The 57,353-nt window shown below is 62.2% G+C and carries 51 protein-coding genes (2 of these 51 cut by a window edge); 28 read left to right on the top strand and 23 right to left on the bottom strand.

Annotation, left to right across the window (positions count from 1 at the left end; translation table 11 throughout):
• Positions 1-257 carry the 5' portion of a MarR family transcriptional regulator gene (locus J7392_RS06585; RefSeq protein ID WP_209216818.1) on the bottom strand. The gene continues 244 nt to the left of window position 1, outside the view, so 257 of the gene's 501 nt are visible here — the first part of the coding sequence; the start codon lies at positions 255-257; its stop codon lies beyond the left edge, outside the window.
• Positions 258-491: 234 nt separating this feature from the next.
• Here J7392_RS06585 and ectA point away from each other — a divergent pair, with 234 nt between their 5' ends.
• The 4 genes from ectA to J7392_RS06605 are packed head-to-tail and all read left to right on the top strand — an operon-like array spanning position 492 to position 4,210.
• Complete coding sequence (gene ectA / locus J7392_RS06590; protein WP_209216820.1) at positions 492-1,025, top strand: diaminobutyrate acetyltransferase; 534 nt, start codon at positions 492-494, stop codon at positions 1,023-1,025.
• Between the two features lie 52 nt (positions 1,026-1,077).
• Complete coding sequence (gene ectB / locus J7392_RS06595; protein WP_209216822.1) at positions 1,078-2,370, top strand: diaminobutyrate--2-oxoglutarate transaminase; 1,293 nt, start codon at positions 1,078-1,080, stop codon at positions 2,368-2,370.
• A 5-nt stretch (positions 2,371-2,375) separates the two neighbouring features.
• Positions 2,376-2,768, top strand: coding sequence for an ectoine synthase (locus J7392_RS06600; protein ID WP_067261585.1), 393 nt, complete (start codon positions 2,376-2,378; stop codon positions 2,766-2,768).
• Positions 2,769-2,773: 5 nt separating this feature from the next.
• Complete coding sequence (locus J7392_RS06605; RefSeq protein WP_067261587.1) at positions 2,774-4,210, top strand: aspartate kinase; 1,437 nt, start codon at positions 2,774-2,776, stop codon at positions 4,208-4,210.
• A gap of 300 nt (positions 4,211-4,510) precedes the next feature.
• Here J7392_RS06605 and J7392_RS06610 read toward each other — a convergent pair whose 3' ends face one another.
• Positions 4,511-5,032 carry an invasion associated locus B family protein gene (locus J7392_RS06610; RefSeq protein ID WP_231886279.1) on the bottom strand — a complete coding sequence of 174 codons (522 nt, stop codon included), beginning with the start codon at positions 5,030-5,032 and terminating at the stop codon, positions 4,511-4,513.
• 189 nt (positions 5,033-5,221) lie between these two features.
• Between J7392_RS06610 and J7392_RS06615 the strand changes: the two genes are divergently transcribed.
• Positions 5,222-6,202, top strand: a complete 981-nt coding sequence (locus J7392_RS06615; protein ID WP_209216824.1) for an asparaginase — start codon at positions 5,222-5,224, stop codon at positions 6,200-6,202.
• A 54-nt stretch (positions 6,203-6,256) separates the two neighbouring features.
• Here J7392_RS06615 and serB read toward each other — a convergent pair whose 3' ends face one another.
• On the bottom strand, positions 6,257-7,132 hold the full coding sequence (gene serB / locus J7392_RS06620) for a phosphoserine phosphatase SerB (protein WP_209216826.1): 876 nt from the start codon (positions 7,130-7,132) through the stop codon (positions 6,257-6,259).
• Between the two features lie 154 nt (positions 7,133-7,286).
• On the opposite strand from serB, the gene J7392_RS06625 reads away from it, so the two are divergent.
• The 3 genes from J7392_RS06625 to J7392_RS06635 all read left to right on the top strand — a co-directional run bounded on the left by J7392_RS06625 (position 7,287) and on the right by J7392_RS06635 (position 11,005).
• On the top strand, positions 7,287-8,450 hold the full coding sequence (locus J7392_RS06625) for a phosphoserine transaminase (RefSeq protein ID WP_209216828.1): 1,164 nt from the start codon (positions 7,287-7,289) through the stop codon (positions 8,448-8,450).
• Positions 8,451-8,545: 95 nt separating this feature from the next.
• On the top strand, positions 8,546-10,141 hold the full coding sequence (gene serA / locus J7392_RS06630; RefSeq protein WP_209216830.1) for a phosphoglycerate dehydrogenase: 1,596 nt from the start codon (positions 8,546-8,548) through the stop codon (positions 10,139-10,141).
• Between the two features lie 135 nt (positions 10,142-10,276).
• Positions 10,277-11,005, top strand: coding sequence for a metallophosphoesterase family protein (locus J7392_RS06635; RefSeq protein ID WP_209216832.1), 729 nt, complete (start codon positions 10,277-10,279; stop codon positions 11,003-11,005).
• Between the two features lie 5 nt (positions 11,006-11,010).
• Here J7392_RS06635 and tdh read toward each other — a convergent pair whose 3' ends face one another.
• The 3 genes from tdh to J7392_RS06650 form a co-directional block, all read right to left on the bottom strand.
• Entirely contained in the window at positions 11,011-12,051 is a 1,041-nt protein-coding gene (tdh, locus tag J7392_RS06640; RefSeq protein WP_209216835.1) for an L-threonine 3-dehydrogenase, read from the bottom strand.
• On the bottom strand, positions 12,051-13,235 hold the full coding sequence (locus J7392_RS06645) for a glycine C-acetyltransferase (protein ID WP_209216836.1): 1,185 nt from the start codon (positions 13,233-13,235) through the stop codon (positions 12,051-12,053). The genes tdh and J7392_RS06645 overlap by 1 nt, the downstream gene beginning before the upstream one ends.
• Positions 13,236-13,329: 94 nt before the next feature.
• Positions 13,330-13,896: a helix-turn-helix domain-containing protein gene (locus tag J7392_RS06650; RefSeq protein ID WP_209216998.1), complete on the bottom strand. Its 567-nt coding sequence runs from the start codon at positions 13,894-13,896 to the stop codon at positions 13,330-13,332.
• A 115-nt stretch (positions 13,897-14,011) separates the two neighbouring features.
• On the opposite strand from J7392_RS06650, the gene J7392_RS06655 reads away from it, so the two are divergent.
• Positions 14,012-15,193, top strand: coding sequence for an acetyl-CoA C-acyltransferase family protein (locus tag J7392_RS06655; protein WP_209216838.1), 1,182 nt, complete (start codon positions 14,012-14,014; stop codon positions 15,191-15,193).
• A gap of 28 nt (positions 15,194-15,221) precedes the next feature.
• On the opposite strand, the gene ubiB is transcribed toward J7392_RS06655, so the two are convergent.
• The gene (gene ubiB, locus J7392_RS06660; RefSeq protein ID WP_209216839.1) at positions 15,222-16,754 is read right to left on the bottom strand and encodes a 2-polyprenylphenol 6-hydroxylase; all 1,533 of its coding nucleotides are present in this window, start codon (positions 16,752-16,754) and stop codon (positions 15,222-15,224) included.
• Positions 16,754-17,506, bottom strand: a complete 753-nt coding sequence (gene ubiE / locus J7392_RS06665; protein ID WP_209216841.1) for a bifunctional demethylmenaquinone methyltransferase/2-methoxy-6-polyprenyl-1,4-benzoquinol methylase UbiE — start codon at positions 17,504-17,506, stop codon at positions 16,754-16,756. Before ubiE ends, ubiB begins: the two co-directional genes overlap by 1 nt.
• Before the next feature lie 100 nt (positions 17,507-17,606).
• Between ubiE and mutM the strand changes: the two genes are divergently transcribed.
• The 8 genes from mutM to gyrB all read left to right on the top strand — a co-directional run bounded on the left by mutM (position 17,607) and on the right by gyrB (position 27,168).
• Complete coding sequence (mutM, locus tag J7392_RS06670) at positions 17,607-18,458, top strand: bifunctional DNA-formamidopyrimidine glycosylase/DNA-(apurinic or apyrimidinic site) lyase (RefSeq protein WP_209216843.1); 852 nt, start codon at positions 17,607-17,609, stop codon at positions 18,456-18,458.
• A 64-nt stretch (positions 18,459-18,522) separates the two neighbouring features.
• Entirely contained in the window at positions 18,523-19,299 is a 777-nt protein-coding gene (locus tag J7392_RS06675) for an enoyl-CoA hydratase (protein ID WP_209216845.1), read from the top strand.
• Positions 19,300-19,472: 173 nt separating this feature from the next.
• The gene (rpsT, locus tag J7392_RS06680) at positions 19,473-19,736 is read left to right on the top strand and encodes a 30S ribosomal protein S20 (protein ID WP_067261164.1); all 264 of its coding nucleotides are present in this window, start codon (positions 19,473-19,475) and stop codon (positions 19,734-19,736) included.
• Positions 19,737-20,257: 521 nt separating this feature from the next.
• Positions 20,258-21,619 carry a chromosomal replication initiator protein DnaA gene (gene dnaA, locus J7392_RS06685; protein ID WP_209216848.1) on the top strand — a complete coding sequence of 454 codons (1,362 nt, stop codon included), beginning with the start codon at positions 20,258-20,260 and terminating at the stop codon, positions 21,617-21,619.
• Positions 21,620-21,781: 162 nt separating this feature from the next.
• Complete coding sequence (gene dnaN, locus J7392_RS06690) at positions 21,782-22,900, top strand: DNA polymerase III subunit beta (RefSeq protein ID WP_209216850.1); 1,119 nt, start codon at positions 21,782-21,784, stop codon at positions 22,898-22,900.
• 59 nt (positions 22,901-22,959) lie between these two features.
• Positions 22,960-24,057, top strand: coding sequence for a DNA replication/repair protein RecF (gene recF / locus J7392_RS06695; protein WP_209216852.1), 1,098 nt, complete (start codon positions 22,960-22,962; stop codon positions 24,055-24,057).
• Positions 24,054-24,674: a LysE family translocator gene (locus J7392_RS06700; RefSeq protein ID WP_209216853.1), complete on the top strand. Its 621-nt coding sequence runs from the start codon at positions 24,054-24,056 to the stop codon at positions 24,672-24,674. The genes recF and J7392_RS06700 overlap by 4 nt, the downstream gene beginning before the upstream one ends.
• A gap of 79 nt (positions 24,675-24,753) precedes the next feature.
• Positions 24,754-27,168 carry a DNA topoisomerase (ATP-hydrolyzing) subunit B gene (gene gyrB, locus J7392_RS06705; protein ID WP_209216854.1) on the top strand — a complete coding sequence of 805 codons (2,415 nt, stop codon included), beginning with the start codon at positions 24,754-24,756 and terminating at the stop codon, positions 27,166-27,168.
• 109 nt (positions 27,169-27,277) lie between these two features.
• On the opposite strand, the gene J7392_RS06710 is transcribed toward gyrB, so the two are convergent.
• From J7392_RS06710 to cysQ, 10 genes are all read right to left on the bottom strand, one after another.
• Positions 27,278-29,467: an NADP-dependent isocitrate dehydrogenase gene (locus J7392_RS06710; RefSeq protein ID WP_209216855.1), complete on the bottom strand. Its 2,190-nt coding sequence runs from the start codon at positions 29,465-29,467 to the stop codon at positions 27,278-27,280.
• A 150-nt stretch (positions 29,468-29,617) separates the two neighbouring features.
• Positions 29,618-30,274, bottom strand: coding sequence for a hypothetical protein (locus J7392_RS06715; protein WP_209216856.1), 657 nt, complete (start codon positions 30,272-30,274; stop codon positions 29,618-29,620).
• Positions 30,275-30,358: 84 nt separating this feature from the next.
• Positions 30,359-31,786, bottom strand: coding sequence for a nodulation protein NodH (locus tag J7392_RS06720; protein ID WP_209216857.1), 1,428 nt, complete (start codon positions 31,784-31,786; stop codon positions 30,359-30,361).
• Between the two features lie 3 nt (positions 31,787-31,789).
• Positions 31,790-33,487: a beta-1,6-N-acetylglucosaminyltransferase gene (locus J7392_RS06725; RefSeq protein ID WP_209216858.1), complete on the bottom strand. Its 1,698-nt coding sequence runs from the start codon at positions 33,485-33,487 to the stop codon at positions 31,790-31,792.
• Positions 33,484-34,470, bottom strand: coding sequence for a glycosyltransferase family 2 protein (locus tag J7392_RS06730; protein ID WP_209216859.1), 987 nt, complete (start codon positions 34,468-34,470; stop codon positions 33,484-33,486). The genes J7392_RS06725 and J7392_RS06730 overlap by 4 nt, the downstream gene beginning before the upstream one ends.
• Positions 34,471-34,538: 68 nt before the next feature.
• Positions 34,539-35,741, bottom strand: a complete 1,203-nt coding sequence (locus tag J7392_RS06735; RefSeq protein WP_209216860.1) for a glycosyltransferase family 1 protein — start codon at positions 35,739-35,741, stop codon at positions 34,539-34,541.
• Between the two features lie 5 nt (positions 35,742-35,746).
• Complete coding sequence (galU, locus tag J7392_RS06740) at positions 35,747-36,640, bottom strand: UTP--glucose-1-phosphate uridylyltransferase GalU (protein ID WP_209216861.1); 894 nt, start codon at positions 36,638-36,640, stop codon at positions 35,747-35,749.
• 61 nt (positions 36,641-36,701) lie between these two features.
• A complete protein-coding gene (locus tag J7392_RS06745) occupies positions 36,702-37,979 on the bottom strand; it encodes a glycosyltransferase (protein ID WP_209216862.1) in 1,278 nt (425 codons plus the stop codon).
• Positions 37,976-38,776, bottom strand: a complete 801-nt coding sequence (locus J7392_RS06750; protein ID WP_209216863.1) for a manno-octulosonate cytidylyltransferase — start codon at positions 38,774-38,776, stop codon at positions 37,976-37,978. Before J7392_RS06750 ends, J7392_RS06745 begins: the two co-directional genes overlap by 4 nt.
• Positions 38,776-39,573, bottom strand: a complete 798-nt coding sequence (gene cysQ, locus J7392_RS06755) for a 3'(2'),5'-bisphosphate nucleotidase CysQ (RefSeq protein ID WP_209216864.1) — start codon at positions 39,571-39,573, stop codon at positions 38,776-38,778. The genes J7392_RS06750 and cysQ overlap by 1 nt, the downstream gene beginning before the upstream one ends.
• A 116-nt stretch (positions 39,574-39,689) precedes the next feature.
• Here cysQ and J7392_RS06760 point away from each other — a divergent pair, with 116 nt between their 5' ends.
• Together J7392_RS06760 and J7392_RS06765 are read left to right on the top strand one after the other, a co-directional pair.
• Positions 39,690-40,514, top strand: coding sequence for an ABC transporter permease (locus tag J7392_RS06760; RefSeq protein WP_067264256.1), 825 nt, complete (start codon positions 39,690-39,692; stop codon positions 40,512-40,514).
• Positions 40,511-41,119 carry an SH3 domain-containing protein gene (locus J7392_RS06765; RefSeq protein ID WP_209216865.1) on the top strand — a complete coding sequence of 203 codons (609 nt, stop codon included), beginning with the start codon at positions 40,511-40,513 and terminating at the stop codon, positions 41,117-41,119. Before J7392_RS06760 ends, J7392_RS06765 begins: the two co-directional genes overlap by 4 nt.
• A gap of 51 nt (positions 41,120-41,170) precedes the next feature.
• Here the strand turns inward: J7392_RS06765 and J7392_RS06770 are convergent, their stop codons facing one another.
• Positions 41,171-41,773, bottom strand: a complete 603-nt coding sequence (locus J7392_RS06770) for an alpha-ketoglutarate-dependent dioxygenase AlkB (protein ID WP_209216866.1) — start codon at positions 41,771-41,773, stop codon at positions 41,171-41,173.
• 207 nt (positions 41,774-41,980) lie between these two features.
• Between J7392_RS06770 and dnaK the strand changes: the two genes are divergently transcribed.
• The 3 genes from dnaK to radC all read left to right on the top strand — a co-directional run bounded on the left by dnaK (position 41,981) and on the right by radC (position 46,004).
• Positions 41,981-43,903 (top strand): molecular chaperone DnaK, encoded by a 1,923-nt coding sequence (gene dnaK / locus J7392_RS06775; protein ID WP_209216867.1) that lies wholly within the window; start codon positions 41,981-41,983, stop codon positions 43,901-43,903.
• Between the two features lie 82 nt (positions 43,904-43,985).
• Positions 43,986-45,134, top strand: a complete 1,149-nt coding sequence (dnaJ, locus tag J7392_RS06780) for a molecular chaperone DnaJ (RefSeq protein WP_067264268.1) — start codon at positions 43,986-43,988, stop codon at positions 45,132-45,134.
• A gap of 108 nt (positions 45,135-45,242) precedes the next feature.
• Entirely contained in the window at positions 45,243-46,004 is a 762-nt protein-coding gene (gene radC, locus J7392_RS06785; protein WP_209216868.1) for a DNA repair protein RadC, read from the top strand.
• 10 nt (positions 46,005-46,014) lie between these two features.
• On the opposite strand, the gene J7392_RS06790 is transcribed toward radC, so the two are convergent.
• From J7392_RS06790 to secA, 3 genes are all read right to left on the bottom strand, one after another.
• Positions 46,015-47,574: a phosphate ABC transporter substrate-binding/OmpA family protein gene (locus J7392_RS06790; protein WP_209216869.1), complete on the bottom strand. Its 1,560-nt coding sequence runs from the start codon at positions 47,572-47,574 to the stop codon at positions 46,015-46,017.
• A 19-nt stretch (positions 47,575-47,593) separates the two neighbouring features.
• Positions 47,594-48,565 (bottom strand): hypothetical protein, encoded by a 972-nt coding sequence (locus J7392_RS06795; protein WP_209216870.1) that lies wholly within the window; start codon positions 48,563-48,565, stop codon positions 47,594-47,596.
• Positions 48,566-48,667: 102 nt separating this feature from the next.
• The gene (gene secA / locus J7392_RS06800) at positions 48,668-51,370 is read right to left on the bottom strand and encodes a preprotein translocase subunit SecA (protein WP_067264279.1); all 2,703 of its coding nucleotides are present in this window, start codon (positions 51,368-51,370) and stop codon (positions 48,668-48,670) included.
• Positions 51,371-51,543: 173 nt separating this feature from the next.
• Between secA and J7392_RS06805 the strand changes: the two genes are divergently transcribed.
• The 6 genes from J7392_RS06805 to J7392_RS06825 all read left to right on the top strand — a co-directional run bounded on the left by J7392_RS06805 (position 51,544) and on the right by J7392_RS06825 (position 56,066).
• The gene (locus J7392_RS06805) at positions 51,544-52,392 is read left to right on the top strand and encodes a peptidylprolyl isomerase (protein WP_209216871.1); all 849 of its coding nucleotides are present in this window, start codon (positions 51,544-51,546) and stop codon (positions 52,390-52,392) included.
• A gap of 3 nt (positions 52,393-52,395) precedes the next feature.
• Entirely contained in the window at positions 52,396-53,622 is a 1,227-nt protein-coding gene (gene argJ, locus J7392_RS06810; protein WP_209216872.1) for a bifunctional glutamate N-acetyltransferase/amino-acid acetyltransferase ArgJ, read from the top strand.
• 4 nt (positions 53,623-53,626) lie between these two features.
• On the top strand, positions 53,627-54,025 hold the full coding sequence (gene mutT, locus J7392_RS06815; RefSeq protein WP_067264286.1) for an 8-oxo-dGTP diphosphatase MutT: 399 nt from the start codon (positions 53,627-53,629) through the stop codon (positions 54,023-54,025).
• 117 nt (positions 54,026-54,142) lie between these two features.
• Complete coding sequence (locus J7392_RS24350; RefSeq protein WP_271688600.1) at positions 54,143-54,265, top strand: hypothetical protein; 123 nt, start codon at positions 54,143-54,145, stop codon at positions 54,263-54,265.
• Positions 54,266-54,345: 80 nt separating this feature from the next.
• Positions 54,346-55,263 carry a diacylglycerol kinase family protein gene (locus tag J7392_RS06820; protein ID WP_209216873.1) on the top strand — a complete coding sequence of 306 codons (918 nt, stop codon included), beginning with the start codon at positions 54,346-54,348 and terminating at the stop codon, positions 55,261-55,263.
• Positions 55,260-56,066, top strand: a complete 807-nt coding sequence (locus J7392_RS06825) for a metallophosphoesterase (RefSeq protein WP_209216874.1) — start codon at positions 55,260-55,262, stop codon at positions 56,064-56,066. The genes J7392_RS06820 and J7392_RS06825 overlap by 4 nt, the downstream gene beginning before the upstream one ends.
• Positions 56,067-56,075: 9 nt before the next feature.
• Here J7392_RS06825 and infB read toward each other — a convergent pair whose 3' ends face one another.
• Positions 56,076-57,353: the 3' portion of a translation initiation factor IF-2 gene (infB, locus tag J7392_RS06830; protein WP_209216875.1), read on the bottom strand. It continues 1,191 nt past the right edge of the window; only the last 1,278 of its 2,469 coding nucleotides appear in the window; the start codon falls outside the window, past its right edge; it ends in the stop codon at positions 56,076-56,078.

Raw genomic sequence — 57,353 nt, forward strand, 5'->3', positions numbered from 1 at the left:
GGCTGGCGCGAGACCAAGCTGCGCGCCACCAGCTTGTCGACCAGGGCGGTCACGGTGGCTTGGCTCACCCCCATCTGATTGGCGAGGGTCTTGGCGGTCGGGTCTTTCTTCTCTCCCACGATCTGCAAAACGCGCAACTGCGCAGGGGTCACCCCCGCGGCCTGCGCCAGATCGCGCGCATAGAGTTCGGTGGCCCGCAAAATGCGGCGCAAAGCGATCAGACTTTCGTCGACCCGGTCGGGATGTTTCTGCGTCATGGTGCATCATTGCACATTGGCGGCATTCTCAGCAATCGCTCAAAACCTGCCTGATCGCTTAGTATAGCTAAGCGAAACGGGCCAATTTCATTCGTAAAACGAAACAAATATGCACAGTTCTATGGCGCTCAAACAACGCTATAAGCGTATGTTCAGGTAATTTGCTTTGAATGTTGAAGTATCACCGCGCATGGCTTACTTAGCTTATCGAAACAACAAGGGAGCCCCGAACGGATGCAGAATGAACTCGACATGAAAAAAGCCCGCACACCCAAGCTGCGTAAGCCCATTGCCGAGGACGGAGCCGCCATCTGGCGGTTGATTCGCGACTGCAAGCCGCTCGATGAAAACTCGCTTTATGCGAACCTGATCCAAGCCGACCACTTCCGCGACACCTGTGTCGTGGCTGAAATGGACGGCGATATCGTTGGCTGGATCTCCGGCCATATGATTCCTGCCCAAGACGCCTTCTTTGTCTGGCAGGTCGCCGTCAGCCCCAAGGCCCGCGGCCTTGGTCTGGGTAAAACCATGCTGATGGAACTGGTGAACCGGGATGAGACCGAGGCCGCCAAGACCCTCAAAACCACGATCACCCGCGACAACGACGCCTCTTGGGGGCTGTTCCGCAGCTTTGCGAACCACATCGGCGGCGATCTTTCCGATGCGCCCCACTTTACCAAAGACGCCCACTTCGAGGGCGCGCATGACACCGAACATATGGTGACGATCACGCTGCCCGAGGCCGCCGCGCTGAAACGCGCCGCGTAAACCGCAGTTGACAATTCACACGACAGACTCTCTAGAAGAGAAAGGAATTCCTATGCCTAAGGACATGGCACAGAACACGACCATCTTTACCCGCCGCGAGAGCGAAGCCCGCTCCTACTGCCGCGGCATGAACGCCGTTTTCACCCGCGCCAGCGGCTCGGAAATGTTCGATGGCGAGGGCAACCGCTACATCGACTTTCTCGCCGGCTGCTCCTCGCTGAACTACGGCCACAATGACCCGGACATGAAGCGGGCGCTGGTGGAGCATATCACCGCTGATGGCATCGCCCACGGCCTCGACTTTCATAGTGAGACCAAGGCGGCCTTCCTCGAAGCCTATGAGGAGAAAATCCTCAAGCCGCGCGGCATGGACTATAAGGTCATGATGACCGGCCCGACTGGCACCAATGCCGTCGAAGCCGCGATCAAGCTGGCGCGCAAGGTAACAGGCCGCACCAACGTGATCTCCTTCACCAACGGTTTCCACGGCATGACCATGGGCGCGCTGGCGCTGACTGGCAACAAAGGCAAGCGCGGCGGCGCGGGCGGCGGCTCGCTGGCCGATGTCACCCACATGCCCTTCGAAGGCGCATTGGGCGAGAACGTGGACACGCTTGAGATGATCGACGCGATGCTGTCGAACCCGTCGTCGGGCATCGACGCGCCCGCGGCCTTTATCTTTGAGCCGATCCAAGGCGAAGGCGGGTTGAACGCGGCCTCCGACGCATGGATGCAGGGCATCGAAAAGATCGCCCGCAAACATGGCGCGCTGCTGATCGTTGACGACATTCAGGCGGGCTGTGGCCGTTCGGGGAGCTTCTTTTCGTTTGAGGCCTCCGGCATCAAGCCTGACATGATCACGCAGGCGAAATCGCTTTCCGGCTTTGGCCTGCCCTTCGCGGCCCTGCTGATCGCGCCGGAGCATGACATCTGGAAGCCAGCCGAGCACAACGGCACCTTCCGGGGCAACACCCATGCCTTCGTCACCGCCCGCGTCGCGATTGAGAAGTTCTGGTCCGATGACACCTTCGAAAAGTCGCTGGCCGAGAAAGCCGTGCTGCTGACCACCGCGCTCAAGGATGTGGCCGATCTGGTCGACGGCGCCACGCTGAAAGGCCGCGGTCTGATGCAGGGCGTCGATGTTGGCTCGGGCGAGCTGGCCGGTGCGATCTGCGCGCGTGCCTATGAATTGGGCCTCGTGATCGAAACATCGGGCGCGAACGACGAGATCGTAAAATATCTTGCCCCGCTCACCACGCCGGAGAAGGTTATGCGCGAAGGCTTTGATATCCTTCTTCAAGCGACCCGCGATGTGACGGGCAACATGAAACTGGCAGCGGAGTAATACCGATGATTGTACGCGATTTTAACAAACTTCAGGGCACAGACCGTCACGTGGCGGATGCGAAATGGACCTCCACACGGATGCTTCTGGCCGATGACGGGATGGGGTTTTCCTTCCACATCACCGTGCTTGAGGCCGGGTCGGAACACACGTTCCACTACAAGCATCACTTCGAGAGCGTCTATTGCATGAAGGGCAAAGGCTCGATCACCGATCTTGCCACCGGCGAGACGCATGAGATCACCCCCGGCGTGATGTACGCCCTGAACCTGAACGACAAACACACCCTGCGCGCAGAGGAAGAACTGCACATGGCGTGCTGCTTCAACCCGCCGGTCACCGGCAACGAAGTGCACCGCGAAGATGGTTCCTATGCGCCTGCCGAGGAGGTCGCTTAAGTTTTATGACTCAACCGTCCCACACTGTCGAAAAAATCGGCGGGACGTCCATGTCCCGCGTGAACCAACTCAAAGATACGCTCTTTGTCGGTGACCGTAAGGGCGCGGACATTTATGGGCGCGTCTTCGTGGTCTCCGCCTTTGGCGGGATCACGAACCTGTTGCTGGAGCATAAGAAATCCGGCGAGCCGGGCGTTTACGCCCATTTGGCCAATGCCAGCAACGATCACGGCTGGCACGAGGCGCTGACCCGCGTCTCGGCCGAGATGCAGCGCGTGCACCGCGAGGTGCTGGAGCATCCCGGCGACATCGAACAGGCCGACGCCTTTGTGTCCGAGCGCACCCATGGCGCCCGCAACTGCCTGATCGACCTGCAACGCCTTTGCGCCTATGGCCACTTCCGCCTGTCGGAGCACATGCTGCAAATCCGCGAATTGTTGTCCGGTCTGGGCGAAGCGCATTCCGCCTTCGTCACCACGATCCTGCTGCAACGCGCTGGCGTGAACGCCCGTTTCGTCGACCTCTCGGGGTGGCGCGACGAGGGCAACGTGACCCTCGACGAGCGCATCGCGCAGGCGATGGAGGGCATCGACCCTCATACGGAAATGCCCATCGTCACAGGCTATGCGCAATGCGCCGAAGGTCTGATGCGCGAGTTCGACCGCGGCTATTCTGAGGTGACATTCTCCAAGCTCGCCGCTCTCACCGGCGCGCGCGAGGCGATCATTCACAAGGAATTCCACTTGTCGTCCTGCGACCCCAAACTGGTGGGCGAGCATGCCGTCAAGAAGATCGGCCGCACGAACTACGACGTGGCGGATCAACTCTCGAACATGGGGATGGAGGCGATCCACCCCAAGGCGGCCAAGACCCTGCGCCAAGCCGACGTGCCGCTGCGCGTGACCAATGCTTTCGAGCCCGAAGACCCCGGCACGCTGATCGACGACCGTCAGGCCGAAGCGCCCGCGGTGGAAATCGTGACCGGTCTCGACATCGTTACGCTGGAGTTGTTCGAGCAGGACATGGTCGGCGTCAAAGGCTATGACACCGCGATCCTCGACGTGCTGACGCGGCACAACGTGCGGATCGTCTCAAAGGTCTCGAACGCCAATACGATCACGCATTATCTGGACGCTTCGCTGAAAACGATGCGCCGGGTGGAGAAGGATCTGGCCGAGATCTACCCCACCGCCGAGATCACCACTCGCACGCTGTCCATGGCCTCGGTCATCGGGCGGGATCTGAACGGTCTCTCGGTGTTGCAGCGTGGCCTCGTGGCCATCGCAGAGGCTGGCGAGACGGCGATTGGCGCGAGCCAAGGGCCACGCAACGTGGATGTGCAGTTCATCGTCGAGCGGGAGAGCCTGCAACCGGTGATCAAGGCGCTGCATGGTGCGTTTATCGAGGAAGAGGTGGCGGCGCCGCTCTCGCGGGCGGCCTAAGGCTTACATAGCTGACGCACTATGCGCCGCGGCTCCCGAAAGGAAGCCGCGGCTTTTTCCTGCGAGGGCCATCGCCCGCCCGCGGGTCGGCGAACCAACATATCTTCGATACCGCTTTATGGCTCAACCATGATGTGCGCCCGCGAAGTCACTCCCAGCCTCACCAAATCGCCTACCCGTGGGGCGGGCAGGCGATGGCCCGGCGCCTACGGCTTGTCCCGGGCCCGGGTGGCACGTTCACCACAAACAAAAACGGCCCCGCAATCGCGAGGCCGTCCCAAACTCTCAAATCGCAGAGGCTCACCCCCCGCAGCGCTTCTCCGCATCTTCCACCGCAGCGGTGAAGCCCAGCAGCGAGAATGTGTCCTTGGTCTGCGTCCCGCGCGAAGACTTGCCAACCAGCGTCGCATCCGCACCGCGTTTCATCGCAGCGATGATCTTGGCGTCATCCGCCGTTGTCGCGGGCCACGCCCATTCGCCTTCGGTGAACAACTCATAGGTATTGCCCGAAATGCTCATCGTCACGGTCGAGCCCGAGGCGAAAGGATAGCCCCCGGTGAAAGCAACCTGACCCTTGGCCTCTGCCGAAGGGCGGTAGAATACCATCAGCAATGTCTGGCCCCGGTTCACCGCCACCACACGCCCATCGCGCGTGTTGACCACTTCCTTGGGGGTCGAGACGCCCCAGCATTCCGTCGGGTTATCTTCTACAAAGACGCTCCAGTCGGTCTTGGCAGCCACCCGGTTGGTGCTCTGCTCCTGCGCCACTGCGCCACTTGCCACAAGGGCGAGCGCCCCAAGTGCAAGACCACATGTCTTCATCATTCCCATCTGTCCAGCCTCCAGCCGTCCTTGACCTCAACACGTCCACAGACCCCAACCGGGCAACCTTGGGCGGGTTGCTCTCTCGCGGGTGTCTGTTATCTGTTCGACACCAACCACAATAACGGCAAACGCGCGACCGACGAAACCCTGATTGGCAGGTTTTCGCCCAGAAACAGGATGAACCTCATGACCAAAGCAGCCCCCTTTGCGGAAATCTGGCGCGGACCCTTTCTGGAAAGTGTGCATTCCGGTCACGCCGTGATCTGCGATGCCAGCGGCCAGATCGTCGAGGCTTGGGGCGACCCGGAAAAGGTCATTCTGCCGCGCTCTTCTTCCAAGATGATCCAAGCGCTGCCGCTGATCAATTCCGGCGCGGCGGACAAGGCGGGGCTGAGCACCGAGCAACTGGCACTGGCCTGCGCCTCGCACCAAGGGGCCGCCATCCACACCGACCGGGTGGGCGTCTGGCTCGACACGCTGGGTCTGGACGACGACGCCTTTCGCTGCGGCCCGCAGGAGCCCGCAGACCGCGACGCGATGGAGGGGCTGATCCGCGCCCATGAAAAACCCTGCCAGATCCACAACAACTGCTCGGGCAAACACGCAGGCTTCCTGACGCTGAACCAACATCTGGGCGGCGGTGCCGATTACGAAAAGCCGGAGCACGCGGTGCAAAAAGCCTGCCTTGAGGCTTTCGAGACGGTCACCCAAGAAACCTCCCCCGGCTATGGGATCGACGGCTGCTCGGCCCCGAATTACGCTTGCACCCTGCACGGCATGGCCCGCGCCATGGCGCATTTCGCCGCCGCCCCCGAAGGCTCTGCCGAGGCGCGGCTGCACGAAGCCATGCGCCTGCACCCCGAACTCGTCGCGGGCGAAGGTCGCGCCTGCACGGAACTGATGCGGGCGATGGATGGCAAGGTCGCGCTGAAAACCGGGGCCGAAGGGTTCTTCATTGCCATCTGGCCCGAGCGTAAGCTGGGCATCGCATTGAAAGCCGCCTGCGGCACCACCCGCGCCGCCGAATGTGCGATCACCGCGCTGATGGTCAAACTGGGGGCGCTGGACGCCAACCACCCCGCCGCGCTCAAGCGGATGAACGCGCCGATCAAGAACTGGCGCGGGCTTGAGACCGGAATGCTGAAACCGGCGGCGGGGTTGCTTTAAGCCTCTCGCGCTGCCGCTTTGCTGAAACGAAGCGGCAGCGCCACGCGGGCAGTCTCAGCCTGCGAATTCGGTGCGCGCATAGCCCTGCACGAACAGCAGCGCGGTCAAATCGCCAAAATTGATGCGGATGTCACATTCCGCCGCGACAGAAGGCTTCGCATGTAGCGCCACACCCATGCCCGCGCGCCCCAACATGCCCAGATCATTGGCCCCATCACCCACGGCGATGACCTGATCCTCGGCAATGCCCAGCTTTGCCGTGATCTCTTCCAAGGCAGTCACCTTGGCCTCACGCCCGAGGATCGGAAGCCCCACATCGCCCGTCAGCGCGGCCTGTTCAACCAGCAGCGTATTGGCGCGATTCTCATCAAAGCCCAGCATCTCGGCCACTTTGGCGGTAAAGGCGGTGAACCCGCCCGAGACCAGCGCGGCATAGCCGCCATTGGCCTTCATCGTGCCCACCAGCGCCCCGCCGCCGGGCATCAGGGTGATCCGCTCGGCCAAGACCTTGTCGATCACGCTGGATTCCAAACCTTTCAACAGGCCGACCCGTTCGCGCAGGGCGCCGTCGAAATCCAACTCACCGTTCATGGCGCGGGCGGTGATCTCTTTCACGCGCTCCCCGACGCCTGCCTCATCAGCCAGTTCGTCGATACATTCTTGCTGGATCATTGTGCTGTCCATATCGGCCAGCAGCATCTTCTTGCGGCGGCCCTCTGTCGGCACGATCACCAGATCGACCCCCATGGACTGGCAGCTTTCCCAGACATCCCAACGGTTTTCCGGCATCTGGGTCAACGAGAACTCCGCCGCCTCATCCGTGGCCAGCCAAAGCGCGTCACCCCCGCCCCAAGCATTGCGCAGGCTTTCCACCAGCGCGGGGTCGAGGCTGGGGTTGGTGGGGGAGGTCAACAAGATTGCCGTGAACATAAGTTTCCGATCCGCATCATTCGCGCCGCGCAAAGCGACATGACCGGCGTCCTAGCGTCATTTTGCGACTTGCGCCAGCCCGGCCTCCCCGCGTATCCCGGCAAGTGGGACACCCTTCCCCAACGAAGGGCGATTATCTGAGAGGGTAGCATCAATGGCTATGAACCAACCGGCACCGCGCCCGGAAGCGAAACCTGTTGCCGTACCGGCAAACCCGCGTTTCTCCTCCGGCCCCTGCGCCAAAATCCCCACATTCGATCTGACCAAGCTCGCGGATGCTCCGCTGGGACGCAGCCACCGTGCCGCGCCCGGCAAGGCCAAGCTTGCAAAGGCGATCGAGACCACACGCGAAGTGCTCGGCGTGCCTGCCGACTACCGCATCGGCATCGTGCCCGCCTCCGACACTGGCGCTTTCGAGATGGCCATGTGGTCGCTCTTGGGCGAACGGCCCGCCGAGATGGTCGCTTGGGAAAGCTTCGGCGCGGGCTGGGTCACCGACGTGGTCAAGCAACTGAAGATCGAGGCGCAGGTCCACACCGCCGAGTATGGCGAGATCGTCGACATGGCCGCGCTGAACTATGACAACGACGTCTGCTTTACCTGGAACGGCACGACCTCCGGCGTGCGCGTACCCAAGGGCGACGTGATCCCGGCGGACCGCGCGGGGCTCACGCTCTGCGACGCGACCTCCGCCGCCTTCGCGCAGGACCTGCCGTGGGACAAGCTCGATGTGACGACCTTCTCTTGGCAGAAGGTGCTGGGCGGCGAAGCGGCGCATGGCATGCTGATCCTCAGCCCGCGTGCTGTCGAGCGGCTGGAAAGCTACACCCCCGCATGGCCGCTGCCGAAGATCTTCCGCCTGACCAAGGGCGGTAAGCTGAACGAGGGCATTTTCCGCGGCGAGACGATCAACACGCCGTCGATGCTCTGCGTCGAGGATTACCTGCTGGCGCTTGACTGGGCAAAATCCGTGGGCGGCCTCGAAGGGCTGATCGCGCGGGCCGACGCCAATACCAAGGCCGTGGCCGATTTTGTCGACGCCCATGAGTGGATCGACTTCCTCGCCACCGATCCCGCGACACGTTCCAACACCTCGGTCTGCCTGAAGTTCACCGACGACCGCATCGCAGACGGCGCCGCCTTCGCCAAGGCCGTGGCCAAGCGGCTGGCGGACGAGGGCGCAGCGCTCGACATCGGCGCCTACCGCGATGCCCCTCCGGGCCTGCGCATCTGGTGCGGTGGCACGGTCGAGACGGCGGACATCGAGGCGATGCTGCCGTGGCTCGAATGGGCTTTCGAAGCCGAAATCAACGCGTGACGCGATGGTGCGCGAGGATCGCGCACCCTACTCCCCCCTCTCGTCGGCTGCGCGTTTCTGCGCACCGCTGACCCCGTTTATGAAGGACCAGACAAATGGCCCCCAAAGTACTCATTTCCGACAAACTCTCCGAAGCTGCCGTTCAGATCTTCCGCGACCGCGGCATCGACGTGGATTTTCAGCCCGATCTGGGCAAGGACAAAGACAAGCTGGCCGAGATCATCGGCAACTATGATGGCCTCGCCATCCGCTCGGCCACCAAGGTGACGGAAAAGATCCTCGCCAATGCGCCGAACCTCAAGGTGATTGGCCGCGCGGGCATCGGCACCGACAACATCGACAAGGAAGCCGCCTCGAAACAGGGGGTGATCGTGATGAACACGCCCTTCGGCAACATGATCACCACCGCCGAACATGCCATCGCGATGATGTTCGCCGTGGCGCGGCAGATCCCCGAGGCAAGCGCCTCCACCCATGCGGGCAAATGGGAGAAGTCCAAGTTCATGGGCGTCGAACTGACCGGCAAAACGCTGGGCGTGATTGGCGCGGGGAACATCGGCGGCATCGTCTGCGACCGCGCGCGCGGGCTGAAGATGAAGGTCGTGGCCTATGACCCCTTCTTGGGCGAGGAGAAGGCCGAGAAGATGGGCGTGGAGAAGGTCGAGCTGGACGAGCTTCTCTCCCGCGCCGACTTCATCACCCTGCACGTACCCTACACCGAGCAGACCGCGAATATCCTGAGCCGCGAGAACCTCGAAAAAACCAAGCCCGGCGTGCGCATCATCAACTGCGCCCGCGGCGGTCTGGTGGACGAGGAAGCGCTGGCCGACCTGCTGAAGTCGGGCCATGTGGCGGGCGCGGGCTTCGACGTCTTCGCCGAGGAACCGGCGAAAGAAAACCCGCTCTTCAACCTGCCCAACGTGGTCTGCACCCCGCACCTCGGCGCCGCCACCACCGAAGCGCAGGAAAACGTGGCCCTGCAGGTGGCTGAGCAAATGTCCGACTACCTGCTCACGGGCGCCGTGACCAACGCGCTCAACATGCCCTCGGTCACCGCCGAAGAAGCCAAGGTCATGGGGCCATGGGTCAAGCTCGCTGGCCACCTCGGCGCCTTCATCGGCCAGATGACGGACGAGCCGATCAAGGCGATCAACATCCTCTACGACGGTTCGGTCGCCAAGATGAACCTCAAGGCGCTGAACTGCGGCGTCGTGGCGGGCATCATGAAACGCGCCAACCCGGACGTGAACATGGTCTCCGCCCCCGTGGTCGCGCGTGAGAAAGGCATTCAGATCTCCACCACCAACCAAGACAAATCCGGCGTCTTCGACGGCTACGTCAAGGTGACCGTGGTGACCGAGAAGCGCGAGCGCTCCATCGCGGGCACCGTCTTCTCGGACGGCAAGCCGCGCTTCATCCAGATCAAGGGCATCACCATCGACGCCGAGATCGGGGAGCACATGCTCTACACCACCAACGAAGACGTGCCAGGCATCATCGGCACGCTGGGCCAGACCATGGGCGAGAACGGCGTGAACATCGCCAACTTCACCCTTGGCCGCCACACCGCCAAGGGCGAGGCGATTGCCCTGCTCTATGTCGATGATCAGGTGCCCGAGACGGTGATCGGCAAGCTGCGCGACACCGGCATGTTCCGGCAGATCAAGCCGCTGCAATTCGACGTGGCCTAAGGCCCGCACGACCTGCACAATCTGGAAGCGCCCCCTCGCGGGGCGCTTTTGCTTTTGGGGGCATCTTGCGCCTCAGCCTTCCCTTCCCCGCCGCTTTGCGGCATCACGAGGGGGTGCAGAAGGACAGGAACGATCATGCCCAGCCCCATCTATGCCATCGGAGACATCCACGGTTACGCCGCCGAGCTTGAGCGCGTTTTGACCCTGATCGAAGAAGACGGCGGGCCGGACGCGCAGATCGTCTTTCTGGGCGATTACACCGACCGCGGCCCCGACAGCAAAGCGGTGATTGAGCGGCTGGCCCAAGGCAAGGCCGAGGGCCGCAATTGGACCTTCCTAATGGGCAATCACGACCGCATGTTCAGCTGGTTCATGGAGGATTTCCCCCGCCACGATCCGCTGCTTCTGGTTGAGCTTAACTGGCTGAACCCGCGTTTGGGCGGCGACACAACGCTGGGCTCCTACGGCGTATCGGTCAGCGGGCGCGACCGGATGTCAGAGGTGCATGAGAAAGCCCGCGTAGCGGTGCCGCAGAGCCATGTGGATTTCCTCAAGACCCTCGCCCTGTCACATCAAACGCCCGACCTGTTCTTTGCCCATGCGGGCATCCGCCCGGAGGTGCCGCTGGATGATCAGCGCGAGAATGATCTGCTGTGGATCCGCAAGGAGTTTCACCAATACACCGCGCCGCATCCCAAGCTGATCGTCCACGGCCACACGCCGGTCGACAGCGCCATGCACTATGGCAACCGGGTAAACCTCGACACCGGGGCGGGCTATGGCAAACCGCTCTGTGCGGCGGTGTTCGAAGGGGAGGATGTTTGGGTCCTCACGCAACAGGGGCGCAATCGCCTGCGCCCCTGAGCGGTTCAGGTCCAGTCCAGCACCACCTTGCCTGACCGCCCCGATTTCATCGCGGCGAAGCCCTGCTCGAAGTCATCCACCTCGAAGCGGTGGGTGATGATGGCGGAGACATCCAGCCCGTTCTCCAACATGGCGATCATCTTGTACCAGGTCTCGAAAATCTCACGGCCATAGACGCCCTTGATGGTGATCGCCTTAAAGACGATGCGGCTCCAGTCCACCGGCGACTTGCCCGGCGGGATGCCCAGCATGGCGATGCGCCCGCCCATGGTCATGGCCTCGACCATCTGGTCCAGCGCCTGCTGGTTGCCCGACATCTCAAGCCCGACGTCAAAACCCTGCTTCATCTTCAGCCGCGGGATCACATCGGCCAAGTCCTCCTTGGCGACGTTTACCGGCACCACGTCGGCGACTTTCTCGGCCAGCGCCAGCCGGTCGGGGTTCACATCCGTGATCACCACATGCCGCGCGCCCACGTGACGCGCCACCGCGGCGGCCATGATGCCGATCGGCCCCGCGCCGGTGATCAACACATCCTCGCCCACCAGATCGAAACTCAGCGCCGTATGCACCGCGTTGCCCAGAGGATCGAGGATCGCGCCGATGTCGTCGGAAATCTCGTCCGGCAGCGGCACCACGTTGAAGGCGGGCAGCTTGAGGTATTGCGCAAAGGCCCCCTGCTCGTTCACCCCAATGCCCCGCGTCGCGGGATCGAGGTGGAACTTGCCCGCCCGGCTTTGGCGTGACTGCTTGCCGATCAGATGCCCCTCGCCCGAGCAGCGCTGGCCGATCTCCAGCCCTTCGACATTGCGGCCCAGCTCCACGATCTCGCCGGCGAATTCATGGCCTGTGATCAGCCCCACCGGCACGGTCCCGGCGGCCCAGTCGTCCCAGTTCCAGATATGGATATCGGTGCCGCAGATGCCGGTCTTGTTGATCTTGATCAGCACGTCATCCGGCCCGATCTCGGGCACCGGCGCATGGGTCATCCACAGCCCCTCGCGGGGGTGCAGCTTGGCCAGCGCCTTCATTTCGTTCGTGGCCATCAGATCACCCCGCAGGCCTTGCCGGCCGTCTCGAAGGCTTTCAGCGCGCGGTCAAGCTGCTCGCGCGTCAGGGCCGCGTTCATCTGGGTGCGGATGCGCGCCTGACCGCGCGGCACCACCGGGAAGAAGAAGCCCGAGACATAGACCCCCTCCTCGAAAAGCCGCGCCGCCATGTCCTGCGCCAACTGCGCCTCGCCCAGCATGACGGGCACGATGGGGTGTTCACCGGGCAGCAGGTCAAAGCCCAACTTCTCCAGCCCCGCGCGCCAGTATTTCGTATTCTCGAAAAGGCGTGCACGCAGATCATCGCCGTCTTCGACCAGTTCCAGCGCCCGGATGCCGGCGCGCACGATCGACGAGGGCAATGAATTCGAGAACAGATAGGGCCGCGCGCGCTGGCGCAGCAGGTCGATCACCGGCTGCGGCCCGGCGATATAGCCGCCGATGGCGCCGCCGAGCGCCTTGCCCAGCGTGCCGGTCACGATGCCCACCTTGACCCCGTGATGCGCCGGGGTGCCGGCACCCTTTGGCCCCATGAAGCCGGTGGAATGGCAATCGTCGACCATCACCAGCGCCTCGTATTTCTCGGCCAGCGCCACGATCTCTGGCAGTTTCGCCAGATAGCCGTCCATCGAGAAAACCCCGTCGGTGGCGATCATGATGAAGCGCGCGCCATCCTCGCGGGCCTGTTTCAGCTTGGCCTCCAGATCTTCCATATCGCTGTTGGCATAGCGGTAGCGCTTGGCTTTGCAGAGCCGGATGCCGTCGATGATCGAGGCATGGTTCAGCGCGTCTGAAATGACCGCATCCTCCGGCCCCAGAAGCGGCTCGAACAGCCCCCCGTTAGCATCGAAACAGGCGGCGAAGAGGATCGAATCGTCGTGGCCAAGAAAGCTGGCCAGTTTCTGCTCCAACTCGCGGTGAATGTCCTGCGTGCCGCAGATGAAACGGACCGAGGCCATGCCAAAGCCCTTCTCGTCCATCGCTTCCTTGGCGGCGGCAATAAGCTCGGGGTGATCGGCGAGGCCGAGGTAGTTGTTGGCGCAGAGGTTGATGACCTCGCGGTCGCCCACCGCGATCTCGCCGCCCTGTGGGGTGGTGATGAGCCGCTCGCGCTTCATCATGCCCTCGGCGTCGATCTCGGAAAGGGTGTCTGTGACATGGGACAGAAATGCTTGGGTCATGAGGCTCTCCTTTTCAGAGAGCGTCTACCATAGCGGAGGACATTCCGAAATAGAGGATTTCCGGAATGTCGGAATTTTTCCGGTATTGCGGAAACTAGGCGTCCTGAACCACCAGAAAGGCGCGCACCGGCCCCTCCGTCGCGCGGATCGCATGGGGCACGTCGGCGGCATAGCGCGCGGTGTCGCCGGCTTGCAGCCGCTCGGTCCCGGTGCCGCTGGTAACCTCCACCGCACCCTCAAAGACGCTGAGATGCTCGCGCGCGCCGCGGGTGTGGGGCGCACTGTCGAGCACGCCGCCCTCGGCGATGAGCAATTCATAGACCTCGTGATGCCCGGCTTCCTCGGGCGGGGACAGGATGCGAATGCGGCAACCGTCGCCCAGATTGCTGATCGTCGGCACGGCGGCACTCCGCAGCACCTCGATCTGCGGCTCGCCGGGGGCGGCGTCGAGTAGACCGGCAAAATCCACCTGAAGCGCGCGGGTGAGATTCCACAGCGTCGCGATGGTGGGGCTCGATTCGCCGCGCTCGATCTGGCTGACCATGGAGCGCGACACGCCCGAGAGCTTCGCCACGGCGTCGAGCGACAACCCCTGCCCTTGCCGCGCCTCTTTCAGGCGGGCGGGCAGCTGTGTCAGGATCTTGTCGGTGTTGTCCGTCATGGCGGATATGTCGCGCGGCGCCCCCTCCCTGTCAAGCTGTCGCATGACGGGACGTTTCTCCTGACTTTGCCGCGCCCGCCCCCCATAGTGCCGCCAACGCATAGAGGAGAGTTTCATGTCAGACGATATCGTCATTCTGGGCGGCGCCCGCACCGCCATCGGCACCTTCGGCGGCGCGCTTGCCGCCACACCGCCCACCAAGCTGGGCAGCACCGTTGCGGCGGCAGCAATGGCGCGCGCGGGCGTCGATCCGGCGCAGATCGGCCATGTCGTATTTGGCACCGTGATCAACACCGAGCCGCGCGACATGTACCTTAGCCGCGTCGCCGCGCGCGACGCGGGCGTGCCCGACGAGGTGCCGGCGATGAACGTGAACCGCCTTTGCGGCTCGGGCGTACAGGCGCTGGTCTCGGCCACCCAGAGCCTGATGCTGGGCGATGCGGATTTCGCTCTCGCCGGGGGTGCCGAAAGCATGTCACGCGCGCCCTATGTGCTGCCCGACGCCCGCTGGGGCCAGAAGATGGGCGATGCACGCAGCCTCGACATGCTGTTAGGCACGCTGAACTGCCCCTTCGGCACCGGCCATATGGGCGTGACGGCAGAGAACGTGGCGGATGAACACACGATCACCCGCGAGGAAATGGACGCCTTCGCCCTGCAAAGCCAGGAACGCGCAGCGGCGGCCATCGCGGCAGGGCATTTCAAGGACCAGATCGTGCCGGTCGACGTAAAGGTCAAGCGCGACATGGTGCCCTTCGACACCGACGAACACCCCAAGGCGACCACGGCAGAGGCGCTGGCCGGGCTGCGCCCCGTCTTCCAGAAAGACGGCCGCGTTACGGCGGGCAACGCCAGCGGCATCAACGACGGTGCGGCGGCGCTGGTGCTGGCCCGCGCGGAGGCCGCGAAATCCGCCGGGCTGACGCCCCGCGCCCGCATCCTCGGCTACGCCCATGCCGGGGTGCGCCCCGAGGTTATGGGCATCGGCCCGGTCCCTGCCGTGCGCCGTTTGCTGGAGCGCACGGGCCTGAAGGCCGATGACTTCGACGTGATAGAAAGCAACGAGGCTTTCGCGAGCCAAGCGCTGGCCGTGAGCAAGGAACTGGGCTTTGACCCGGCAAAGGTGAACCCCAACGGCGGGGCCATCGCGCTTGGTCACCCGGTCGGCGCGACGGGCGCGATCATCACCGTGAAGGCGCTGTATGAATTGGAGCGGATCGGCGGCAAGCGCGCGTTGATCACCATGTGCATCGGCGGCGGGCAAGGCATCGCCATGGCCATCGAACGTATCGCTTGAACCCGGGGGGGCCGCGCGGCCCCCTGCCCTAAAGCAGTGCGTCAATCAGGGCGATTGTGGTGGCCCCGGCCACGCCGGACATCACCGCAGTCGCCGCGATATAGCGCCAGAAACGCGGGCGGCGCTCGGGCTGCTCTTCGGTCTGACGGTTCAGCGCCTGCTCGACCAGCCCGGGCAGGCGCGGGCCGAAGCGGGCCATGACCATCGCCGTGTCGCGCAGATCAGAGACGATGGCCCGGGGACCGAGCGACTTGGTGATATAGTCGGTCACAATGGGGCTGGCGACTTCCCAGATGTTGATATGCGGGTTGAGCGAGCGGGCGACGCCCTCAACCACGACCATGGTGCGTTGCAGCAAGATCAACTCGGTTCGGGTTTCCATGCCGAAACGCTCGGTCACCTCGAACAGATAGGTCAGCAACCGCGCCATGGAGATGCGGGTGGCGTCCATGCCGAAAATCGGCTCGCCCACCGCACGCAGGGCGCGGGCGAATTCATCGACGTCCTTGTCGGCGGGGACATATCCCGCCTCGAAATGCACCTTGGCGACGCGCTGGTAATCGCGGCGGATGAAACCATAGAGAATCTCGGCGTAGACGCGGCGGGTATAGCTGTCGATATGACCCATGATGCCGAAGTCATAGGCGATGATATCGCCATTGGCCGCGACCTTGAGGTTGCCTTGGTGCATGTCGGCGTGGAAATAGCCGTCCCGCAGGGCGTGTTGCAAAAAGAGTTGCAGCACCCGTTCCGACAGCGCCACACGGTCGTGCCCCGCCGCATCCAGCGCGGCGTTGTCGCCCAGCGGCAGACCATCGGCCCAGCCCAGCGTCATCACGCGGCGGCCCGAATAATTCCATTTGATCTCAGGCAGTTGAAATCCGCTGTCATCTTTGGTGTTGGCGGCAAACTCCGACGCGGCAGAGCTTTCCAGCCGCAGGTCCAACTCCCCCCGCACAACGCCGTCGAAATGCTCGATCACCTCCATCGGGCGCAATCGGCGCGATCCGGGAGAGAAGATTTCGGCCATGCGGGCGGCAAGATAGAAAGCGTCGATGTCCTTGCGGAAGGCTTTTTCGATGCCGGGGCGCAGGACTTTGACGGCGACCTCTTCGCCGGTCTCGGCCAGCCGCGCGTGATGCACCTGCGCGATGGAGGCTGCGGCGACGGGTTCACTGAACTCGGAAAAGATCGCGCTGACCGGCTCGCCCAACTCTTGCTCGACCGCGCTGCGGGCAAGCGCCATGTCAAAGGGCGGCAACTTGTCTTGCAGCACGCGCAATTGAACCGCCAGATCGTCGCCCACCACGTCGGGCCGGGTCGACAGCACCTGACCGAATTTGATGTAGGCCGGGCCAAGCGCCGTCAGCGCGCGGGTGGCCGGTGGCATCGTCGGGTCGCCCTTGTAGCCCAGCCATTTGAACGGCAGGCCAAGCGCACGGGCCACGAAACGCAGCGGCGGGGAGGCATCGAAAGCATCCAGCACCACATTCATCGCCCCGGCGCGTTCCAAGGTCGCGCCCGTGCGGATCAACCGCCAGATGTTGTGCGGACCGCGCATCAGAGCTTCCAACCCGAATGCAGCGCCGCGATCCCCATCGACAGGTTGCGATACTTGGCCTGCCCAAAGCCTGACGCGCGCACCATCGACAGGAAGGTCTCTTGATCGGGGAAATTGCGGATCGATTCGACCAGATATTGATAGCTGTCGCGGTCGCCCGCGATGGCTTGGCCCATGCGCGGGATCACGTTGAAGCTGTAGAGGTCATAGGCTTTTTGCATCGCCGGGTTGGGCAGCTGGCTGAACTCCAGCACCATCAGACGGCCACCGGGGCGCAGCACGCGGTACGCCTCGTTCAGCGCCTCTTGGGGGCGGGTCACGTTTCGGATGCCGAAGCTGATTGTGTAGACGTCGAAGGTGTTGTCGGGGAACGGCAGCGCCATCGCGTCGCCCACGACCCAATCAAGGCTGCCGGTCAGCCTGTCCGCCTCGGCCCGCTGGCGGCCTTCGACCAGCATCGGCTCGGTCAGGTCGAGCACCGTGGCATGGCCGTGTCCGGCACGTTTGAGGAATTTGAAAGACACATCGCCGGTGCCCCCCGCCACATCGAGCAGTTTCTGCCCGGGGCGCGGGGCGAGCCAGTCCATCATCGCTTCTTTCCAGACGCGGTGGATCCCCATACTCATCACATCGTTCATGATGTCGTATTTGCTGGCGACGGAGTTGAACACACCCTGCACGCGCCCGGCCTTTTCATGTTCGGGCACGGTCTCGAAACCGAAATGGGTTGTTTTGTCAGCGTCCTGGGTCATCTGCTCTTGCGATCCTCTGGTTCTGTCCCTTGTTATAGGGTGCCGGGGGGCAGGGACAATGCGTGCCTTTTGTCACAGGCAAGCCAGAGGGGAAACCGAGATGCCGGAACTGCCAGAGGTCGAAACCGTCCGCCGGGGGCTGGCCCCCGCGATGGAGGGCCAAGTGATCGCCCGCGCCGAGGTGAACCGCCCCGACCTGCGCTGGCCCTTCCCCGAGCGGATGGCGGAGCGGCTGACCGGGCAGCGCGTCGGCCTGCTGCGGCGGCGGTCGAAATACATCCTCGCCGATCTGGCGAGCGGGGAATCGCTCTTGGTGCATCTGGGCATGTCCGGGCGAATGCTCGTTTCGGGCGACCCTCTGGGGCAATTTCAGCACAACCACCCCGCGCCCGAGAAACATGACCATGTCGTGTTGCATATGGGTAACGGTGCGCGGATCACCTTTAACGACCCACGCCGTTTCGGCGCGATGGATCTGATGCCCACCGCCGGGGCCGAAACGCATAAGCTGCTGGCCTCGCTCGGGCCGGAACCCTTGGGCAACGACTTTCACGAAGCGCATCTGGTCGCCGCGCTAAAAGGCCGCAACACGCCGATCAAATCGGCGCTGCTGGATCAACGGATCGTGGCGGGCTTGGGCAATATCTATGTCTGCGAAGCGCTTTACCGCGCGGGGATTCACCCGGCCCGCAAGGCCGGGCGCATCTCGGCCACGCGGGTCGCCGGGCTGGTGCCGATCATCCGCCAAGTGCTGGCCGATGCGATCACGGCGGGGGGATCGTCACTCAAGGATTTTCGGCAAGCGGATGGCGAATTGGGCTATTTCCAGCACAGTTTCGACGTCTATGGCCGCGAGGGCCAAGCCTGCCGCAGACCCGGCTGCGACGGGGCAATCGCGCGCATCGTGCAAAGCGGGCGCTCTTCCTTCTATTGCCCGCGTTGCCAAAGATAACTTGAAACATGGGGGTGCCGTGGTATGCACATTCCCCTGAGCGCAACAACAAAGAGCATTCTTGATGGCTTACGAAACGATCACCGTGGACGTGGACAACCATGTGGCCCTGATCACCCTGAACCGCCCGGATGCGCTGAACGCGCTCAACGAGGCGCTGCTGGGTGAACTCGCCAAGGCGCTGAAAGGCGCACAGGAAAACGACAAGGTCCGCTGCATCGTCATCACCGGCTCGGAAAAGGCATTCGCCGCCGGGGCCGATATCGCGATGATGCGCGAGAAAAGCTTTGTCGACGTCTTCATGGGGGATCTTTTCACGCCCGAAACCGATCAGATTCTGCGCGTGCGCAAGCCGATCATCGCCGCCGTGTCGGGCTATGCCCTCGGCGGGGGCTGCGAGTTGGCGATGATGTGCGACTTTATCATCTGCTCCGAAAGCGCCAAGTTCGGCCAGCCCGAGATCAACCTCGGCGTCGTGGCGGGCATCGGCGGCACCCAGCGTCTGACCCGTCTGGTGGGCAAGTCCAAAGCGATGGACATGAACCTCACGGGCCGCTTCATGGATGCCGAAGAGGCCGAACGCTCGGGCCTCGTGTCGCGCGTGGTGCCGGTGAAAAAGCTGATGGAAGAGGCGATGGGCGCCGCAGCCAAGATCGCCGAGAAATCCATGATCTCGGCCACCGTGGTCAAGGAATGCGTGAACCGCGCCTATGAGGTGCCGCTGAGCGAGGGCTTGCTGTTCGAACGCCGCATGTTCCATTCGCTGTTCAACACCGAAGACCAGAAAGAAGGCATGTCCGCCTTCCTCGAAAAGCGCGAAGCGCAATTCCGCGACAAATAAGCGTCGCCCCCGGCGCGGCTTGCATTGCCGCGCCCGCTGCCTTATAGGCGGCACCAATACATGCGCGTGCAGCCCGCTCTGGCTAGAATCACCTACCCCGAGGGGGTCCGGATTTCCGGTCGGGTTGGCGTCACGCATTGCTACGCAACATATGAACCCGAAGGCTGATACTCATGGCAAACACCCGTCAATCCGCAAAGCGCGCCCGTCAAAACGAAAAGCGTTTCGCGATCAACAAAGCGCGCCGTTCGCGCATCCGCACCTACCTGCGCAAGGTCGAAGAGGCGATCACCTCCGGTGATAAAGAAGCCGCAACCGCCGCTCTGAAAGCCGCCCAGCCCGAGCTGATGCGCGGCGTCACCAAAGGCGTTTTCCACAAGAATACCGCGTCGCGCAAAATGTCGCGCCTGTCCGCGCGGGTCAAAGCACTGGGCTAATTTGGCTTCATAGCCAAGCCCTTAGAAACACAAGAGGCGCCGCATTGCGGCGCCTTTTTTCGTGCGGGTGCAGCGAAAAAAACACGCCAGAGATTCTTTTCCGGCAATCTCTGAGTCAAGATGGAAGATATGTTGAAGCGAACCGGAAACACTTGCTACCAAAGGTCCAGCGATTCATTTCGCTTGGGGGGACAGGCCCTGAACACGGCGTCAGCCAACTGGCAGAATGCCAAATTCAGGGGGGTGCAAGTGACCGTTCACAGACGGTTCCGCGCACCATCGTGAATGCTGCTGCCAGCACGTTTACCCTGTCGATGAGAACACGAACGGTTCGTTCAGCGCCTCTTGCGCCGGTTTACGGCACAGCAGGCTCATGGGCAGGCCATTCTTTAAAAGTCCGAAGGACACAGGTCGGTCATCCGCGTGGGACCGGGTGGATGACCTGTTGCCGGGTGAAACAATATTAAGGGCCGGGATCCACTCGGCCTCTGTGCGAAGAGCAAAGCGGGACGTAAGGCACGATGACATTAGATCACTGGGGCGAGATCAAAGAGCGGCTTCTAAAGACCGTGGGGCAGAACAACTACACCACCTGGATTGAACCGCTTGTGCCCGGCGCCGTCGAGGACGGAATCGTGACACTCAAAGTGCCGACGAATTTCTTCGGCAACTACGTCAGCCAGAACTTCTCGGACCTGATTCTGCATGAGATCAACGCGACCGGCACCGATGCCACGCGTCTGAACTTTGCCCTGAATCAGCAGCCTACTCCTGCCGCCGAAAAGCCCGCCCCGGTTGCGCGTCAGACCTCGGCTGCCGTGAAACCCGCCGCCAACACCCAGCTGAGCACCGCCCCGCTTGACCCGCGCTTCAGCTTTGACAATTTCGTCGTCGGCAAGCCCAACGAACTGGCCCACGCCGCCGCCCGCCGTGTCGCCGAAGGCGGCCCGGTCACCTTCAACCCGCTGTTCCTCTATGGCGGCGTTGGCTTGGGTAAAACGCACCTCATGCACGCCATCGCGCGCGAATTGCACGCGCGTAAGCCTGAGATGAACGTGCTCTACCTCTCGGCTGAGCAGTTCATGTACCGTTTCGTGCAGGCGCTGCGCGACCGCAAGATGATGGACTTCAAAGAGATCTTCCGTTCGGTCGACGTGCTGATGGTCGATGACGTGCAGTTCATCGCGGGCAAAGATTCCACCCAAGAAGAGTTCTTTCACACGTTCAACGCGCTTGTGGACCAGCACAAACAGATCATCATCTCTGCCGACCGCGCACCGGGGGAGATCAAGGATCTCGAAGACCGCGTTAAATCGCGCCTGCAATGCGGGTTGATCGTCGACCTGCACCCCACGGACTACGAGTTGCGCCTCGGCATCCTGCAAAGCAAGGTCGACGTGCAGCGCAAGACCTACCCCGACCTCGAAGTCGCCGATGGCGTGTTGGAATTCCTCGCGCATCGCATCACCTCGAACGTCCGTGTCCTTGAGGGTGCGCTGACCCGTCTCTTCGCCTTCGCCTCGCTGGTCGGCCGCGAGATCGACATGGGGCTGACCCAAGATTGTCTGGCCGACGTGCTGCGCGCTTCGGAGCGCAAGATCTCGGTCGAGGAAATTCAGCGCAAGGTTTCCGACCACTACAACATCCGCCTGAGCGACATGATCGGCCCCAAGCGCCTGCGCAGCTACGCGCGCCCGCGGCAGGTGGCGATGTATCTGTGCAAGCAGATGACCAGCCGCTCCCTGCCCGAGATCGGCCGCCGCTTTGGCGGGCGCGACCATACCACCGTCATGCACGGGGTGCGCAGGATCGAAGAACTCAAGGTCTCGGACGGGCAGATCGCCGAGGATCTGGAACTGCTGCGCCGGGCGCTCGAATCCTAATCATAGCGGCCTGAGGGTTGTCCTCAGGACACGGTCAAACAGCGATCGGGGGCGCAGCTTGCGCCCCTCTTGCATTCACTTCAACAAAGCCACAAAAGTTCTTGTGTAAGCGTGGGAACCGGGTAGTTTGCCTCTCCCGGCAGTCGGTATGGGAGAAGGCATATGAAATTCAGCATCGAACGCGCGGCACTGCTCAAAGCCGTTTCGCAAGCCCAATCCGTGGTCGAGCGCCGCAACACCATTCCGATCCTCGCCAACGTGCTGATTGAGGCCGAGGGCAGCGATGTCTCCTTCCGCGCCACCGATCTGGATATCGAGGTGGTCGACAAGGTCGCAGCGCAAGTCGAACGCGCCGGTGCCACCACCGTTTCGGCCACGCTGTTGCATGAAATCGTGCGCAAGCTGCCCGACGGCGCGCTGATCAGCCTCACCGCCGACACCGCCGCTGGCCGCCTGACGGTCGAAGCGGGCCGCTCCAACTTCTCGCTGGCCACCCTGCCGCGCGAGGACTTCCCGGTCATGGCGTCGTCGGAATACGCCTCGAACTTCTCGGCCCCGGCCCCGGTGCTGCGCCGCCTGTTCGACAAGTCGAAATTCGCCATCTCCACCGAGGAGACGCGCTATTACCTCAACGGGGTCTATCTGCACGTGGCGGATGCCGAGGGCGGCAAGGCGCTGCGCTGCGTGGCGACCGACGGTCACCGTCTGGCACGCATCGACGCCGAGATGCCCGAGGGTGCGTCGGAGATGCCCGGCGTGATCGTCCCGCGCAAGACCGTGGGCGAGCTGCGCAAACTGCTCGACGATGACGAGATGGAAATCGCGGTGTCCGTGTCCGAGACCAAGATCCGTTTCGCCACCCCCGCCATCACCCTGACCTCGAAGGTCATCGACGGCACCTTCCCCGACTACACCCGCGTGATTCCGCAGGGGAACACCCGCAAGATGGAAGTTGACGCTGCCGATTTTGCCCGCGCGGTCGACCGCGTGGCGACCGTCTCCTCCGAGCGCTCCCGCGCCGTGAAACTGCAACTCGACGAAGACCGTCTGGTGCTGTCGGTCAACGCGCCGGACAGCGGTGCGGCGGAGGAAGAGCTGGCCGTGGCCTATGGCGACGAGCGGCTCGAAATCGGCTTCAACGCGAAATACCTGCTGGAGATCGCGAGCCAGGTGGACCGCGAAAACGCCGTCTTCCTGTTCAACTCCTCGGGCGATCCCACCCTGATGCGCGAAGGCACCGATACCTCTGCGGTCTATGTCGTCATGCCGATGCGCGTGTGACGCTGGCGGAAATTTTCACAATTTCCGCGCCGTTTTCTTTCCAAGAAAACGGGGTCTGAATGGCGCAGCTGTATCTCTCCAACCTCGGCCTCTCGCATTTCCGCTCGCACAAACGCGCGGTGATCGACGTCGACGCGCGTCCCGTGGCGCTTTACGGGCCGAATGGCGCGGGCAAGACCAATGTGATCGAGGCGATCTCGCTCCTGTCGCCCGGACGCGGGCTGCGGCGCAGCAGCGCGCAGGACATGGCGCGCCGCCCCGAGGCTCTGGGCTGGAAGATCACCGGGGTGCTGCACAGGCCGAGCGTGCTGCACGAGGTTGAGATATGGTCCGAAGGCGGCGCCGCCCGGCAGACCAAGATCGACGGCAAGGCCGCGGCCCAGACAGCGCTTGGGCGCATTGCCCGCGTGCTCTGGCTCATTCCCGCGATGGACCGGCTTTGGATCGAAGGCGCCGAAGGGCGGCGGCGGTTTCTCGACCGGGTGACCCTGTCGATGCTGCCCGATCACGCTGAACTGTCGCTGAGCTATGAAAAGGCCATGCGCGAGCGCAACCGCCTGCTGAAGGACATGGTGCGCGAGCCCGCGTGGTACGCTGCCCTCGAAGATCGCATGGCCGAGACCGGGGCGCAGATCCATGCTAACCGGCAACAGGCCCTCACGGCCCTCGCGAGCGCGCAGGAGGAGGCGCAGACCGCCTTCCCCATCGCCACGCTGATGCTGCAAAACGACATGCCCGAGAGTGCCGAGGGCCTGCGCCGGGCGCTGTCGGACAACCGGATGCGCGATGTTGCCGCCGGGCGCACGCTGATCGGCCCACACCGCGCCGATCTGGAGGGCACCTATGCCGCCAAGGGCATCGCCGCACGGGATTGCTCCACCGGGGAGCAGAAAGCGCTTCTGGTCTCGCTCATCCTCGCCAATGCCCGCGCCATCGCCGCCGATTTCGGCGCGCCGCCGATCCTGCTGCTGGACGAGGTGGCCGCGCATCTCGACGCGGGCCGACGGGCAGCGCTTTACGACGAGATCACGGCGCTCGGCGCGCAGGCCTGGATGACTGGCACGGGGCCGGAGCTTTTCGACAGCCTTGGGGACCGCGCGCAATACGTGGAAGTGACCGAGGATGACGGCCTGTCCCAGGTGGTGCGGCAGTCTTGACCCTCTCGCCCACCGAACTGCTGCTCTACTGCGGCGCTCTGCTGATCCTGTTTCTCACCCCCGGCCCGGTCTGGTTGGCGATGATGGCCCGGGCACTCTCGGGCGGTTTTCAAGCGGCGTGGCCGCTGGCGCTCGGCGTCGCGATCGGCGACATGCTCTGGCCGCTGGTGGCGATCTTGGGGATCACTTGGATCGTCTCGGCTTTCGACACGCTTATGGAGGTGCTGCGCTGGACCGCTGCACTGGTCTTTATCGCCATGGGGGTCGGTCTTATCCGACAGGCGGGTGCGAAGATCGACACCGACAGCCGCCTCACCCGCCCCGGCATGTGGCCCGGTTTCATCGCGGGGCTCATCGCGATCCTCGGCAATCCCAAGGCGGTGCTCTTCTACATGGGCGTGCTGCCCGGCTTCTTCGATCTGCGCGCGGTCACCGCCCCCGACATCGGGCTGATCCTCGCCGCTTCGGTCATCGTGCCGCTTGTCGGCAACCTCGTGATCGCCCTCCTAGTGGGCCATCTGCGCGGCTTTCTGACCGCTCCGCGCACCCTGCGACGGATCAATCTGATCTCCGGCGCGATGCTGGTTTTCGTGGGCCTGATCATCCCCTTGGCCTGACACAAAATCTTGTGTCATTCGCGTGACAATGCCGGTCGAAAACACTATAAATCGGGCAAACGATAAGGGTTTTTTCCGCATGTCCGACACTGATCTGACACCACAGGAATACGGTGCCGATTCCATCAAGGTTCTCAAAGGGTTGGAGGCCGTTCGCAAACGCCCCGGCATGTATATCGGGGACACCGATGACGGCTCGGGCCTGCACCATATGGTCTATGAGGTCGTGGACAACGGCATCGACGAGGCGCTGGCCGGTCATGCCGACGCGGTAACAGTCACAATCCACGAGGATTCCAGCGTCTCGGTCAGCGACAACGGGCGCGGGATTCCGGTGGGCATCCACGAAGAAGAAGGCGTTTCCGCGGCCGAGGTCATCATGACCCAGCTGCACGCGGGCGGGAAGTTCGACAGCAACTCCTACAAGGTCTCGGGCGGTCTGCACGGGGTCGGCGTCTCGGTCGTAAACGCGCTTTCGGACTGGCTGGAACTGCGCATTTGGCGCGAGGGCAAGGAACATATCGCGCGGTTTGAGGGTGGCTTCACCACCAAGCACCTCGAAGTCGTGGGCGAGACCGACCGCACCGGCACCGAGGTGCGCTTCATGGCCTCAACCGAGACATTCTCGAACATCGACTACAGCTTCGAGACGCTGGAAAAGCGCCTGCGCGAACTGGCCTTCCTGAACTCCGGCGTGCGCATCATCCTGAAGGACGAACGCCCCGTCGAGCCACTGCAGACCGAGCTTTACTACGAAGGCGGCGTGAAGGAATTCGTCAAATACCTCGACCGGCACAAACACGCGGTCATGGACGAGCCGATCTTCATCACCGGCGAGCGGGACGACATCGGCATTGAGGTCGCTATGTGGTGGAACGACAGCTACCACGAGACGGTGCTGCCCTTCACCAACAACATCCCGCAGCGCGACGGCGGCACCCATATGGCGGGCTTCCGCGGCGCGCTGACGCGCACCATCAACGCCTATGCCCAGACCAGCGGCATCGCCAAGAAAGAAAAGATCAGCTTCACCGGCGACGACGCCCGCGAGGGTCTGACCTGCGTGCTGTCGGTGAAAGTGCCCGATCCGAAGTTCTCGTCGCAGACCAAGGACAAGCTGGTTTCGTCGGAGGTGCGCCCGGCGGTCGAAGGGCTGATGAACGAGCGTCTCGCCGAATGGTTCGAGGAGAACCCCAACGAGGCCAAGCAGATCGTCGGCAAAATCGTGGAGGCCGCACAGGCCCGCGAGGCGGCCCGCAAGGCCCGCGAGTTGACCCGGCGCAAGACGGCGATGGACGTCAACTTCCTCGCCGGGAAGCTCAAGGATTGCTCGGAAAAAGACCCGGCCAAGACCGAAGTCTTCCTCGTCGAGGGGGACAGCGCGGGCGGCTCGGCCCAGACCGGGCGCGACCGGCAGACACAAGCGATCCTGCCGCTGAAGGGCAAGATCCTCAACGTGGAGCGCGCGCGTTTCGACCGGATGCTGGGCTCTCAGGAGATCGGCAACCTCGTCATGGCGCTCGGCACCGGGATCGGGCGCGACGAGTTCAACATCGACAAGCTGCGCTACCACAAGATCGTCATCATGACCGACGCCGACGTTGACGGCGCGCATATCCGGACGCTTTTGCTGACCTTCTTCTACCGCCAGATGCCCGAGCTTATCGAAAACGGCCATCTCTACATCGCGCAGCCGCCGCTCTACAAAGTGTCGCGCGGCAAGTCTGAGGTCTATCTCAAGGATGAGGCCGCGATGGAGGACTACCTGATCCAGCAGGGTGTCGACGGCGCCATGCTGCGCCAAGGCAACGGCGAAGAAATCACCGGCCAAGACCTCACCCGCGTGGTCGACATGGCGCGCCAGCTAAAACGCGTGCTGGAGGCTTTCCCGACCCACTACCCGCGCCACATCCTCGAACAGGCCGCCATCGCCGGGGCCTTCGTCGAGGGCGCGGTGGACAGCGACCTGCAGGGCGTGGCCGACAAGGTCGCCGACCGTTTGAACCTGATCGCGTTGGAATACGAACGCGGCTGGCAGGGGCGCATCACCCAAGACCACGGCATCCGCCTTGCCCGCATCCTGCGCGGCGTGGAAGAAGTGCGCACCCTCGACGGCCGCATGCTGCGCTCAGGCGAGGCGAAGAAATCCGGCAGCTTCACCCAGCACCTGCAGGAGGTCTACGACCAACCCGCCAAGCTGATCCGCAAGGACCGCAGCCAGATGATCTATGGCCCCATGGACCTGCTCAACGCGATCCTTGCCGAGGGCGAGAAAGGCCTGTCGCTGCAACGCTACAAGGGTCTGGGCGAGATGAACCCCGACCAGCTGTGGGAAACCACTCTCGACCCCGACGCGCGCACGCTGCTGCAGGTCCGTGTGGAGGATATGGCGGAGGCCGACGATCTCTTCACCAAGCTGATGGGCGACGTGGTGGAGCCGCGGCGCGAGTTCATCCAGCAGAACGCGCTGAGCGTGGAGAATTTGGATTTTTGAGGGGGTTGTAGGCGCCCGCAAAGCGCCAGCGCCGCTGCCAGGTCTTAAAACGATAATCCGCCGCGCCGCTTAACCAGCGACGCGGCGGATTTTTTTTATATCAGGCGAGTTACCCGATGATGCCGTTCAGCGTCTCGGAGGGGCGCATCACGCGGGCGGTTTTCTCCGCGTCGGTATGGTAGTAGCCGCCCAGATCGACAGCCGTGCCTTGGGCTGCTGCGAGCTCGGACAGGATGTCGGCTTCCTTGGCAGCCAGTTCCTTGGCGATGGGCGCGAACTCTGCGGCGAGGTCCGCGTCATCGCTCTGCGCGGCGACGGCTTCGGCCCAGTAGCGCGCGAACCAATAGTGGCTGTCACGGTTGTCGGGCTCACCTACCTTGCGCGAAGGGGAACGACCGTGGTCGAGGATACCCTGCGTCGCGGTTTCCACGGCATCGCCCAGCACGCGCGCCTTGTCGTTGCCGCGGGCATCGGCGAGGAACATCAGGCTTTCACCAAGCGCGCAAAACTCGCCAAGGCTATCCCACCGCAGGTGATTTTCCTCAACCAACTGCTGCACGTGTTTGGGGGCCGAACCGCCCGCGCCGGTCTCGAACAAACCGCCGCCGTTCATCAGCTTCACGATCGACAGCATTTTGGCAGAGGTCGCCAGTTCCAAGATCGGGAAGAGGTCGGTCAGGTAGTCGCGCAGCACGTTGCCGGTGATCGCGATGGTGTTCTCGCCCTTGGTGATGGTCTCAAGCGAGGCGCGGGTGGCTTCGCGGGGGGCCATGATCTCGAACTTGTCGGCCACGCCCTGTGCCTCAAGGATGGGCTTCACATAGGAGATCAGCTCGGCGTCATGGGCGCGATTTGCGTCCAGCCAGAAGATCGCGCGGCAGCCCTCAGCCTTTTGGCGCGAGATGGCAAGGTTCACCCAATCCTCAATCGGCGCTTTGCGTGCGGAGGAAGAGCGCCAGATATCACCGGCGTCGACCTTGTGCTGGTGCAGCACAGTGCCATCGTCGAGGATCATCTTGACGGTGCCCGCCTCGGCCAGTTCAAACGTGGTGGGGTGAGAGCCGTATTCCTCGGCCTTTTGCGCCATCAGGCCGATGTTCTGCACCGTACCTGCGGTTGCCGGATCAAGCTTGCCGTTCTCTTTGAAGAAGTTGATCGCCTCGTCGTAAACCGGCGCATAGGAGTTATCGGGGATCACGCAGTTGGCGTCGTGTTCCTTGCCGTCCGGGCCCCAGCCTTTGCCGCCAGCGCGGATCAGCGCGGGCATCGAGGCGTCGATGATCACATCGGAGGACACATGCAGGTTGGTGATGCCCTTGTCGGAATCGACCATATACATCGGCGGACGGTCGTCCATGCAGGCGTCGATGTCGGCCATGATCTCCGTCTCGCCCTTCACGCGCTCCAGCAGGTCACCAAGGCCGGAGTTGGGGTTCACACCCAGATCTTTGAGCTTTGCGCCATGCTTTTCAAAAACCGGCGCAAGGTAGGCTTTGACCGCGTGACCAAAGAGGATCGGGTCGGAGACCTTCATCATAGTGGCCTTGAGGTGCAGCGAGAAGAGAATGCCGTCTTCTTTGGTCTTCTCGATCTGGGTGTTGAGGAAGTCCTTCAGCGCGGCCGCGCTCATGAAGGTCGCGTCGACCACGGTGCCGGCGGGATACTCAAGCCCCTCTTTCAGCACCTTTTCCCCGTCCGCGGTTTCCAGCACGATCTTGGCGCCAGTCGCGGCGTCGAGCGTGGCCGAAACCTCGTTGGAGAAGAAATCATTGCCCGACATGGAGGAGACATGCGTCTTGCTGTCGGCGGCCCAGTCCCCCATGCGGTGCGGGTTGGACTGGGCAAAGCTCTTGACGGCTTTGGCCGCGCGGCGGTCGGAGTTGCCTTCGCGCAGGACCGGGTTCACGGCGGAGCCTTTGATGCCGTCATATTTGGCGCGCACGGCTTTTTCTTCGTCTGTGCTTGGCTCTTCGGGGTAGTCGGGCAGCGCGTAGCCTTGGGCCTGAAGCTCTTTGATCGCGGCGACCAGCTGCGGCACGGAGGCAGAGATGTTCGGCAGTTTGATGACATTCGCCTCGGGCGTCTTCACCAGACGGCCCAGTTCGGCCAGATCGTCCGACTGGCGCTGTTCTTCGCTCAGATGCTCAGGGAAGGTCGCGAGAATACGGCCCGCGAGGCTGATGTCTTTCGTGCCCACGCTCACACCGGCGGCTTCGGCGAACTTTTTGATGATCGGCAACAGCGAGGCAGAGGCCAGCTCCGGCGCTTCGTCAACTTTGGTGTAGATGATATCGGACATGATTGCTCCAAATTGCTGCATTTGCTGCCCTGATAGCGGAAGAGACGGCGAAGGTCGACGGTATACCGCAGTATGCGGTGGCGTCGTTTCAGGAAAAAGCGGATTTCAGCCTTTTGGACGGGTCACCTAGCGCAACCCGCGCGCTGCCGCCTAGCGGGCCACGCTGCGCAGTTGCAGAATCTGCATCCCAATCGCCATGGCCGGGCCGATCCCCACCGCGAAAAGCAGCGTGCCAAGGCCCAGGGTGCCGCCCAAGGCCCAGCCGATGGCGACGACGGACAATTCGATGCTCATTCGGACCAGCGCGATGGGTTTGCCGGTGACCCGTTGCAGCCCCGTCATCAACCCGTCCCGTGGTCCGGGGCCAAGGTTTGCCACAAGATAGATCGCACCGCCAAAACCGGTCACAAAGACGCCGGTCAGCGCCAGCATGACATTCGCCAGATAGCTGTCGAAGTGGGGCAGGATCGGCAGCGCGTATTCCAGCACCAGCGCCACGATCACCGCGTTCAGAATGGTGCCGATACCGGGCGTCTGCATCAGCGGGATCCAGAGCAAAAGAACCACGGCGCTGATCAGGAAGGTGGCAAAGCCAAGGCTCCACCCCGTGATGCGGGTCACCCCTTCGGCGAAGACGGTCCAAGGGCTGACGCCGACACCCGCCGTGACCAAAAGCGCCTCGCCCAAGCCAAACATCACCAGTCCCAGAACCAGAAACACCATTGAGGCCAATGGCGGTCTGAGCGTGAAGGCTTTCGGCGAACTCCACCGCAGCCGGGGAACAGAGGTGACAGACAGGAAACTCACGGCGCGACCTTTGGCGGGATGCTCAAGATGCCCTGTTGTTCCAGTTTACGTCAGAACCGGCAAGGTCAATCTAGCCTGCGCCCCTCACCGCCAGCGGGAAAAGCCGAAGGTCATATAATCCTTCTGATAGGCTTCCGCCGTCAGGGCCTCGATCTCATCGTCATAGATATCGCCGAGCGTGAAGGGCCCGGGCTCCACCATCTGGGGCACGGCGGGAACGGTGGCATGGCCTTGGCCCGCAGCCAAAGCGGGGAGTTCGCTGGCCAACTCCTCTTCGCGAATGATGCGGTCGGGCAGGCAGAACGCCCCGAAACCCGCGATGGCTTGGGCCTGAGAACACCATGCCGCATCCACCCGGATTGAGGTTTGCCCGGCCAGATTGCCTTTGAGGAACTTCAGGAAAGCGACAAAGGCTGCGCGATGCGCCTCGCGGTCATATTCGGCGTCGGGGCCATCCTTGGGCAGCGGCACCTTGTAGCGCCGCATCAGCGTGTTGCGCAGCTGGCGGTAACTGCCCTCCCCCGTGGTCAGGATATGGCGGCAAAAGGCGTCATGCGCGCGCAGGGCGGGATGGCGCAGCACGGTAAAGCCGCGATGCCCCCGCATTTTGCGTTTCCACTGCCGCAGCTCTTTTTGCGACATCTTATCGCGCAGCGCCTCACGCGGGACGCCATCGAGGGCGGCCAGCCAGTCCAACACCTGATCCTGCGGGCCGGATTTGATCGGCAGATAGATCAAGCCGCTGGTCGCCGCCGCCACATAAGAGGGCACGTTCGGCCCGCGCCGTGGCTCGAAATTGGGGGTGCGGGTCAGATCGAAACGATCGAGCCGCGCCAGCGCCTCCCGCATCTCGTCATAGTTGCTGACCTTGGCCGATATCGGGCTGGGGTTCTGTTTCTTAAGGTTCTTGTCCAGCCCCTCCAACTGCTCGTCCACGCCAAGATAGCGCGCAAGCCCGTTCATCACCTCAACGCTTTGCAGGTCTTCGTAAGCCACATAAAATGCCGTCTGGCCGGAGGTTTGCAAACGGTTCAGCAGCGTGATCTGGAACTGCTGGAGGGCATCCAAATGGGCGCTGAACTCATCTGCATCGAAAACGGCCTGCGCCACCTTCTGCGCCTTCATATCGGTCAGTTTCCACTGCCCCGTGGCCTGGGCGATCTTCCAACTGACATAGCTGTCGACCGGGTTGCGCGTGAGCACGATCTTGGCGCAGCGCTGATCCTCGACGATCTCATCGAAGACCCGCGGATCGTGGTCGTGGAAATAGCGGAAACCGCCCAAAGCATCCTGCTGTCCCCGGATCGCCGCCAGCAGCTTTGTGGGGTTTTCGTCCCGCGTGGCCTGATCAACGCCAAGGATGGGCTCGCTTTTGGGATAGCCCATGAAGAAAGGGTTAAACGCCTCCCCATGACAGGCGATCCCGGCAAAGGCGTTCAGGTTCGCCTCTAGGAAGTTGGACCCGGTCCGCATCTCGGCGAAGACCACGAAACTGTCGAATTTGTCGCGCATGGGTTATTTCACCAGATAGGGTTTGGGGGAAGGTTTGGCATCGGCGCTGCCCCCTTGGGCGACCGAAAAATCGCCGACCAAATAGGGGTGCATGCCTTGGTTCTTGAGGTTCTGGAGGAACTGGCCGAAGCCGTTCAGATCAACCATGCGCGGCGCCTCTGACAGGCGGCGCAGACGGGGGCGGCCAATTTCGTCAAGGATATCTTGCAAAGGCTCCATCGGCGCTTCGATGAAATCGGCCATGGTCCAGACCCGCACACGCGCCTTGGTATAGGGCGAATTCAGCACATCCAAATGCGTGCTTTCCGTCTTTTGCAGCTTGGCGGCCAGACGGCGGATATCTGCGAAATCGAGGTTCGAGCGGAACAGCGGCACCGCCCAAGCGCCAGTGATCACCGAAATATGCGCATTAGGGTCTTTGGCGACGCGCCAATTGATGTCTTGGTTGTCCATCGGGCCGAACTGAAAACACTGACGTTCGCCACGGGTGTTCCAGATCAGGTTGGTCAAAAACGCGCTGGCATTGTGATCGCGCAGCACCGGATTGTCCGACAAGGCACCGTTCAGCGCGGTCTGCCCGCCCGCGAAATGAACCCGGTCGGGCGCAAAGAGATGCCCATGCACGCGCCCCCCGCTGGCACGGCTGAGCCAATGTTCGAAATCCTCAAAAATCTCGGCAAAGCCCTGAAACACCGAATAGGGCGCGGCGGTGACGCCATTCTCCCAATCCTCGTTGGGAAAACGGCTTTGCATATAAAGCCCGGCGCGGCCCCGGGTGCGCCGCTCCACCGCCTTGGCAAAGATGCGGTCGATCTTGCCGGGGTTCGGCTCAGTCTTTTTCATCGCACCGGCAGGGTCGGTCAGAAAGGCCTCATAGAGCCTGTCGGCATGAGGCCAAATCTTGCGTGCTACGAAACAATCAGAGCGGCGCAGAAGCTGGAGGTGATCGTCGTAAAAGATATGCGGCTTGCCCTGAAAATCGAACTTAGACAGGGTCAGCGACCGGCTTTCGATCTTGCTGGAATAGAGCCGTGCAAGGGTCTGGAAATAGCTTTCGTCCGGGATCCAAACATGGCGAAAGAATTTGTCATAGGTCGGCCGGTCGGGGTCTTGCAGGATTGCCGACAGGGTGCGCCGGGTCAGGCACCACCATTGCGAGCCCATATGCGGCACGATCCCGCGTGGCATCCGGCGTTTCAACCGCAGCAGGCGCTGCACCTCGACCGCGCGGTCGAACAGATAGCGATTGCGCCGCCATGAAAAGGGGAAGCGCAGGGTAAACCGCTCTGCATCCAGCCCGCCCACGGTCCAAGGCACATCTGCCGTGGTGGCGCTTTCGATGAAATCGGTCTGGGGACGATCCTCAAGATAGTCGATCAACTCCTGCACCGGGCGCAGCGGCAGGCAAGAGCCGGAGGCCAGATAGACATGGCGCACCTCGGGAAAGCGCGAGAGCATCAATTCCGCCGCGCCCTGAGAGGCGGCAACGATCCCCCAAGTGCCCCATTCGCAGCGTTTGCGCGGGCTAAAGCAGACATCCTTGAGATCCGACAGCGCCGCCACGAAGGCATCATGCGCCCGCCGGGGCACCGCCTTGTCGATATGGATCACCACCGGACAGCCCGCTGCCGCCCAATGCCGCGCAACCTGCTCGGCCCGGTCAAAAGCGTTGTGCACCAACATGACGATCCCGACGCTCATGCCCAGTTCCCCTTGGACATGAGGCCAAGGATCTCAAGCTGTCGCCAATTGATGTAGCGTTCCGACCATTTGCACCAAAGCTGCGGGTCGTCCTTCAGCTGTGCGGCATAGGCTTTGTATTCGACAGAAGCCGCGTAATGCTCGCTACGCTGCAACTCCTCCGCCGCCTTGGCCCCGAAGGTGTCGAGGAACTTGGCGTGCAACAGGACGCCCGAGGCTTTCTCTCCGCCCCATTCGTCATAGACCTGATTAAGCCCGCGCGGCAGCAGCATATGGGTCGAGCTGACATAGGCATAGCGCCGATCCCATTTGACCAGTGGCACCTTGTTCAGCGCGGGCGCCTTGGCAGGCGCGTCAGGAAAGAACACCCGCGCCCGTGGACCGCCCTGTATCCAAAGATTCCCAAACCGCCGATTGCGCGAAATGGTGTAGTTGCCACTGTCGAACCATGCGGCGATCTCAATCGGATTTTGCTCCGCCTGATAGGGCTCCTCGTCAAGCCGCCCCTTGGGATACATATCCAGCAGCATCGCCGAAAAGCTCTTGATCGAAGAGGCATCGAGCCAATCGGTCAGCGCCCGCAGGGGGCGCGTGTCACAAAAGGGGTAGACCAAAAACTCATCCGGATCGACCGTCAGCGCCCAATGGCCATGGGCGTATTTCATCTGCAACCAGTTCAGCCAATCCACCCCAAAGCGAGAGCGTTTGTAGCTGGCCTTGGCGCTCCAGACCGAGACATCGGGTTGCTTGGCCAGATAGTCGAGCGCACCATCGTCGCTGTCATTATCGACAAAGAAGAAATGCCCGACGCCCATCTCGCGGTAGTATTTCAGGAAATAGGGCAGCCGGATCGCTTCGTTACGCTGCGTGCAGAACAGCAGAATATCGTCAGCTTTGATCTGCGCGGTCCGGTTCGCCACAGAGGTTAACTCGCGCCGCTTGCGGAAGGCGCGGATGCGCCAGCGCTTGCGTTGCAGCCGCAACCGATATGACTGTATTAAGCCCAAACCGCCCCTTACCTATCGCGTCTGACCGCCCTTCTACCGCGCTATCACGCCGACTTTAACACGGTCATGAAGTGTTCGGCCCATGTTGGCGCGATAAAAGTCGTCGCTGGGCGCGGGTCTGGCACAGATGCGGCCCATTCTTCGATTGTTCTAATCCATGAATAGGGTTCGCTCAGGGGCGCGTAAACGGCTTTGTCGCCCAAGACCTCATGCAAGACCGGCAAATCGTTGCATAAAACACGCGCTCCAAGGCTCAGCGCCTCTGCCGGGGGCAAGCCAAACCCCTCTGCATGGCTGGGGAAGAGCATCCCCGCTGCCCCCTGCACCAAGGCCGCCAATCCTGTGTCACTAAGGTTCGCCAGCTCTTGCACGGGGCCGTTCTCCGGCAGACGGTCGAGCCGGCCGAAAACCGCGCTATTGTTCCACCCCCGCGCCCCGCAGATCAGCAAAAGCGGCGCATCGGGCCCCATCTTTTGCCACAGGTCCAGCAAAAACCCGTGATTCTTGCGCGGCTCGATCGTGCCGACAACGACGAAATAGGGACGCTCTGGCGGAAGCCCCACAGGCAGCTCGCCAGCATCGGGCGCGGGCAAATCAACGCCCAGATGCGCGACGACGGCAGGCGGTACCCGCCCGCGCATCTGCGCCTCGCTGCGCTGCCGCGTGTCTTGCGAGTTGTAAATCACCAGATCGGCCTGCGCGCTCACCCGGTCGATCTTGGCCCGAAACGGCGCAACGGAGCCGGGGCGTTGGTAGGCGGGATATTCCAATGGGATCACGTCATGGATGAGAATGGCATTTCGCCCCCGCGCCTGTTTCACGGCGCCCAGAACCCGATCCGTCAGATTGCTGTGCCCGACATTCAGATAGGCAAATCCCGGCGGCAGATGCCGGGCGAGCATCGCGGGCAACCCGGCCGGAACGCAGCGCGCGGCCGCCAAACGCCGCAAGTCGCTCTCTGCCCGGCTCAGCGCCACGGCACGCCCCCGCGGCAGGCGCGAAAGCAGATCCGCCCGCCCCCAAGGAACGCGGCCCGCAAGCCGATCCTGAAAGCCCTGCATCCCATCGCGGTCCAGCAGGACATAGCCCAAAGCGGTGCGCGCCACTCCAAAAAGCGGCGCGTCCTCTGTCAAAAGATGTGAGAGATAGGCCAGTTCGACCCGATCCACCCCCGTCGCGCCCCGCCCAACCCGACGCAAACTGCGCGTCAGGTCCAACAGCCGCGCGGGGGGGGATTGCTTCTGCAAAGGCCCTACTGCGCCGCGCGGTCGACTTGCGAGATGCTTTGCAGATAGGCCGAAAGATCGTCGCGCAATTCTTCACGGGCAAGGCCGAATGCCACGGTCGCTTGCAAAAAGCCCGCTTTAGAGCCGCAATCGAACCGCTGACCGCGGAAACGGAAGCCATAGACATCGCGGTCTTGCTCGATCTCTTGCGCGATCGCATCGGTCAATTGAATTTCACCGCCCGAGCCGGATTTCAGCTTGTTCAGGTTCTTCAAAACGGTCGGCGCCAGAATATAGCGCCCGATCACCGCGAGGTTCGATGGTGCTTCGTCGACGGCAGGCTTCTCAACCATGCCATTGACCTTCACACGATCACCGCGTTCTTCACTGGTATCGAGAATGCCGTAAGAGGATGTGCGGGAAGGCTCCACCTCCATCGCGGCGACCATGCTGCCGCCGGTTTCCTCATAGGCCTCTACCATCTGTTGTAGACAAGGTTTTTCTGCCGCGATCACGTCATCCGGCAGCATAACGGCAAAGGGCTCATTGCCGATCAAACGGCGCGCGCACCAGACTGCATGGCCCAAGCCCAGCGCCTTGTGCTGGCGAATATAGGCGATTGCGCCACTGTCCATATTGGTGCTTTGCAGTGTCTCCAAAAGCTCGGTCTTGCCCTTTTTACGCAACTCCTGCTCAAGCTGCGGCGCGTGATCGAAGTAATCCTCCAGCGCGCCTTTTCCGCGCGAGGTCACGAAGATGAACTCTTTGATCCCGGCGGCGCGCGCCTCATCGATTGCATATTGAACCAAGGGCCGGTCGACGAGGGTCATAATCTCTTTCGGCACCGATTTGGTGGCGGGCAGAAAGCGTGTCCCCATGCCTGCAACGGGGAAAATCGCTTTTGTAACCTTCTTGCGCATTTTAATCCTTACAACTTATTCGAAATATACAGAACGCCACGGTCAATCTACCTGCGTCTTTCTACCGGCGATGATCATCGCCGAAACCGCGCTGTCTGGCAACTCGCTTAACTTCCCTTTGCAGCCTGTCGAGGCGCCGAGTTAAGCGGAAAACCGCGTCATCCCGTGTGGACTTTCCGTATATTCCACCTGTTTGCAGCCAAATAGCGTGGGCCGGATCAAAGGCAACGCGATGATAAAGCGCCGTCGGCGAAAGGTTGATCAGGGTCACGATCTCACCCGATAATGCCCGTTTTGCAGCCTCTGCCCGGTCTTGCGCCAGTTTAATAGGCCGGGTGAACATGGCCACGCTGCGCCGGGCGCGGGCCGGAAAGGGGCGGAAAGCGCTGCTAGCATTCTCAGGCAGGGTGACGCTGGCGATGGGGCGCTTTACACCTTCGGCGTGCCCCTCGTCCAACCTGCGCAGCAGCCTTAAAACATCACGCGGCTCCAACCCGCCGCTTACCAGATGGCGCAGCAGACGGCGGCGCTCTTGGGCGCGCAGATGCGCCCAATGTGCGGCACGGTCCTGCGCGGGCAGATGTTTGCGATGAAACACAGCCCAGCTCGCCCCGATATCGAAAAGATCGCGCGGCACGCGGTTGGCGCTTCGTATGGCGTTGGCGGCGAAACCGTGGTGGACCTCGGCCAGTGGCACGATTGCTGTGGCATGGCCCGCCCGCGCCAGCCGCATATTCAGATCGGTCTCATCAAGATAGTAGTGAAAGGCCGGGTCAAAGCCGCCCATTTCCACCAAGACATCGCGCCGAAAGGCCATATTAGTACCTTCGGTCTTGATTGCCCCCCCGGGCGGAGGGTGCAGGATGCTGGGGGTTTCAGGGTCGACATCAAACTCTTCCGGCTCTCCGAAACCATTCAACCGGCGCGCACGATATTGGAACGAGATACCGTTTCGCCCCCGGACGAAGCCGGTCATCGCCGCGACCTCAGGCTGTTGCGCAGGCTCCAGCAGGTGGCGCAGCCATTGCGGCTCGGGCACCGCGTCATCGTCGATAAAGGCCACGACCTCCCCCGCGGCCTCGGCAATCCCAAGGTTGCGCGCGGCAGAGATATTCGGCCTGTCGAAAGGGACCAGTTTCACCGCCCAAGCGAAATGCATGGCGCGGGCCACGGCGATCCCGGCGGGATCGGCCACGATGATGACTTCGAAGGGGGTATATTGAAGCTGTTCCACCCCCGTCAGGCAGCGCCGCAATGCTTCGGGCCGATTCCGGCTGACGATCACGATGCTGACAGGCACGCCGCTTTCGAGCGTTGCACTGACGGGGGTGGCGGTCATTCCAGACCCATTTTCGCCATCATAGCTTCGAGCTTTGGCACGTCTTCAGGGTTGTTCAATTCCCAGAACTCGCGCCCCTTGGCCTCGACCTCCGCACAGAGCACGGCGCGGCCATTTTCAAGGAAACGCAACTGCTCCAACCCTTCCAACTGCTCCAAGGGGCCGACAGGCCAGCTTGGGTATTGCGCCAGCGCATCGGGGCGGTAGGCATAGACGCCGACATGGTGGAAGACCGGGGTCATATCCGTCTCTGCATAGGGCTTTCCGGTATAGGGAACGACCTCTTTCGAGAAGTAGAGCGCTTGATTGTCGGCGCCGAAAGCCGCTGTGGTGCCGCCCACGCGGCCCGCTTTGCGGTCGGCCAGAAGACTGTTCAACGTGGCCCCGTCACAGCGCAGAACGGGGGTGGCAATTTCGGCCTCGGGGTTGTCTTTCAAGCCCTGCACCAGCCCTTCGACGAACCAATGCGGCGTTAGCGGGGCGTCACCTTGCAGATTGACCACAATGTCATAGCCCCCGCCCAATGCGGCATGGGCCTCGGCACAGCGCTCGGTGCCATTGGCGCAGCTTTCCGAGGTCATCACGACCTCGGCGCCGAAGCCTTCGGCGGCCTCCCGAATGCGGTCGTCGTCGGTGGCCACCACCACGCGGTCGACGCCCGACACCGCGCTGGCGGCCCGCCAACTGCGTTCGATCAGGGTCTGTTTCTGCCCCGACGCCCCGGTGAGCGCCACCAGCGGCTTGCCGGGGTAGCGGGTGGAGGCATAGCGGGCGGGGATGACGATCAGGACAGACATCAGCCCGCCTTCAACTCAACGCCCGGGGCATGGGCGATGAAGAAAGGGTTGGCGAAGTCTTCTTTGCCGTAGGTCAGGGGCGAGAGGTCGTCAAAGCGCACCACCGCGCCGCCTGCCCCGTTCAGCACCGCATGGCCCGCGGCGGTGTCCCACTCCATCGTGCGGCCCAAACGCGGGTAGAGATCGGCCTCTCCGGTCGCGACGAGACAGAATTTCAGCGACGACCCCGCCGAGGTCATGTCGCGCACAGCGTATTTACCGATGTAATCATCGGTCGCCTGATCGCGGTGAGATTTGGAGGCGACGACCATCAGGGCCGCATTGTCGGGGTTAGAGACTGAAATCGCCTTAGTCTCACCCACCTGCCCCTTGTCGAATGCGCCGGCCTCTTCGACCGACTGGCCGTCGGCTTGGGTAAAGAACATCCGGGCTTTGGCTGGGGCATAGACCACGCCGCGCGTCGGCACGCCGCCTTCGACCAGCGCGATGTTCACCGTGAAATCCCCGCGGCGATGGACGAACTCTTTGGTGCCATCCAGCGGATCGACGATGAGAAAGGTGTCGCCCTTGGCGGAATGGGTCGCAGCCTGCTCTTCGGTCACCAACATGACATCGGGGAAAGCGGCGCGGAGCCCGTCGGAAATGATCGCATCGGCGGCTTCGTCGGCGGCGGTGACGGGGCTGTCGTCGGATTTCGATTTCACCTCGAAATCGTCCTGACCGTAGATCTCCATGATCTTGTCCCCGGCTTCCAATGCCAGCCGCCGCATTTTCGCGACCAGTTTCTCGTAATCCATTTTGCCTCCGGCCCTGCGGGCTGTCGTTGCTTCAATTTACTGTTTCCCTTATGCTGCGGAGCTAACGGAACAGCAAGAATTCCGTGCCACGCTAGGGCTTCGTCAAGGACGCGCGCATGTTCCAGTCTTCCAGAAAGCCGAAATCCGGCATCGGTTCTGCCCTCGCCATCGCGGAACTGGTCTACCATTCCGTGGTGCGCAACGTGCGTAAACAGCACAACAATGCCTTTATCGCCATCGCGATGAACATGCTGCAAACGGTGATGTTCGTACTGGCCTTCTATGTGATGTTTTCGATCCTCGGGATGCGCGGCTCTGCCGTGCGGGGTGACTTCCTCATCTATCTGATGTCGGGGATTTTCCTCTACCTCACCCATGTGAAGGCTTTGGGCGCGGTAGCAGGGTCTGAGGGGCCGGCAAGTCCGATGATGCAGCACGCCCCGATGAACACGATCATCGCCATCGCATCGGCGGCGGTGGGGTCGCTCTATATCCAAGTGCTGTCGCTCTTTGTGATCTTGTTCATCTATCATGTGGCGGTCACCCCGATCACCATAGACCAGCCCTTTGCCGCTTTCGGGATGATGCTGACCGCGTGGTTTACCGGCTGCGCGCTTGGACTGGTGATGCTGGCGATCAAACCGTGGTTTCCGTCCTTCGTGACGATTTTCTCAACCGTCTATCAGCGCGCCAATATGATCGCCTCGGGGAAGATGTTCCTCGCCAACTCCCTGCCCGGCTATATGCTGGCGATGTTTGACTGGAACCCGCTGTTTCACAGCATCGACCAAGCGCGCGGCTTTGCCTTCATCAATTACAACCCGCGCTACACCAGTTGGGAATATCCGCTTTGGGTGGGTCTGGTGCTTTTGATGATTGGGCTGATGGGCGAATTCTATACCCGCCGCCATGCGTCGATCAGTTGGAACGCCCGGCGATGAGACTTCTGGCGCTCTTCCTCTGCCTTTGGGCACTGCCTGTCTGGGCGACGCAGGATGCATGGCCCGCCCTGCATGACGTCAGCGGTGTCGCGGCGGATGACCTATTGAACATTCGCCGCGCCCCGAGTGCCAGCGCCCCGATCATCGGCAGCTTCGAGCCTGACGCCCAGAAAATCGAAGTGATCCGCCCCGATGACCATCACGGCTGGGGCTTGGTCAATACGGGCGAGGGATCCGGCTGGGTCTCTCTGCGTTTCCTCACCCGGCAAGCGGGCCAATGGGCCGGTGCGATGCCACCCGTGGCCTATTGCGGCGGGACAGAGCCGTTTTGGTCTTTTGAGGTGACCGGCGAGACGTTGAGCTACGATGCCATGGTGGGCGGTGCACGCGATTACCGCATCACGCAGTCTGGCCCGGCGCAGGGGCGGCGCGACAGCTTTCACATGATCGCCGAGGGGCCGCAGGGCGCGGCCATCGCCACGCTTACGGCGCGTGCCTGTAGCGATGGCATGTCGGACCGCGCCTATGGGCTGGCTGTCGACTTCCTTTTGCAGGGAAATGATGGCTGGCAACATCAGACAGGGTGTTGTTCGCTTAGCCACTGAAGCGACGGACTTTTTGAAAAAGTCCGTGCCCGTTTTCTTTTAAAGAAAACGTCACTCCACCACCCGAAGCGTCAGGTTGATCCTTCCGCCTTTGGGCAGCAATGTCGAGGTGCCGGGTTTGATCCGGTCCACGCCGTGATAGGTCAGCCGCGCGTCACCGCCCATCACAACCACATCGCCCGATTGCAGCCAGATCGATTCCGTCTTGCCGCCTCGGGTTAGGTTGCCGATCCGAAACAACCCGTCATCCCCCAGAGAGACTGAGACGACCGGCCACTGAAAATCCGCCTCGTCCCGGTCCTGATGCAGCCCCATGCGCGCATCGGCATCGTAGTAGTTGATCAGGCAGCATTCAGGGCGGCGCTCCAAGCCGGTCAACTGGTCCCAAATTGCCATAATCGGTGCCGGAATCTCGGGCCAAGGCTCACCGTCGGGATGTTCGGTGACGTAACGATACCCGCGCCGATCCGAAAACCAGCCATAGCGCCCTGCCGCGCTCATCCGGACCGACATGCGCCCGCCGCGCGGCACTTCGGGGCGAAAGAACGGCGCCTGACGCACCACGCCGCGCACCGCCTCCAGCACCTCTTGCTGGGCCGCTCTTCCTAGAAATTCCTTGTGAATATCAAAGCCCCGGAGGCGCAAAGCAGTCATTTTTCGTTCTTCCTCACTCGTTTAGCAAAAACATCACGGAATCGCGACCATCCAGACCAGCCAATGGTTGCAGGGTGCAAATACCCTCCCTATATACGCTCCGAACCGTCGAAGGCACGTGGTCTTCGATGTCAACAGATCGGGGCAGGATGCCAAAACGGGTCCGCGCCTCGTGTCATCGCCTTAGATTCAAAGAGGGATCGAAACATGTCCAAAGTAATCGGTATTGACCTTGGCACCACCAACAGCTGTATCGCCATCATGGATGGCAGCCAGCCGCGCGTGATCGAAAACGCTGAAGGCGCGCGCACCACGCCGTCGATCGTCGCCTTCACCGACGACGAACGCCTTGTCGGCCAGCCGGCGAAACGCCAGGCGGTCACCAACCCCGAAAACACAGTCTTTGGCGTCAAGCGCCTGATCGGCCGCCGCAACGACGATGCGGATCTGGCCAAAGACAAGAAGAACATGCCGTTCAACGTCATCGACGGCGGCAACGGCGACGCATGGGTCGAAGCCAAGGGTGAGAAATACTCCCCAAGCCAAATCTCGGCCTTCATCCTCGGCAAGATGAAAGAAACCGCAGAAAGCTATCTGGGCGAGGAAGTCTCTCAGGCAGTTATCACCGTGCCTGCATATTTCAACGACGCCCAGCGTCAGGCCACCAAAGACGCCGGCAAGATCGCCGGTCTCGAAGTGCTGCGCATCATCAACGAGCCGACAGCCGCCGCGCTGGCCTACGGCCTCGACAAAGAGAACACGCAAACCATCGCGGTCTATGACCTTGGCGGCGGTACATTCGACGTGACCATTCTTGAGATCGACGACGGCCTGTTCGAAGTGAAATCCACCAACGGCGACACGTTCCTTGGGGGTGAAGACTTTGACATGCGCATCGTGAACTACCTTGCGGAAGAGTTCAAAAAGGCCAACGGCGTTGACCTGACGCAAGACAAGATGGCGCTGCAGCGTCTGAAGGAAGCGGCAGAGAAGGCCAAGATCGAACTGTCCTCCTCCAGCCAGACCGAGATCAACCAGCCCTTCATTTCGATGGGCAAAGATGGCTCGCCGCTGCACATGGTCATGAAGCTGACCCGCGCCAAGCTAGAAAGCCTCGTTGGTGACCTGATCAAAGCCTCGATGAAGCCCTGCGCCGCCGCGCTGAAGGATGCCGGTCTGTCCGCGTCCGACATCGACGAAGTCGTGCTCGTGGGTGGTATGACCCGCATGCCGAAGGTGGCCGAAGAGGTCTCTAAATTCTTCGGCAAGGAGCCGCACAAGGGTGTGAACCCGGACGAAGTCGTGGCCCTCGGTGCCGCCATTCAGGCCGGTGTTCTGCAAGGCGACGTGAAGGACGTGGTTCTGCTCGACGTGACTCCGCTGTCGCTCGGCATCGAGACGCTCGGTGGTGTCTTCACCCGTCTGATCGACCGCAACACCACGATCCCGACGAAGAAGTCCCAGGTCTTCTCGACCGCCGAAGACAACCAGAACGCCGTGACCATCCGGGTCTTCCAAGGTGAGCGTGAGATGGCTGCCGACAACAAGATGCTCGGTGCCTTCAACCTTGAGAACATCCCGCCTGCCCCACGCGGCATGCCGCAGATCGAAGTGACCTTCGACATTGACGCCAACGGCATCGTGTCGGTCGGCGCGCTCGACAAAGGCACCGGTAAGGAGCAGAAGATCACGATCCAAGCTTCGGGCGGTCTGTCGGATGCGGACATCGAACAGATGGTCAAGGACGCGGAAGAGAATGCCGAGGCGGACAAGTCCCGTCGCGAGCTGATCGAAGCGAAGAACCAGGCGGAATCGCTGATCCACTCGACCGAGAAGTCGCTGGAAGAGCATTCCGACAAGGTCGACCCGACCACCGTCGAAGCGATCGAACTGGCCATTGCCGCGCTGAAAGACGAGCTGGAAACAGACAACGCCGACAAGATCAAGAACGGCATCCAGAACGTCACCGAATCCGCCATGAAACTGGGCGAAGCCATCTATAAGGCCGCTCAGGAAGAGGGCGGCAGCGAGGACACGGCCCAGCCTTCGGATGCTCAGCAAGCCCAAGGTAGCGATGACGACATCCTTGATGCCGAGTTCGAAGATCTGGACGACGACAAGCGCGCGTAAGCGTGTGAAACGGAACCTGTGAAAGGGCCGGTCCGTCAGACGGGCCGGCCTATCACGTTCCAGCGCAGGAGCATGATAACCCATGGCAAAACGTGACTACTACGAGGTGCTTGGCGTTGCCAAAGGGGCCTCTGCCGACGAGATCAAGAAAGCCTATCGCCGCAAGGTGAAGGACCTCCACCCCGACCGCAACAAAGACAACCCCCAAGCCGAAGCCCAGTTCAAGGAAGTGGGCGAGGCTTATGACGTGCTCAAAGACGGTGACAAGAAAGCCGCCTATGATCGCTATGGCCACGCCGCCTTTGAAGGTGGCATGGGCGGCGGGCGTCCCGGCGGCGGCATGGGCGGCGGTCAGGGCGATTTCTCTTCGGCCTTTTCCGACGTCTTCGACGATCTTTTCGGCGACTTCATGGGCCAACGTGGCGGTGGCGGCGGACGCCGTGCCGCACGCGGGGCTGATTTGCGCTATAACCTGCGCATCTCGCTCGAAGATGCCTTTTCGGGCATGCAAAAGTCGATCACCGTCCCGGCCTCCGTCCAATGTGACGCCTGTGACGGCAGCGGTGCCGAAGGCGGCGCGGAACCTTCGACCTGCCCCACCTGTTCGGGCATGGGCAAGGTGCGCGCGCAGCAAGGCTTCTTTACCGTCGAGCGGACCTGCCCGACCTGTTCCGGCATGGGGCAGATCGTCAAGAATCCTTGCAAGAAATGCCGCGGCGCGGGCCGGGTTGAGAAAGAGCGCACGCTCTCGGTTAACATCCCCGCGGGCGTCGAAACCGGGACCCGCATCCGTCTCGCTGGCGAAGGCGAAGCAGGCATGCGCGGTGGGCCGTCCGGTGATCTCTACATCTTTATCGAGGTGGCCGATCACGAGCTGTTCGAACGCGACGGGCCGAACCTCTTCTGCCGTGTTCCGGTGTCGATGAGCACTGCCGCTTTGGGTGGCAATATTGAAGTGCCAACCATCGATGGGGGCCGTGGCCGCGTGCAGATCCCCGCAGGCAGCCAATCGGGCCGTCAGATGCGTCTGCGCGGCAAAGGCATGCCGCCGCTGCGTGGCGGTGGCGTGGGTGACATGATCATCGAACTGGCGGTCGAGACCCCGGTGAACCTGACCAATAGGCAGAAAGAACTACTGCGGGAGTTCGAGGGCGAAGCCCAGAACAACAACCCCGAGAGCAGCAACTTCTTCTCTTCCGTCAAATCCTTCTGGGATTCGATGAAAGGTTAATCATTGGGGGGAGCCGTGGATGCGGCTCCCCTTTTTCGGCAGCGTGGTGAACGAAGTTTTAACCGTCCGTTAACCGAATAATAACCACTTTGGCGCGACACTCCGGGCATGACCCGTGCCCCGAGAACCTTGGCTGATCAGCCCCTCCCCTATCTGCTGGACGAAGCGCAAGCGCCGCCGTCCAATACGGGCAAGCAACCCTCTTATATCGCGGATCACCGCCAGCGTCTGCGCAGCCGTTTCATCGACGGGGGCGCGGCGGCTATGCCGGATTACGAGATGTTGGAGCTTGTCCTCTTCCGCGCCATCCCGCGCCGGGATGTGAAACCGCTGGCGCGCGAACTGCTCGACCGGTTCGGCGATTTCAATCGCGTCATCACCGCCCCCGCCGCCCGGCTGCGCGATGTCAAAGGGGTCGGGGAGGCGGTGATTGTGGAGCTTAAGATCATTGAGGCCGCGGCACAGCGGCTGGCCCGGGCGAAGGTGCTGCAAAGGCATATCGTTTCCTCATGGGACGCGCTGCTGGACTATTGCCACACCACCATGGCCCATCTGGAGATGGAGCAGTTTCGCGTCCTCTACCTCGACCGGAAAAACATCCTCATCGCGGATGAGGAACAGGCGAAGGGCACGGTGGACCATGTGCCGGTCTACCCGCGTGAGGTTGCCAAACGTGCGCTTGAGTTGAACGCCAGCGCGATCATCCTCGTGCATAACCACCCCTCGGGCGATCCCAGCCCGTCACGGTCAGACATTGACATGACCCGACAGGTCGCCGCCGCCTGTGACGCCTTGGGGCTAACCCTGCATGACCACCTGATCATCGGCAAATCGCGCGAGCTCAGCTTTCGCAGTGAGGGGCATCTATAGCGGGGTGTGCCTAGCGCACCCAAACCTCGACTCGCCGGTTGGCCTGGCGGCCCCATTCGCTGTCGTCACAGGCAATCGGCATTGCCTCCCCAAAGGCATCCACCCGCAGATCGATGCGCGACAGATTGGCGGTGACCGCAGCCGCGCTGACCGCGCGCTGCACCGCTTCGGCCCGGCGCAAGGCGATTTCGCGGTTAGCCCGCGCGGCCCCCTCGCCATCGCTGAAGCCCACGAACATCAATCGCCGCGCATCATATTGCCCCTGTTCCAAGGCCCGCGCCAATTGCTGCACATTTGACCGCGACTGCGCATCAAGCCGGATCGACCCGGCCTCAAAGCGGAAAGAGGTGGTGAGCCGCGCCATCGGCACCAGTGTCGCCGTCATGCGCTGCAACTCTTCCAGCGGCGTTTCCGCGCCCGCCGTGATGATCGCATTGGCAAAGCGGTTGCCCTGCTCCTCAACCGGGATTTCCTCGGGCGTTTGATCTACGAAACCGGCCCGGCGGATCACGATCTGGGCCGAAGGGCCACGGGTGAAGGCCAGAAACTCCCGCGTGATCAGCGGCAAGCGCCGGGCGGGGAAATAGAGGAACATCGGCGCGGTCAGCGGGTAGTCTTCGGTTTTGATCGTGCGCCGTGCGGCATCCAGCGCAAAACCGCAGTTGCCGCCAAGGGTCAGCACCTCGGTCCCCCCCTGTTCGGCATAGCTGGTGATGCCAAGGGCAAAAACATCCCGCGCGACCGCCTCGGCCAGCGCATCGGGCATGGCATGACGGGTGACATCAGTGCTCAGTTCCAGCCCGGCGGGGGTGAGCACCTGATCCACGATGGCTTGGCTCAACCCGCTATCAGCGGTGGGCAAATGCAACTCAATCGGTGCGTCCGGCCCGCCGAGGCGCTGCCAATTCTTGATCTCACCTGAGAACACCCGCGCCAAGGTCAACGGCGAGATTTGTTTCACCGGGTTGGACGGGGCGACCACGGGCACCACCGCATCAAGCGCCAGAACCCGGCTGCGATTGGCACCGGTCAGATCACCCAAGCCCGCCTCGCGGGCATTGATCCGCTCTTCGCGGCGCACCTCGCGCAGGGCCATGACGACATCAGCCTCATCCGCCAGCAGATCAGCAAAGCCTTCGTTGGTATTGCTCGCCCGGAAATCGAACCGCGCGGCGAGCTTGCCGTCATCCTCACGCGAGAGCAGCAGCGCGAAGCGCCCGCTGTCCCCCTCTTCGCGGCTGACGGTATAGCCTTGGCGCGCGGCAAAGGCTTCGATCAGCGCGGGCATCAGCACCGCCCCCATGGTGGCGGAGCCCGAGAAGCGCACCTCGGCCACGAAATCCGCAAGGTTGGGGCAACCCGGACCGGCGCAGGACACACCGCTGCTGTCGACGGTCAACTCGCCATAGTCGGTCTCGACGCGATAGAATTCGCCGTCGAACCCCAGCAGGGTGCCGCTGAGTTCGACGCTGCCATCGCGCGAGGTCAGTGCGATGTCCTGCGCCGCGGATGCGCCCGCCGTAAAAAGCAAAAGTGCGGCGCTGATCGCCGCACGTTTCAACCCGTTCATCTAGACCTACCCGGTTGCGTCAGTTCTGCGCGACTTTCAGGTCTTGGAGCAAATTATTCAACACCAGAAAGTTGCCGACCGCGTCACAGTCCGGCACGGCGAGGGTCAGGTTCTGGGTTTTCACCGGATCATCGCCGCGCAGCTCCAGCGCCTGTGCTTCGATCTCAAGCCCGCAGTTCGCCTCGCTCACCTCAGCCTCCACGCTGAGCGCGACATCGCCCTCCTGCGCCGCTTTGGCGACCGGGAAGCTATAGACTTCGACCATCAGCGGCTCAGAAGCCTCAATGTCACCATTGCGGGTCATGAAGCCCCCTTCGCCCAGCACGGCAGCGGTCATATCGCGCGGCGCACCGGACCAGACATGGCCCGCCTCGCCATAATCCGCGCCGAACTCGCGGGCGTGAAGCTCGAACCCTGCGGTGCCTTTCCACTGCAGCACGACCCGGTTGAAGTCAGAAAGTTCAGGGACCGAAGTCTGCGCCACCGCGCCATCACCGTTGCCGAAAGCGAGGATGAAAACAGCCTCTTCCGCCAAGGCCGGGACGGTGACGGACAACTGCCCTTGGTCATCGGTCACTTCGGTAAAGATCATCCCGTTGTGGTGCACGGTCAGCCGCTCATTTGGCAGGCAGGCGGCATCGAGGGTGAGTTTCACCATCGCGGCGGCAACGGCATCCGCTTCGGCAATAATATCGCAGGTCGCGGGGATCGCGGCACCGTGGGTTTCCGGGGCGGGCGGCAGGCTTTGGGGCGCTGCGGCCTTGACCACGCGGTCATCCAATGTCGGCAGCGCGATGGGGCTGTCGAGCGCGGCAGAGGTCAGGGTGATGCCTTCAACCTCAAGCAATGCGCCATTGTCGGCCACCGGGCGCTGCGCCTCAGCCGCGCCATAGCGCTGCTGCGCGGTGTCGGAGCTTTGCATGACATAGCCAATGCCCACCGCACAGGCCAGAGTGCCGACAGCTGTCAGAATTTCTTTCGTGCGCCACATGACAAGTCTCCTTCAACGGATTCGTTAGAGACTTTATGGGCGCGGATCAGGGCCGGGGTATGGCCCTGAAACGCCAAGTTATGGGCGAAAAGGTGACGCCGCTCAGGTGATCTGACCGTGGCAGTGTTTGAACTTCTTGCCAGAACCGCAGGGGCAGGGATCGTTCCGGCCCGGGTTGCCCCATGTGGACGGATCGTTCTCGTCAAAACCGGGGGCTGCGGCCTCGGCCTGTTCAGAGGCCTCATCCGCTGCTTCGCTCGCCGCAGCTTGCATGGCAGCCTGACGGGCGGCCATTTCCTGCATCATCTCGCGGCGTTGCTCTTCGCTCATCGGTTGGATCTGACCCAGCTTTTGGGTCACGTCCTGCCGCAGACTGTCGAGCATCGTCTCGAACAATTGGAAGGCTTCGTTCTTATACTCGTTTAGCGGATCGCGCTGCGCGTAGCTGCGGAAGCCCACGACCGAACGCAGATGTTCGAGCGTCAGCAGGTGATCGCGCCATTTGGTATCGATGGCTTGCAACAACAACTGTTTCTCGATGTTGCGCATGTTCTCTTCGCCAAAGGCTTCGGCCTTCTTGGCCATCAGCTCGTCCGTGGCTTTCATCAGACGTTCGCGGATCACCTCGTCATCCACGCCGTCCTCTTCGCACCATGCGATGATCGGCACGTCGACGTTCAACTGTTCGATCACCGCGGCATAGAAACCTTGGGTGTCCCACTGATCGGCATAGGTCTTGGGCGGCATATAGGTGTCGATCAGATCGTCGATCACCTGCTCGCGCATGTCGGTGACGATCTCATTGAGGTTGTCCGCCTCCATGATCTCGCGGCGCTGGCCAAAGATCACCTTGCGCTGCTCGTTCATCACATCGTCGAACTTCAACAGCTGCTTGCGGATGTCGAAGTTGCGGCCCTCAACCTTCGCCTGCGCCCGCTCCAGCGATTTGTTGACCCATGGGTGCACGATGGCTTCGCCATCTTTCAGGCCCAACGTCGTCAGCACTTTCTCAAGCCGTTCCGAGCCGAAGATGCGCATCAGGTCATCTTCGAGCGACAGGAAGAACGAGGTGCGGCCCGGGTCACCCTGACGGCCCGAACGGCCCCGCAACTGGTTGTCGATGCGGCGGCTCTCGTGACGCTCTGAAGCCAGAACGTAGAGACCACCGGCCTCCAGCACCTTCTGCTTTTCTTCGGCGTGCTGCGCTTCGATTTGGGCCCGGATGTTGGCCGGGTCGGCCTCAGGGTCGGCATCCAGCGCGTCGAGCACTTTCAATTCGACGTTGCCGCCCAACTGAATGTCGGTGCCGCGGCCCGCCATGTTGGTGGCGATGGTCACGGCGCCCAGCTTGCCCGCTTCGGCGATGATCTGCGCCTCTTGCTCGTGCTGGCGGGCGTTGAGCACGTTGTGCTCGATCCCGGCAGCGGTCAGCATGGCGCTGAGCTGTTCGGACTTTTCGATCGAGGTGGTGCCGACAAGGCAGGGCTGCCCCTTGGCGTGGGCCTCTTTGACCCGTTCGATCATCGCCTCGTATTTCTCACGCGCGGTGCGATAGACGGCGTCGTCTTCGTCCACACGGGCGATTGGCACGTTGGTCGGCACTTCGACCACGCCAAGGCCATAGATCTCGGCGAATTCTTCGGCTTCGGTCAGGGCCGTGCCGGTCATGCCGCCCAGTTTGTCGTAAAGGCGGAAGTAGTTCTGGAAAGTGACGCTTGCGAGGGTCACGTTCTCGGGCTGGATGTCGACGCCTTCCTTGGCTTCGATCGCTTGGTGCAGACCGTCCGACAGGCGGCGGCCCGGCATCATGCGGCCCGTAAATTCGTCGATCAACGTCACCGCGCCATCGCGCACGATGTAGTCCTTGTCGCGCTGGAACAGCTTGTGCGCACGCAGACCTTGGTTGACGTGGTGCACGATGGTGGTGCTTTCGGGGTCGTAAAGGGTCATCCCCTCTTCGATCAATTCCCGCGCGCGCAGCTGCTCTTCGAGGAACTCATTGCCCTCATCGGTGAAAGTGACGTTGCGGGTCTTCTCGTCCAGCTCGTAATGCTCATCGGTGAGCGAGGGGATCAGCGCGTCGATGATCTGATACATCTCGGAGCGGTCCTGCGACGGGCCGGAGATGATCAGGGGTGTCCGTGCCTCATCGATCAGAATGCTGTCGACTTCGTCCACGATGGCAAAGTTATGCCCGCGTTGCAGCATGTCCGACAGGTTCGACTTCATATTGTCGCGCAGGTAATCGAAGCCCAACTCGTTGTTGGTGGCATAGGTGATGTCGCAGGCGTAGGCCGCGCGTTTCTGATCCTCGGGCATGCCGGAATAGGCGACACCCGTGGTCAGGCCCAATGCGCCGAACACCTTGCCCATCCACTCGGCGTCGCGCTTGGCGAGGTATTCGTTCACGGTCACCACATGCACGCCCTTATGCGTGAGACCGTTCAGATAGGCCGCGAAGGTCGCGGTCAGGGTCTTGCCCTCACCGGTCTTCTGCTCGGCGATATTGCCCTGATGCAGGAAGATGCCGCCCAGAAGCTGTGTGTCGAAGGCACGCAGGCCAAGGGTGCGGCGGGCGGCTTCGCGGCAGTTGGCAAAGGCTTCGGGCAGCAGATCGTCAAGGCTTTCGCCCCCGTCGGCCCGTTTGGCCAATTCCGCGGTGCGCGCTTTGATCTCGTCGTCGCTTAGCTTTTCAAACTCGGGCTCCAGCGCATTGATCCGTGCCACAAGCGGACGGGTCGCCTTGATCTTCCGGTCGTTTGGCGTGCCAAAGACCTTTTTGGCGATTGTTCCGATACCCAGCATGTAATCTCCCGCCGAAGTTATGATGTCTTGCGCCGATCTGGTTGCCGAGCGCCATGGCAGCCCATAGATAGTGGATGAGCCCGCGCCTCTCAGCGCCATAAGGCGATGTAAGGGGCGTGCCATACACTGTCAATGTAGCAGCCCTGCTACGAAGGAAGCGATTGGACCCAACCATGCAAAAACCCCTCACATTTCTGTCGTCTTTGGCGCTTGCCGCCGCTGTGGCGCTGCCTGTGGCCGCCCAGGACGAACCGGGTCTCGACACGGTTGTTGCCACCGTCAACGACACTGAAATCACGCTCGGGCATATGATCGTCGCCCGCGCGAGCCTGCCCCAGCAGTACCAACAACTGCCCGAGGACGTGCTGTTCAAAGGTCTTCTGGACCAGCTTGTGCAGCAGACGGCCCTCGCTGACAGCTTTACCGGCGAACTGCCGCCGCGCGTAACCCTGTCGCTCGAGAATGAGACCCGCTCGCTCACCGCTGGTGAGGCGATCGAAGGCGTCATGGCCGAGCCGGTCAGCGACGAAGAGTTGCAAGCGGCCTATGACGCGCAATACAGCGACGCAGAGCCTGAGCCCGAGTTCAACGCCTCGCATATCCTTGTCGAAACCAAGGAAGAAGCCGACGCGATCAAAGCAGAACTCGATGGCGGCGCGGACTTTGCCGAGCTTGCCAAAGAGAAATCGACCGGTCCCTCCGGCCCCGGTGGCGGCTCCTTGGGGTGGTTCGGCCCCGGCATGATGGTGCCTGCCTTTGAAGAGGCCGTCGCTGGCATGGAAGCCGGCAGCGTGTCGGAACCGGTGGAAACCCAGTTCGGCTGGCATGTCATCAAACTGAACGAGACACGCACCGCCGAAGCCCCCGCGCTGGAAGACGTGCGCGAAGAGCTGGAAACCCAAATCCGCCAGACCAACGTGCAAGAGGCGATCGAAAGCCTGACCGACTCTGCCGAGGTTGACCGCAGCGCAGCCGAAGGCATCGACCCTTCCGTTCTCAACAACATCGAATGGCTGAACTAACTCATGGCTAAATCCCTGGCTGTCTCGCCGCTCGCCCCGGCCCGTTTTCCCGAACTGCCGGTTATCGACGGCGTGACTTTCGCCACCATCGCCGCTGGCGTGCGCTATCAAGGGCGCACCGATGTGATGTTGGCGAAACTGGCGCCGGGCAGCGCCGTGGCGGGGGCGTTCACACGTTCCGCCACCCGCGCGGCCCCGGTGCTGGATTGCCAGGCAAAAATCGGCGGCGCCTCGGACGAAGGCGCCGCTATCGTCGTGAACTCGGGCAACGCCAATGCCTTTACCGGGCGGGGCGGCACCGACGCGGTCGAAGCGATCACCGCCGCCGCGGCCGAGGCCTGCGGCGTGCCGCAAGCGCGGGTCTTCACCTCTTCCACCGGTGTCATCGGCGAACCCCTACCGCATGAACGCATCACCGCCGTGCTGGGTGATCTGCATGACCAGCTTGACCCCGCGGGCATCGAAGACGCGGCGCGCGCCATCATGACGACGGACACTTTCCCCAAAGGGGCCAGCGCCACGGTTGAGATCGACGGCAAAACCGTCTCTATCGCGGGGATCGCCAAAGGCTCGGGCATGATCGCGCCCGATATGGCCACCATGCTGGTCTATATCTTTACCGATGCGGTACTGGCGACGGACGAGCTGCAACAGCGCCTTTCGACCCATACCGAAACAACGTTCAACTGCATCACTGTCGACAGTGACACCTCCACCTCCGACGCGCTGATCATGGCCGCAACAGGCGCCTCCGGTGTCGATGTATCGGGCAATGATGCCTTCGACGCGGCGCTGCGGGACGTGATGATGGACCTCGCACATCAGGTCGTCAAAGACGGCGAAGGCGCGCAGAAATTCGTCGAGGTGGCCGTCACCGGTGCCTCCAACGATGACGAGGCCAAGATCCACGCCATGGCCATCGCCAACTCCCCCCTGATCAAGACCGCAATCGCAGGCGAAGACCCCAACTGGGGTCGCGTCGTCATGGCCATCGGGAAATCCGGGGCCGCGGCGGACCGGGATCGTCTGTCGATCCGTTTCGGCGATATCGAAGTCGCGCGCGACGGATGGCGCAGCCCCGACTACTCCGAAGAGGATGCCGCCGCGCATATGAAGGGTCAGAACATCACCATCGGCGTCGATCTGGGCCTTGGCGAGGGGCAGTGCACCGTTTGGACCTGTGACCTGACCCACGGCTATATCGACATCAACGCCGATTATCGGTCCTGACCAGATGAAGACAGTGCTGGTTTCCGCCGCGGCCTTGATCGACATCGATGGCCGCGTGCTTTTGACCCAACGCCCCGAAGGCAAGCCGATGGCGGGCCTTTGGGAGTTTCCGGGCGGCAAGATCGAACCCGGAGAGACGCCAGAGGCGGCGCTGATCCGCGAGCTGCATGAGGAACTGGGGATTGAGACATGGGAATCCTGTCTCGCCCCGCTGACCTTTGCCAGCCACAGCTACAGTGATTTCCACCTTCTGATGCCGCTGTTCGCCTGCCGCAAGTGGGGCGGCACACCGGTTTCGCGCGAGGGGCAGACCCTGAAATGGGTGCGCCCGAACGAAATGCGCGCCTATCCGATGCCCGAGGCAGACGTGCCGCTCATATCAATATTGCGTGATTGGCTCTAGCGCAGCGTGGCAGAATTGCACTAGTGATCGCCAATCGCTCAGCATGTTGCGGATTTTTTAACCGAATGCGCACCATCCTGAGGCAGAGTTGTAACATCTGTATGAAAGGGTGCCGACATGTTGAGAACCATCGCAATCGGAAGTTCCATTTACGTTCAGGGTATCTTTGTAAAAATGTTGGCGGGCGGTCGCATGGCCGTTCAGGTCGACGGGAAGATTTTCGAAGGCAAGCCTGTCTGAAAAATCTCATCGGAACGCCTATTGAGGTGAACAAATAGGCGTTCCACCGCGTTTTCCCCGAGCATTTGGCAGGGGAACTTATGTCATTGAAGCGCGCTATCGTCATTCTGAACCGCGGTTCAGGCCGTCAAGACGGTGACCAAGCCGAAAACACGATCCGCTGCGCCTTTGCGCGGCATGGGATCACGGCGGAATTCATTCACATCGACAAACGCAACGACCCTGCCAGCGCCGCGCGGGAGGCGCTATCTAGCGGCGAGGGGATCATTGCCGTCGCGGGCGGGGATGGCACAATCTCGGGCGTGTCCTCGGCGATGGTAGACCACGACCGTCCGCTCGGCATCATCCCGCAGGGCACCTTCAACTATTTCGCGCGGTCGATGGGCATTCCAGAGAACCTTGAAGAGGCGGTCGACGTCATCGCCGCTGGTGACAGCCGCCCGGTGCATGTGGCGACGATCAACGGTGAGACCTTTTTGAACAACGCCAGCATCGGGGCCTATCCCGCTATCCTCAAAACGCGCGAAGGCATCTACCGTCGTTGGGGACGCAGCCGGATCGCCGCCTATTGGTCGGTGATCAAAGCCTTGATGGATTTCCGCACCTCGCTCAAACTGACCATCGTGGTCGACGGGAAAGAGAGCCAGTTGCGCACCCCGCTCGTTTTCGCGGTGAACAACGCGTTTCAACTGGATCAAATGGGGCTTGATGGGCAGGACTGCATCGCGCGCGGTGATATGGTGCTGCTGGTCGCCCCTGATACCTATCGTTTCGGCCTGCTGCGCCATGCCGGGGCGCTGGCGACGGGCCGCGCGAAACACCACACGGACTACGAAATGCTCTGCGGGTCCGAGATTGAGATCCGCATGAAACAGCGCAAACGCTATGTCGCGCGGGACGGAGAGATTGCGGTAATGCGCGGCCCGTATCGGCTCGCCCGCGCCAGTTCGCCCATTCATATCTTTGTGCCCTCCACGACCGGGAAGACTGTGCGATGAGCCGTTTGATTCACCTATCCGACCTGCACTTCGGCAAGGACCGCCCCGACCTTTTGGTGCCGCTCCTAGAGGCGGTGAATGGCTATGACCCCGATCTGGTGATCATCTCGGGCGACCTGACCCAACGGGCGCGGGAAAAGGAATATCGCGCCGCGCGGGCTTTTATCGACAGGATCAACGCACCGGTGCTGAGCGTGCCGGGCAATCACGATATTCCGCTGCACCGACCCTTTACCCGGTTCTTCGCCCCGTGGCGCTATTACCGGCGTTGGATCGATCATGATCTTACGCCGGTGCGTGAGGGGGCGGATTTTGTCGCCGTGGGGATCAACACCGTTGATCGGTTCAAATGGCAGACCGGCAAACTGGGCCTGCGCCGTTTGGGCCGCGCCTGCCGCGCCCTGTCACGCGGGGGGGAAAAGACCTTGCGTATCGCCGTTTGCCACCATCCGCTGGATCACCCCAATGAGACCCACAAGAAGCCCATTCCCGGCGCGCAACGCGCGCTCAAGCGGCTTTTGGACTGCGGAGCGGACCTGATCCTCTCGGGGCATCTGCACATTTGGCACGCAGGCACCTTTGCCCACCCGGCGCCTGAGCATGACGGTCATCTGGCGATCCAACTGCATGCTGGCACCAGCCTGTCTTCGCGCCAGCGGGGGGAGCCGAATGACTTCAACCTGATCGATATTTCGCCCCTGCACGTCAATCTGGCGCGGATCAGTTTCGACGATAGCAAGAAGGCCTTCACAAAAGAAGAGGCCCGGCAATTCGACCGGGCCTCTGGGGAATTCATCTTATAAGCGCTTGGCTTAGGCCAAGGTGCGGGTCACTTCTTCGCGCTCGAAAATCTCGATCACATCGCCGGGGCGGATGTCTTCGTAGTTCTCGAATGCCATGCCGCATTCCTGACCGGACTGAACCTCGGGCACTTCGTCTTTGAAGCGCTTGAGCGTTTTCAGCGTGCCTTCGTGGATTACGACGTTGTCGCGCAGCAGACGCACACCGGCGCTGCGGCGGGCGACGCCTTCGGTAACCAGACAACCAGCGACTTTGCCCACACCGGTAACCTTGAAGACTTCTTTGATATTGGCGTAGCCAATGAAGTTCTCTTTGATCTCGGCGCTCAGCAGGCCGCTCGCAGCCGCTTTCACGTCATCCACAAGGTCATAGATGACCGAGTAGTAGCGGATTTCGACGCCTTTCTGGTTCGCAGTGTTCCGCGCCGAAGCATTGGCACGCACGTTGAAGCCCATGATCGGGGCGCCGGAGGCTTCGGCAAGGCCGACATCCGTCTCGGTAATCGCGCCCACACCGGAGTGCAAAACCCGAACGCGGACTTCGTCGTTGCCGATTTTCTCCATCGCCTGAACGATCGCTTCGGCAGAACCTTGCACGTCGGCTTTGACCAAGATCGGCAGCTCGCTGACGTCTTCGTTCGCCTTGGCATTGGCCATCAGCTGCTCCAGCGTGGTGGCAGCCCCGGCAGCGGCACGTTTGTCCTTGGCGGCGTTGGCGCGATACTCAGCGATTTCGCGGGCCTGCGCTTCGGTTTCGGTCACGTTCAATACGTCACCGGCCTCTGGCGTGCCGTTGATGCCAAGCACCTCAACCGGCACCGAAGGCCCGGCTTCTTTGACGCGCTCGCCTTGGTCGTTGATCAGCGCACGGACCTTACCGTACTGCTCACCCACGACGAAGATATCGCCCTGACGCAGCGTGCCGTTCTGAACCAGCACGGTCGCCACGGGGCCACGGCCCACATCAAGCTGCGCTTCGATCACCGCACCCACGGCGGCCCGGTTCGGGTTCGCCTTAAGTTCGAGGATTTCCGACTGCAGCGCGATGGCTTCGAGCAGATCGTCCAGACCTTGGCCTGTCGCTGCTGATACTTCGACGTCTTGCACATCGCCCGACATCTTCTCGACGATGACTTCGTGCTGAAGCAGATCGGTACGGACCTTGTCGGCATTGGCAGCTGGTTTGTCGATCTTGTTGATCGCCACGATCATCGGCACCTTGGCCGCTTTTGCGTGGGCAATCGCTTCGATCGTCTGCGGCATCACGGCGTCATCCGCCGCAACCACCAG

The sequence above is a fragment of the Sulfitobacter sp. R18_1 genome, from assembly GCF_017743915.1.
Classification (GTDB): Bacteria; Pseudomonadota; Alphaproteobacteria; order Rhodobacterales; family Rhodobacteraceae; genus Sulfitobacter; species Sulfitobacter faviae.

Excerpts from the sequence above, each read along its gene's own strand:
- ectA (WP_209216820.1), top strand. The coding sequence starts at position 492 with ATGCAGAATGAACTCGACATGAAAAAAGCCCGCACACCCAAGCTGCGT.
- ectB (WP_209216822.1), top strand. The coding sequence starts at position 1,078 with ATGCCTAAGGACATGGCACAGAACACGACCATCTTTACCCGCCGCGAG.
- J7392_RS06600 (WP_067261585.1), top strand. The coding sequence starts at position 2,376 with ATGATTGTACGCGATTTTAACAAACTTCAGGGCACAGACCGTCACGTG.
- J7392_RS06605 (WP_067261587.1), top strand. The coding sequence starts at position 2,774 with ATGACTCAACCGTCCCACACTGTCGAAAAAATCGGCGGGACGTCCATG.
- J7392_RS06610 (WP_231886279.1), bottom strand. The coding sequence starts at position 5,032 with ATGAAGACATGTGGTCTTGCACTTGGGGCGCTCGCCCTTGTGGCAAGT.
- J7392_RS06615 (WP_209216824.1), top strand. The coding sequence starts at position 5,222 with ATGACCAAAGCAGCCCCCTTTGCGGAAATCTGGCGCGGACCCTTTCTG.
- serB (WP_209216826.1), bottom strand. The coding sequence starts at position 7,132 with ATGTTCACGGCAATCTTGTTGACCTCCCCCACCAACCCCAGCCTCGAC.
- J7392_RS06625 (WP_209216828.1), top strand. The coding sequence starts at position 7,287 with ATGGCTATGAACCAACCGGCACCGCGCCCGGAAGCGAAACCTGTTGCC.
- serA (WP_209216830.1), top strand. The coding sequence starts at position 8,546 with ATGGCCCCCAAAGTACTCATTTCCGACAAACTCTCCGAAGCTGCCGTT.
- J7392_RS06635 (WP_209216832.1), top strand. The coding sequence starts at position 10,277 with ATGCCCAGCCCCATCTATGCCATCGGAGACATCCACGGTTACGCCGCC.
- tdh (WP_209216835.1), bottom strand. The coding sequence starts at position 12,051 with ATGGCCACGAACGAAATGAAGGCGCTGGCCAAGCTGCACCCCCGCGAG.
- J7392_RS06645 (WP_209216836.1), bottom strand. The coding sequence starts at position 13,235 with ATGACCCAAGCATTTCTGTCCCATGTCACAGACACCCTTTCCGAGATC.
- J7392_RS06650 (WP_209216998.1), bottom strand. The coding sequence starts at position 13,896 with ATGACGGACAACACCGACAAGATCCTGACACAGCTGCCCGCCCGCCTG.
- J7392_RS06655 (WP_209216838.1), top strand. The coding sequence starts at position 14,012 with ATGTCAGACGATATCGTCATTCTGGGCGGCGCCCGCACCGCCATCGGC.
- ubiB (WP_209216839.1), bottom strand. The coding sequence starts at position 16,754 with ATGCGCGGTCCGCACAACATCTGGCGGTTGATCCGCACGGGCGCGACC.
- ubiE (WP_209216841.1), bottom strand. The coding sequence starts at position 17,506 with ATGACCCAGGACGCTGACAAAACAACCCATTTCGGTTTCGAGACCGTG.
- mutM (WP_209216843.1), top strand. The coding sequence starts at position 17,607 with ATGCCGGAACTGCCAGAGGTCGAAACCGTCCGCCGGGGGCTGGCCCCC.
- J7392_RS06675 (WP_209216845.1), top strand. The coding sequence starts at position 18,523 with ATGGCTTACGAAACGATCACCGTGGACGTGGACAACCATGTGGCCCTG.
- rpsT (WP_067261164.1), top strand. The coding sequence starts at position 19,473 with ATGGCAAACACCCGTCAATCCGCAAAGCGCGCCCGTCAAAACGAAAAG.
- dnaA (WP_209216848.1), top strand. The coding sequence starts at position 20,258 with ATGACATTAGATCACTGGGGCGAGATCAAAGAGCGGCTTCTAAAGACC.
- dnaN (WP_209216850.1), top strand. The coding sequence starts at position 21,782 with ATGAAATTCAGCATCGAACGCGCGGCACTGCTCAAAGCCGTTTCGCAA.
- recF (WP_209216852.1), top strand. The coding sequence starts at position 22,960 with ATGGCGCAGCTGTATCTCTCCAACCTCGGCCTCTCGCATTTCCGCTCG.
- gyrB (WP_209216854.1), top strand. The coding sequence starts at position 24,754 with ATGTCCGACACTGATCTGACACCACAGGAATACGGTGCCGATTCCATC.
- J7392_RS06710 (WP_209216855.1), bottom strand. The coding sequence starts at position 29,467 with ATGTCCGATATCATCTACACCAAAGTTGACGAAGCGCCGGAGCTGGCC.
- J7392_RS06720 (WP_209216857.1), bottom strand. The coding sequence starts at position 31,786 with ATGCGCGACAAATTCGACAGTTTCGTGGTCTTCGCCGAGATGCGGACC.
- J7392_RS06725 (WP_209216858.1), bottom strand. The coding sequence starts at position 33,487 with ATGAGCGTCGGGATCGTCATGTTGGTGCACAACGCTTTTGACCGGGCC.
- galU (WP_209216861.1), bottom strand. The coding sequence starts at position 36,640 with ATGCGCAAGAAGGTTACAAAAGCGATTTTCCCCGTTGCAGGCATGGGG.
- J7392_RS06745 (WP_209216862.1), bottom strand. The coding sequence starts at position 37,979 with ATGACCGCCACCCCCGTCAGTGCAACGCTCGAAAGCGGCGTGCCTGTC.
- J7392_RS06750 (WP_209216863.1), bottom strand. The coding sequence starts at position 38,776 with ATGTCTGTCCTGATCGTCATCCCCGCCCGCTATGCCTCCACCCGCTAC.
- cysQ (WP_209216864.1), bottom strand. The coding sequence starts at position 39,573 with ATGGATTACGAGAAACTGGTCGCGAAAATGCGGCGGCTGGCATTGGAA.
- J7392_RS06760 (WP_067264256.1), top strand. The coding sequence starts at position 39,690 with ATGTTCCAGTCTTCCAGAAAGCCGAAATCCGGCATCGGTTCTGCCCTC.
- J7392_RS06765 (WP_209216865.1), top strand. The coding sequence starts at position 40,511 with ATGAGACTTCTGGCGCTCTTCCTCTGCCTTTGGGCACTGCCTGTCTGG.
- J7392_RS06770 (WP_209216866.1), bottom strand. The coding sequence starts at position 41,773 with ATGACTGCTTTGCGCCTCCGGGGCTTTGATATTCACAAGGAATTTCTA.
- dnaK (WP_209216867.1), top strand. The coding sequence starts at position 41,981 with ATGTCCAAAGTAATCGGTATTGACCTTGGCACCACCAACAGCTGTATC.
- dnaJ (WP_067264268.1), top strand. The coding sequence starts at position 43,986 with ATGGCAAAACGTGACTACTACGAGGTGCTTGGCGTTGCCAAAGGGGCC.
- radC (WP_209216868.1), top strand. The coding sequence starts at position 45,243 with ATGACCCGTGCCCCGAGAACCTTGGCTGATCAGCCCCTCCCCTATCTG.
- J7392_RS06790 (WP_209216869.1), bottom strand. The coding sequence starts at position 47,574 with ATGAACGGGTTGAAACGTGCGGCGATCAGCGCCGCACTTTTGCTTTTT.
- J7392_RS06795 (WP_209216870.1), bottom strand. The coding sequence starts at position 48,565 with ATGTGGCGCACGAAAGAAATTCTGACAGCTGTCGGCACTCTGGCCTGT.
- secA (WP_067264279.1), bottom strand. The coding sequence starts at position 51,370 with ATGCTGGGTATCGGAACAATCGCCAAAAAGGTCTTTGGCACGCCAAAC.
- J7392_RS06805 (WP_209216871.1), top strand. The coding sequence starts at position 51,544 with ATGCAAAAACCCCTCACATTTCTGTCGTCTTTGGCGCTTGCCGCCGCT.
- argJ (WP_209216872.1), top strand. The coding sequence starts at position 52,396 with ATGGCTAAATCCCTGGCTGTCTCGCCGCTCGCCCCGGCCCGTTTTCCC.
- mutT (WP_067264286.1), top strand. The coding sequence starts at position 53,627 with ATGAAGACAGTGCTGGTTTCCGCCGCGGCCTTGATCGACATCGATGGC.
- J7392_RS24350 (WP_271688600.1), top strand. The coding sequence starts at position 54,143 with ATGTTGAGAACCATCGCAATCGGAAGTTCCATTTACGTTCAGGGTATC.
- J7392_RS06820 (WP_209216873.1), top strand. The coding sequence starts at position 54,346 with ATGTCATTGAAGCGCGCTATCGTCATTCTGAACCGCGGTTCAGGCCGT.
- J7392_RS06825 (WP_209216874.1), top strand. The coding sequence starts at position 55,260 with ATGAGCCGTTTGATTCACCTATCCGACCTGCACTTCGGCAAGGACCGC.